Origin of the sequence: Microcoleus sp. CZ3-B2, assembly GCF_036705055.1 — a bacterium.
Lineage (GTDB): Bacteria > Cyanobacteriota > Cyanobacteriia > Cyanobacteriales > Microcoleaceae > Microcoleus.
The window spans coordinates 1-57671 of sequence record NZ_JAUBTN010000032.1; the positions used below are offsets into that span (position 1 = coordinate 1).

General features: G+C 46.6%; 56 protein-coding genes, 1 pseudogene and 1 riboswitch (1 of these 58 running past the window's edge). Of the genes and pseudogenes, 29 read left to right on the forward strand and 28 right to left on the reverse strand.

Annotated features, from left to right (window positions below; translation table 11 throughout):
• The 4 genes and pseudogenes from QUA97_RS15730 to cobG form a co-directional block, all read right to left on the reverse strand.
• Positions 1-140 (reverse strand): annotated as a pseudogene (locus QUA97_RS15730) (photosystem II q(b) protein); the annotation flags it as partial.
• Between the two features lie 228 nt (positions 141-368).
• Positions 369-1079 carry a precorrin-2 C(20)-methyltransferase gene (locus QUA97_RS15735; protein ID WP_194067584.1) on the reverse strand — a complete coding sequence of 237 codons (711 nt, stop codon included), beginning with the start codon at positions 1077-1079 and terminating at the stop codon, positions 369-371.
• Complete coding sequence (locus QUA97_RS15740; RefSeq protein WP_194067590.1) at positions 1076-1705, reverse strand: precorrin-8X methylmutase; 630 nt, start codon at positions 1703-1705, stop codon at positions 1076-1078. The genes QUA97_RS15735 and QUA97_RS15740 overlap by 4 nt, the downstream gene beginning before the upstream one ends.
• A gap of 215 nt (positions 1706-1920) precedes the next feature.
• Positions 1921-3432 (reverse strand): precorrin-3B synthase, encoded by a 1512-nt coding sequence (gene cobG / locus QUA97_RS15745; protein ID WP_333195188.1) that lies wholly within the window; start codon positions 3430-3432, stop codon positions 1921-1923.
• A riboswitch (adenosylcobalamin-variant (AdoCbl-variant) riboswitch) is annotated at positions 3407-3486 on the reverse strand. Its footprint overlaps the gene before it by 26 nt.
• A 410-nt stretch (positions 3487-3896) precedes the next feature.
• On the opposite strand from cobG, the gene cbiE reads away from it, so the two are divergent.
• From cbiE to QUA97_RS15760, 3 genes are all read left to right on the forward strand, one after another.
• Complete coding sequence (cbiE, locus tag QUA97_RS15750) at positions 3897-5105, forward strand: precorrin-6y C5,15-methyltransferase (decarboxylating) subunit CbiE (protein ID WP_333195189.1); 1209 nt, start codon at positions 3897-3899, stop codon at positions 5103-5105.
• A 151-nt stretch (positions 5106-5256) separates the two neighbouring features.
• A complete protein-coding gene (locus QUA97_RS15755; protein ID WP_194067588.1) occupies positions 5257-5658 on the forward strand; it encodes a RusA family crossover junction endodeoxyribonuclease in 402 nt (133 codons plus the stop codon).
• Complete coding sequence (locus QUA97_RS15760) at positions 5655-6338, forward strand: hypothetical protein (protein ID WP_333117204.1); 684 nt, start codon at positions 5655-5657, stop codon at positions 6336-6338. Before QUA97_RS15755 ends, QUA97_RS15760 begins: the two co-directional genes overlap by 4 nt.
• A 97-nt stretch (positions 6339-6435) precedes the next feature.
• On the opposite strand, the gene cphA is transcribed toward QUA97_RS15760, so the two are convergent.
• Together cphA and QUA97_RS15770 are read right to left on the reverse strand one after the other, a co-directional pair.
• Positions 6436-9159, reverse strand: coding sequence for a cyanophycin synthetase (gene cphA / locus QUA97_RS15765; RefSeq protein ID WP_333195190.1), 2724 nt, complete (start codon positions 9157-9159; stop codon positions 6436-6438).
• A gap of 521 nt (positions 9160-9680) precedes the next feature.
• A complete protein-coding gene (locus QUA97_RS15770) occupies positions 9681-10574 on the reverse strand; it encodes a cyanophycinase (RefSeq protein WP_194067581.1) in 894 nt (297 codons plus the stop codon).
• Between QUA97_RS15770 and QUA97_RS15775 the strand changes: the two genes are divergently transcribed.
• Positions 10573-10758 (forward strand): hypothetical protein, encoded by a 186-nt coding sequence (locus QUA97_RS15775; protein ID WP_194067580.1) that lies wholly within the window; start codon positions 10573-10575, stop codon positions 10756-10758. The genes QUA97_RS15770 and QUA97_RS15775 overlap by 2 nt on opposite strands.
• 170 nt (positions 10759-10928) lie before the next feature.
• Positions 10929-11624 (forward strand): tRNA (guanosine(37)-N1)-methyltransferase TrmD, encoded by a 696-nt coding sequence (gene trmD, locus QUA97_RS15780; protein WP_194067579.1) that lies wholly within the window; start codon positions 10929-10931, stop codon positions 11622-11624.
• A gap of 80 nt (positions 11625-11704) precedes the next feature.
• Here the strand turns inward: trmD and QUA97_RS15785 are convergent, their stop codons facing one another.
• Positions 11705-12112, reverse strand: coding sequence for a hypothetical protein (locus QUA97_RS15785; RefSeq protein ID WP_333195191.1), 408 nt, complete (start codon positions 12110-12112; stop codon positions 11705-11707).
• A gap of 71 nt (positions 12113-12183) precedes the next feature.
• Here QUA97_RS15785 and ispF point away from each other — a divergent pair, with 71 nt between their 5' ends.
• From ispF to larB, 5 genes are all read left to right on the forward strand, one after another.
• On the forward strand, positions 12184-12663 hold the full coding sequence (ispF, locus tag QUA97_RS15790) for a 2-C-methyl-D-erythritol 2,4-cyclodiphosphate synthase (protein ID WP_194067577.1): 480 nt from the start codon (positions 12184-12186) through the stop codon (positions 12661-12663).
• A gap of 33 nt (positions 12664-12696) precedes the next feature.
• Positions 12697-13215, forward strand: a complete 519-nt coding sequence (locus QUA97_RS15795; RefSeq protein WP_194067576.1) for a hypothetical protein — start codon at positions 12697-12699, stop codon at positions 13213-13215.
• On the forward strand, positions 13193-13795 hold the full coding sequence (locus tag QUA97_RS15800) for a PIN domain-containing protein (RefSeq protein WP_333195192.1): 603 nt from the start codon (positions 13193-13195) through the stop codon (positions 13793-13795). Before QUA97_RS15795 ends, QUA97_RS15800 begins: the two co-directional genes overlap by 23 nt.
• A 28-nt stretch (positions 13796-13823) precedes the next feature.
• Complete coding sequence (locus tag QUA97_RS15805; RefSeq protein WP_194067574.1) at positions 13824-15596, forward strand: ABC transporter substrate-binding protein; 1773 nt, start codon at positions 13824-13826, stop codon at positions 15594-15596.
• A 394-nt stretch (positions 15597-15990) separates the two neighbouring features.
• On the forward strand, positions 15991-16764 hold the full coding sequence (gene larB / locus QUA97_RS15810; protein ID WP_194067573.1) for a nickel pincer cofactor biosynthesis protein LarB: 774 nt from the start codon (positions 15991-15993) through the stop codon (positions 16762-16764).
• 500 nt (positions 16765-17264) lie between these two features.
• Here larB and QUA97_RS15815 read toward each other — a convergent pair whose 3' ends face one another.
• Complete coding sequence (locus QUA97_RS15815) at positions 17265-17960, reverse strand: hypothetical protein (RefSeq protein WP_228049980.1); 696 nt, start codon at positions 17958-17960, stop codon at positions 17265-17267.
• Positions 17961-18198: 238 nt separating this feature from the next.
• Here QUA97_RS15815 and QUA97_RS15820 point away from each other — a divergent pair, with 238 nt between their 5' ends.
• From QUA97_RS15820 to QUA97_RS15830, 3 genes are all read left to right on the forward strand, one after another.
• The gene (locus tag QUA97_RS15820) at positions 18199-18411 is read left to right on the forward strand and encodes a chlorophyll a/b-binding protein (protein ID WP_194008161.1); all 213 of its coding nucleotides are present in this window, start codon (positions 18199-18201) and stop codon (positions 18409-18411) included.
• Positions 18412-18556: 145 nt separating this feature from the next.
• The gene (psbP, locus tag QUA97_RS15825; RefSeq protein ID WP_194067572.1) at positions 18557-19096 is read left to right on the forward strand and encodes a photosystem II reaction center PsbP; all 540 of its coding nucleotides are present in this window, start codon (positions 18557-18559) and stop codon (positions 19094-19096) included.
• 318 nt (positions 19097-19414) lie between these two features.
• Entirely contained in the window at positions 19415-20065 is a 651-nt protein-coding gene (locus tag QUA97_RS15830) for a Maf family protein (protein WP_333195193.1), read from the forward strand.
• Positions 20066-20400: 335 nt separating this feature from the next.
• Here QUA97_RS15830 and QUA97_RS15835 read toward each other — a convergent pair whose 3' ends face one another.
• The gene (locus QUA97_RS15835; RefSeq protein ID WP_333195194.1) at positions 20401-21321 is read right to left on the reverse strand and encodes a calcium-binding protein; all 921 of its coding nucleotides are present in this window, start codon (positions 21319-21321) and stop codon (positions 20401-20403) included.
• Between the two features lie 426 nt (positions 21322-21747).
• On the opposite strand from QUA97_RS15835, the gene eno reads away from it, so the two are divergent.
• Positions 21748-23028: a phosphopyruvate hydratase gene (eno, locus tag QUA97_RS15840; RefSeq protein ID WP_194067569.1), complete on the forward strand. Its 1281-nt coding sequence runs from the start codon at positions 21748-21750 to the stop codon at positions 23026-23028.
• A 124-nt stretch (positions 23029-23152) separates the two neighbouring features.
• Here the strand turns inward: eno and argC are convergent, their stop codons facing one another.
• Complete coding sequence (gene argC, locus QUA97_RS15845; RefSeq protein ID WP_194067568.1) at positions 23153-24211, reverse strand: N-acetyl-gamma-glutamyl-phosphate reductase; 1059 nt, start codon at positions 24209-24211, stop codon at positions 23153-23155.
• 307 nt (positions 24212-24518) lie between these two features.
• Here argC and QUA97_RS15850 point away from each other — a divergent pair, with 307 nt between their 5' ends.
• Entirely contained in the window at positions 24519-25535 is a 1017-nt protein-coding gene (locus tag QUA97_RS15850; protein ID WP_194067567.1) for a sulfate/molybdate ABC transporter ATP-binding protein, read from the forward strand.
• A 238-nt stretch (positions 25536-25773) separates the two neighbouring features.
• Here QUA97_RS15850 and QUA97_RS15855 read toward each other — a convergent pair whose 3' ends face one another.
• Complete coding sequence (locus QUA97_RS15855) at positions 25774-26115, reverse strand: low temperature-induced protein (RefSeq protein ID WP_194067566.1); 342 nt, start codon at positions 26113-26115, stop codon at positions 25774-25776.
• A 530-nt stretch (positions 26116-26645) separates the two neighbouring features.
• Positions 26646-27416: an imidazole glycerol phosphate synthase subunit HisF gene (gene hisF / locus QUA97_RS15860; protein ID WP_194067565.1), complete on the reverse strand. Its 771-nt coding sequence runs from the start codon at positions 27414-27416 to the stop codon at positions 26646-26648.
• Between the two features lie 819 nt (positions 27417-28235).
• On the opposite strand from hisF, the gene QUA97_RS15865 reads away from it, so the two are divergent.
• From QUA97_RS15865 to nadB, 3 genes are all read left to right on the forward strand, one after another.
• Positions 28236-29222, forward strand: coding sequence for an adenylate/guanylate cyclase domain-containing protein (locus QUA97_RS15865; RefSeq protein WP_194008151.1), 987 nt, complete (start codon positions 28236-28238; stop codon positions 29220-29222).
• A 202-nt stretch (positions 29223-29424) separates the two neighbouring features.
• The gene (gene psbU / locus QUA97_RS15870; protein ID WP_194067564.1) at positions 29425-29859 is read left to right on the forward strand and encodes a photosystem II complex extrinsic protein PsbU; all 435 of its coding nucleotides are present in this window, start codon (positions 29425-29427) and stop codon (positions 29857-29859) included.
• A gap of 465 nt (positions 29860-30324) precedes the next feature.
• A complete protein-coding gene (nadB, locus tag QUA97_RS15875; protein WP_333195195.1) occupies positions 30325-31977 on the forward strand; it encodes an L-aspartate oxidase in 1653 nt (550 codons plus the stop codon).
• A 10-nt stretch (positions 31978-31987) separates the two neighbouring features.
• Here the strand turns inward: nadB and QUA97_RS15880 are convergent, their stop codons facing one another.
• From QUA97_RS15880 to btpA, 4 genes are all read right to left on the reverse strand, one after another.
• On the reverse strand, positions 31988-32266 hold the full coding sequence (locus QUA97_RS15880) for a hypothetical protein (protein WP_333195196.1): 279 nt from the start codon (positions 32264-32266) through the stop codon (positions 31988-31990).
• An 892-nt stretch (positions 32267-33158) separates the two neighbouring features.
• Positions 33159-35264 carry a CHASE2 domain-containing protein gene (locus tag QUA97_RS15885; RefSeq protein WP_333195197.1) on the reverse strand — a complete coding sequence of 702 codons (2106 nt, stop codon included), beginning with the start codon at positions 35262-35264 and terminating at the stop codon, positions 33159-33161.
• A gap of 905 nt (positions 35265-36169) precedes the next feature.
• Entirely contained in the window at positions 36170-37096 is a 927-nt protein-coding gene (locus QUA97_RS15890) for a vitamin K epoxide reductase family protein (protein WP_333195198.1), read from the reverse strand.
• A gap of 270 nt (positions 37097-37366) precedes the next feature.
• Positions 37367-38254, reverse strand: coding sequence for a photosystem I biogenesis protein BtpA (btpA, locus tag QUA97_RS15895; RefSeq protein ID WP_194067559.1), 888 nt, complete (start codon positions 38252-38254; stop codon positions 37367-37369).
• Between the two features lie 286 nt (positions 38255-38540).
• On the opposite strand from btpA, the gene QUA97_RS15900 reads away from it, so the two are divergent.
• Positions 38541-39512, forward strand: a complete 972-nt coding sequence (locus tag QUA97_RS15900) for an SGNH/GDSL hydrolase family protein (protein WP_194067558.1) — start codon at positions 38541-38543, stop codon at positions 39510-39512.
• A 373-nt stretch (positions 39513-39885) separates the two neighbouring features.
• Here the strand turns inward: QUA97_RS15900 and QUA97_RS15905 are convergent, their stop codons facing one another.
• Positions 39886-40938, reverse strand: coding sequence for a Gfo/Idh/MocA family protein (locus QUA97_RS15905; RefSeq protein WP_194008178.1), 1053 nt, complete (start codon positions 40936-40938; stop codon positions 39886-39888).
• A 209-nt stretch (positions 40939-41147) separates the two neighbouring features.
• Between QUA97_RS15905 and QUA97_RS15910 the strand changes: the two genes are divergently transcribed.
• Positions 41148-41300: a PEP-CTERM sorting domain-containing protein gene (locus QUA97_RS15910; RefSeq protein WP_228049979.1), complete on the forward strand. Its 153-nt coding sequence runs from the start codon at positions 41148-41150 to the stop codon at positions 41298-41300.
• A gap of 9 nt (positions 41301-41309) precedes the next feature.
• Here QUA97_RS15910 and QUA97_RS15915 read toward each other — a convergent pair whose 3' ends face one another.
• From QUA97_RS15915 to def, 3 genes are all read right to left on the reverse strand, one after another.
• Positions 41310-42647: a PrsW family glutamic-type intramembrane protease gene (locus QUA97_RS15915; protein ID WP_333195199.1), complete on the reverse strand. Its 1338-nt coding sequence runs from the start codon at positions 42645-42647 to the stop codon at positions 41310-41312.
• Positions 42648-43071: 424 nt separating this feature from the next.
• A complete protein-coding gene (locus QUA97_RS15920) occupies positions 43072-43272 on the reverse strand; it encodes a hypothetical protein (protein ID WP_304941012.1) in 201 nt (66 codons plus the stop codon).
• Positions 43272-43832 (reverse strand): peptide deformylase, encoded by a 561-nt coding sequence (gene def, locus QUA97_RS15925; protein ID WP_194067556.1) that lies wholly within the window; start codon positions 43830-43832, stop codon positions 43272-43274. Before def ends, QUA97_RS15920 begins: the two co-directional genes overlap by 1 nt.
• A 102-nt stretch (positions 43833-43934) precedes the next feature.
• On the opposite strand from def, the gene QUA97_RS15930 reads away from it, so the two are divergent.
• Positions 43935-44447 carry a DUF1648 domain-containing protein gene (locus tag QUA97_RS15930; protein ID WP_194067555.1) on the forward strand — a complete coding sequence of 171 codons (513 nt, stop codon included), beginning with the start codon at positions 43935-43937 and terminating at the stop codon, positions 44445-44447.
• A 94-nt stretch (positions 44448-44541) separates the two neighbouring features.
• Here the strand turns inward: QUA97_RS15930 and QUA97_RS15935 are convergent, their stop codons facing one another.
• A complete protein-coding gene (locus QUA97_RS15935; RefSeq protein ID WP_194067554.1) occupies positions 44542-44997 on the reverse strand; it encodes an aspartyl protease in 456 nt (151 codons plus the stop codon).
• 119 nt (positions 44998-45116) lie between these two features.
• On the opposite strand from QUA97_RS15935, the gene QUA97_RS15940 reads away from it, so the two are divergent.
• From QUA97_RS15940 to QUA97_RS15950, 3 genes are all read left to right on the forward strand, one after another.
• Positions 45117-46409 carry a pentapeptide repeat-containing protein gene (locus QUA97_RS15940; RefSeq protein ID WP_194067553.1) on the forward strand — a complete coding sequence of 431 codons (1293 nt, stop codon included), beginning with the start codon at positions 45117-45119 and terminating at the stop codon, positions 46407-46409.
• A 98-nt stretch (positions 46410-46507) separates the two neighbouring features.
• Positions 46508-46744, forward strand: a complete 237-nt coding sequence (locus QUA97_RS15945) for a hypothetical protein (RefSeq protein WP_333195200.1) — start codon at positions 46508-46510, stop codon at positions 46742-46744.
• Positions 46745-46810: 66 nt separating this feature from the next.
• Positions 46811-47005, forward strand: coding sequence for a hypothetical protein (locus QUA97_RS15950; RefSeq protein ID WP_333195201.1), 195 nt, complete (start codon positions 46811-46813; stop codon positions 47003-47005).
• Positions 47006-47043: 38 nt separating this feature from the next.
• On the opposite strand, the gene QUA97_RS15955 is transcribed toward QUA97_RS15950, so the two are convergent.
• On the reverse strand, positions 47044-47688 hold the full coding sequence (locus QUA97_RS15955) for a TenA family protein (RefSeq protein ID WP_194067550.1): 645 nt from the start codon (positions 47686-47688) through the stop codon (positions 47044-47046).
• Positions 47689-47975: 287 nt separating this feature from the next.
• Between QUA97_RS15955 and QUA97_RS15960 the strand changes: the two genes are divergently transcribed.
• On the forward strand, positions 47976-48938 hold the full coding sequence (locus QUA97_RS15960) for a glycosyltransferase family 2 protein (RefSeq protein WP_194067549.1): 963 nt from the start codon (positions 47976-47978) through the stop codon (positions 48936-48938).
• 85 nt (positions 48939-49023) lie between these two features.
• Positions 49024-49623, forward strand: coding sequence for a glutathione S-transferase family protein (locus QUA97_RS15965; RefSeq protein WP_194067548.1), 600 nt, complete (start codon positions 49024-49026; stop codon positions 49621-49623).
• A gap of 66 nt (positions 49624-49689) precedes the next feature.
• Here QUA97_RS15965 and QUA97_RS15970 read toward each other — a convergent pair whose 3' ends face one another.
• Both QUA97_RS15970 and QUA97_RS15975 read right to left on the reverse strand, forming a co-directional pair.
• Entirely contained in the window at positions 49690-50598 is a 909-nt protein-coding gene (locus QUA97_RS15970; RefSeq protein ID WP_194067547.1) for a DMT family transporter, read from the reverse strand.
• A gap of 371 nt (positions 50599-50969) precedes the next feature.
• The gene (locus QUA97_RS15975; RefSeq protein ID WP_194069240.1) at positions 50970-51983 is read right to left on the reverse strand and encodes a Gfo/Idh/MocA family protein; all 1014 of its coding nucleotides are present in this window, start codon (positions 51981-51983) and stop codon (positions 50970-50972) included.
• A 436-nt stretch (positions 51984-52419) separates the two neighbouring features.
• Here QUA97_RS15975 and QUA97_RS15980 point away from each other — a divergent pair, with 436 nt between their 5' ends.
• A complete protein-coding gene (locus tag QUA97_RS15980; RefSeq protein WP_193971396.1) occupies positions 52420-52719 on the forward strand; it encodes a ferredoxin in 300 nt (99 codons plus the stop codon).
• A gap of 262 nt (positions 52720-52981) precedes the next feature.
• On the opposite strand, the gene QUA97_RS15985 is transcribed toward QUA97_RS15980, so the two are convergent.
• The 4 genes from QUA97_RS15985 to QUA97_RS16000 form a co-directional block, all read right to left on the reverse strand.
• The gene (locus tag QUA97_RS15985; RefSeq protein WP_194069242.1) at positions 52982-54637 is read right to left on the reverse strand and encodes a SpoIID/LytB domain-containing protein; all 1656 of its coding nucleotides are present in this window, start codon (positions 54635-54637) and stop codon (positions 52982-52984) included.
• A gap of 600 nt (positions 54638-55237) precedes the next feature.
• Positions 55238-56428 carry a M20 family metallopeptidase gene (locus QUA97_RS15990; RefSeq protein ID WP_333195202.1) on the reverse strand — a complete coding sequence of 397 codons (1191 nt, stop codon included), beginning with the start codon at positions 56426-56428 and terminating at the stop codon, positions 55238-55240.
• A 124-nt stretch (positions 56429-56552) separates the two neighbouring features.
• Positions 56553-56771: a helix-turn-helix domain-containing protein gene (locus tag QUA97_RS15995; RefSeq protein WP_333195203.1), complete on the reverse strand. Its 219-nt coding sequence runs from the start codon at positions 56769-56771 to the stop codon at positions 56553-56555.
• Positions 56772-56828: 57 nt separating this feature from the next.
• On the reverse strand, positions 56829-56990 hold the full coding sequence (locus QUA97_RS16000; protein ID WP_333195204.1) for a hypothetical protein: 162 nt from the start codon (positions 56988-56990) through the stop codon (positions 56829-56831).
• Between the two features lie 5 nt (positions 56991-56995).
• Between QUA97_RS16000 and QUA97_RS16005 the strand changes: the two genes are divergently transcribed.
• On the forward strand, positions 56996-57229 hold the full coding sequence (locus tag QUA97_RS16005; RefSeq protein ID WP_190663608.1) for a hypothetical protein: 234 nt from the start codon (positions 56996-56998) through the stop codon (positions 57227-57229).
• 253 nt (positions 57230-57482) lie between these two features.
• On the forward strand, positions 57483-57671 hold the 5' portion of the coding sequence (locus QUA97_RS16010; protein ID WP_194069246.1) for a hypothetical protein. It continues 21 nt past the right edge of the window; the window shows 189 of its 210 coding nt (coding positions 1-189); it begins with the start codon at positions 57483-57485; its stop codon lies off the right edge, out of view.

A 57671-nucleotide genomic window follows, 5' to 3' on the forward strand; every position in this document is an offset into this window, starting at 1 on the left:
CAGATTGTGGCAGTTAGCAAGGTAGGAATCATCAAGACGCCGAACCAACCTACATAGAGGCGGTTGTCGGTCGATGTTACCCAGTTACAAAACTGGTCCCACAGGTTGGCGCTTTCGCGCTGCTGTAAGGTGGCTGTCATGTGTTTATGATTGCGTTATTTGGTTTTCAATGTTCGTGACGGCTTTGTGTTCCGCCATGTATATAAATATAAAGCATATTCTCAGCTTTGTAAAGGTCTGTAACGACAGTTAAACTTATGAAATTTATAATTTTAACTTATTGATTTGAAGAAAATGGGGTAAATAGGCAAGAATCCACAAAAAAACAGGAAAAGCCTGGAAGCTTGTCGCCTTCAGGCATGGAAATATTAAGATACAGACTTTTGTTGGCTGGGTATCATCACCAGCGCCCAGTAGGGAACCTCAGCCGGATCGACATCGGCGATCGCCTTAATTCGCTGATTTGGCATAGTTGCCCGTTCTATATATAGTGCGCGATCGAACTGTCCCAACTCAATCAGCACCTCCCGGACTTTCGCAAAGTGCCTCCCCAGCTTAATAATCACAGCAGCATCAACCAGCGCCAGCCGATCGCGCAAAGTCTCCGCATCCAGCGTCGCAGGCATAATACTTAACACATCGTTACGATAAGTTAACGGTACTCCCAGGGCACTCGCACTCGCCATAGTCGAAGAAATTCCCGGCACAACTTCGGTAGTAAACTTTCCCGACAAACGGTTGAACAAATACATAAACGAGCCGTAGAGAAAAGGCTCACCCTCGCACAAAACCGCCACATCCCGGCCCTCAGTGAGGTGGGCGGCAATTTTCTCGGCAGCAACATCATAATAAGGTTGCGACGATCGCGTCGGACTAAAAGGCAACGGCATCGGAATCTCAATTTGTTCTGGACGCAAATAATCTGCGACGATCGCCCGCGCCAGCACCTTACCATTTTCCATCGCCGGATATGCAATGACCGGCACCGACTGCAAAATCCGATAAGCTTTCAAAGTAATCAATTCCGGATCGCCAGGGCCGATGCCCAATCCGTACAATTTACCAGCAGTCTCAGTCATAATTCGTCCTCTTTAGCTAAAGCATTCACGGCCGCCGTTGCCATTGCACTGCCACCGCGCCGCCCCTGCAGCGCGATAAATGGCACTCCCCGACTGTTGGCTGCGAGTTCGGCTTTAGATTCCGCCGCCCCCACAAATCCTACCGGGAAACCGAGAATCAAGGCAGGTTTGGGGGCTCCAGCATCCAGCATTTCCAGCAGTCGGAACAAAGCAGTCGGGGCATTGCCAATGGCCACCACCGCACCATCTAAGTTATCTAGCCACAAATCCAGTGCCGCAGCCGATCGAGTATTGCCGATTTGGCGCGCCAACTCCGGGACATCGGGATGCCAGAGGGTGCAAATCACCTGATTGTTAGCGGGAAGTCGCTTGCGGGTGATGCCTTCGGCTATCATTCGGGCGTCGCACAAAATCGGCGCGCCTGCTGCGAGGGCTTGACGCCCGCAGGTGGCGGCACTGGGGGAAGCTGCTAAATCTTTAACAATATCTGTCATTCCGCAACTGTGAATTAGTCGCACGGCGACTGTTTCTAAGTCTGCTGGTAGGCTTGACAAGTCTGCTTCGGCGCGGATTGTGGCGAAGGATTTTGTGTAGATTTCTGTTCCGTCTCGGATGTAGTCAATCATTAAAATAATTGGGAATTGGGAATTGGGAATTGGGAATTGGGAATTGGGCATTGGGAATTGGGCATTGGGAATTAAAAGACTGTACTTAACTTTATTTGAAATTGTTATTATGGGTAGTTTGTTTGATTGGTAAAATAGGTTTTTTAAATGAACCGCGAAGGCGCGAAGGGCGCAAAGGAAGAAAGAGAAGGGGAAATGATTACAATTTTTCGGTTTTAATGATTTTCTGATCTCAGTAATTTCTGCAATTTGTCGATCGCCCATCGATCGCAAAATTCGCCGAATGACTCGCCCGGTTCTCGAAGTTGGTGGTAGGCGCGCAGCATTTTTTCGATCGCGCGGGGCATTTCGGCTACAGTCACGGCGGGGAAGATTTGCCGTCCAAAGGGCTGGTCTTTTTTACCTACATAAATGTTGTAACCTGCGATCGTCTGGTTTCCCTGCTCAATCTGAATTCCTATTAGGGTGATGTCTATTGGCTGGTGTTGGGCGCAGGATTTTTCGCAGCCGCTGAAATGTATGTTTATCGATCGGTCGATGGTCAGTTTTTGCGCTACATCCCTTGCCATTGTTAGGGCGTGACTTTGAGTATCTGTCGCCGCTGACGCGCAGCCGCTGCTACCGGCGCAAGCAACTAAGCAGGAATCTAGATTAGTTGCGGATGAATGCAATCCTAAATCGGCGATTTGCTGTTTGACCTCAAAAACTTGGGAGTTGGGGATGTCGGAAATCAGCAGATTTTGCCACGGTGTAAGCCTCAGAGTGCCGTTGGCGAGATTTTGGGCTAAGTTTGCCAAATTCCGCAGTTGCTTTGATTCTAGCTTGCCTAGAGGCAGGGCAATGCCGATGTAGGAGAAATCCGACTGTTGCTGACGGTGGATGCCGAGATTGGCGTTGGGTTCGATCGCCTTTTCTGAAAGTTCGATCGCGCTTCGCCCCAAGGGAAACGGCAATTTTGTCTCTACTTTTTCGAGATAATTTTCAACGCCCCAATCGGCTAGCAAGTGCCGCAATCGCGGTTTTTTGCCATCAATTCGCGGTCGATTTTTGGTGTATTCCAGATAGATATTAGCGAGGGCTGCTAATACTAAAATAGTTTGAGATTGTTCGATAATAATTCCTGTGTTTCCGTTCAAATAGAGGCGAAAAACTATTTCAAAATTGGTCGAACTCCTTTCTGCCACTAATAAAATATCGTTCCGTAAATTGCGGATTGAAACTAATTCTCCGCCATCAAAACCAATGCTGAATTTAGCCGAAAGTTCTGCTAATTCGGGATGTGTTTGCAGGTCATCATCCCAAGCTTTCACTAAGGGGCGAGTATCGAGTAACTGCTGTCGGTCGATTCCTGCTGTCGGGCTTGCCATCATATTGCGAATCGGGTCAACTTCAACGCGGCGAGACGCTAATCCCAATTCCTGCAAATCTTGCCAAACTTCTGGGGGAATTTCCGAGTGCAATTTTCGGATTTGCAAATTTGCCCGATTTGTGATTTGCAAACAGCCGGTACTGTAGCGATCGACTAAATTGGCGATCGACCAACATTGCTGTACGCTTAAAATTCCCCCCGGAATCCGCATCCTCGATAAAACTCCGTCGCGGGCGCGGGAACCGTAAAATAGGCCGGGACAAGTTGGTAAATCAGTCAAAACTAACAAATAATCTCCTCCCCGTGCGACGCAGGGAATGTAAAGTAAACTTCCTGAAACCGGCATTCTGACTTTCACAGTTGCGGCACAGCGCCGGAATTGCACCGGACTTTCCCGCTTTCAGGTTTAAGAAATGTATCACAAGTCGATCGCCCGCCGCTTAAATTCTCAATTTTCTTAACAAATGCCCGCTAATTTTGTATAGTTTTCAGAGGAATAGCGAGAAATCGGCTTTTTTACAAAAATATAAAGGTTGCAGACGGCTGATTCCCGAAAAAAAACAATTTATCTAGTGAAAATGCACCCAAGAGTGAGTTAAAATAATGACTCGCTGGTCCCAATTAATCAATCCGAAAAACAGTGCAAGTGCAGTTCCCTAGCACAGCCACAATAGATTTTTTTAAATTTTCATCTGCGTGCATCCCTGTCGATCGGCCTGACATCTGCAGTTGACCTCTTTATCAAAAAAATATCCAATAAATACTGTAAATTTAATCTCATATTATTGTTGAAAATTGATAAATCGTAATTACCTTGGCGCAATGCACAAATGGCTTTCGGTGGTGGGAATTGGCGAAGATGGACTTTCGGGATTGAGCTCGATCGCCCGATCGTTATTCGATCAATCTAAAATCGTTGTCGGGGGCGCGCGCCACCTCGCAATGCTACCAACAGACGACACCCGCGAAAAATTAGTTTGGGCTTCACCCCTACAAACAACAGTTGACAGCATCATCAGCCGTCGCCCAGAGTCTGTTTGCGTGCTCGCAAGTGGCGATCCGATGTGTCACGGGATTGGTGTCACGCTGTCGCGCCAAATTCCGATTTCAGAAATGATTGTGATTCCCGCAGCATCGGCTTTTAGTCTTGCTTGCGCGCGTTTGGGTTGGGCGCTGGCGGATGTTGAGACTTTTAGTTTAACAAATCGCCCCATCGCCTCGATCGCCCTTGCTTTGTCTCCCGGCGCGCGCTTGCTGGTGTTGAGTGCCGATCGGCACACGCCGGGAAAGGTCGCCGGTTTGTTGACTGAGCGGGGGTTTGGCAGCAGTTTGATGACTGTGTTCGAGCGGATGGGGTCGGAGGCGGAACGGCGGATCGAGGGGGTTGCAGCGGCTTGGAATGGGGCGGATTTGGCGGATTTGAATGCGATCGCGATCGCAGTTGCAGCCGATCGACAAACTCTTATCCTCCCTCGAACTGCGGGTTTACCGGATGCTGCGTATCGCCACGACGGACAGTTGACTAAACGGGAGGTTCGAGCCGTTACTCTGTCTGCGTTAGCGCCGATTCCGGGGGAGTTGCTTTGGGATGTGGGGGCGGGCTGCGGCTCGATCGCGATTGAGTGGATGCGGAGTCATCGGAGTTGTCGGGCGATCGCGATCGAACGCCATCCGACTCGACTGCAATACATCGCCGAAAATGCCTCTAATTTGGGTGTTCCCGAACTCAAAATCGTTGACGGAGAAGCGCCCGCTGCTTTGGCAAATTTGCCGCAACCGGATGCAATTTTCATCGGTGGCGGTGTCACCGCAGAGGCTTTGCTAGAAAATTGTTGGAATGCTTTAGGTGAAGGTGGCCGATTAGTTGTGAATGCGGTAACGATTGAAAGCGAATTGAAAGTTTTGCAGTGGCATTCTTTGCACGGCGGGGAATTAATTAGAATTGGGATTCAGCGAGTGGGGGCGATCGGTTCTTTTCAGGGTTGGAAACCGCTTGCACCGGTGACTCAGTGGGCGGTAGTTAAGGGTTGAAAGGTAATAAAAACGAGATTCAATATCAAGAATATTATCCCGCAATTGCGATAAAATTCTATGTCACGGTACCCCGCTCCGTCCGAGGCCAGAGTCAGGACACTTGCAGTCAGATCAAATAATCCCCGATCTTCTATTTAGAAATACTTTGGTGACATTTGAGTTCATAGTAGATGGGCCACCCGTATCACAACAAGCTCGCAGACGAGATCGTCTTAAAGCTTGGAAAATGACGGTGAGGCAAGAGGCTGAAAAATACTGGTCTTCAGAGCAAAAAATAGCTACCGGGCTCGTTATGCTCCAGATAACTTATTTCTACGATTCTGTTAAAATTGATGTGGACAACATAGTAAAGCCAATTCAAGATGCAATTATCGGGCTAGCCTATGTCGATGACGATCAAGTAACTGATGTCCTAGCCCGCAAGAGGAATTTATCAGGTAACTTTAAAGTAGAAAATATGACCTTAATCCTAGCGGAAGGATTTGCCCGTGGCAATGAATTCTTGCACATTGTCGTAATTGATGCTCCTGATCAAGAGGTACTGACATGATGGCAACTTCAACTGCAAACATAGAAAGAGAGCGACTGTTAAAACTAGCAGAGGAGTATCGTGAGAAAGGTTATGAAATTTCATTTCATCCAAACTCTGAAGATTTACCGGACTTCCTTAAAAGCTATCGCCCGGATCTGATAGTGCGTCGGGGGGAAGAGTCAGTGGTTATTGCAGTCAAGTCACGCGCTTCACTCAACTCACCCTCTAGCACATATCTACGCAATTTAGCCCAAGCAGTAGCAGAAAATCCTGGTTGGAGGTTTGAGTTAGTGATGACTAACTCGGAGGATGCAGTCGAGCTTCCCAAAGCTGAGGATTCTTTTCAAGAGCATGAAATAGAGTTAGGTTTACAAGTTGCTAAGCAACTTGTCACACAACATTTAGAGTCAGCCATGCTATATTCTTGGTCTTTAGTTGAGGCAACTTTGAGGATTGTTGCCCAGAAAGAAGAGCTAAGTTTGCAAAGATTAGATCCGCTTTATTTAGTGAAACAACTGACGGTGGAGGGCGTGATTTCTAAATCTGAATATCAGTTATTAATGAATGCGCGTTCTTTGCGTAACTCTATTGCTCATGGGTTTAAAACGACACAACTTACGAAAAAATCTGTGTGTGAACTGATTGAGGTTACAGAGCAACTATTGAAAGGTTTGCATACTGGCGATGGAGCAGGCTAAAATTTTAAAAAGCACAAAAATTACGTAATTTTTCAAACAAATAGGTTGGGTTTAACGCAATTAAACCCAACCTATTAATTCAATGAGACTTCAGAATTTAACCTTGATTTACCACTGTCGGTTTTAAACTATTCTGCGATTCAGAAATGCGATCGACCATAGCAGCATTTACCACAGATTCCTGAATCGGTTTCCGGGCTTCAATTAAACCCAAAGCTTTCGTAACACCTTCGGGTAAAATCACCACTAAACTGCCAGCGGGCGCTTCGTCTAGGGCTTTGTTAACCGCCGTTGTTTCGTCGAGAATCAACTCGTATTGAACTTTAGACCGATCGCCCGTGCGGGCAGAAATCCCGTCTGCAATCCCTTGGCAAATTAACTTCGCCACCACACCCGGTTCTCGCCCGCGCCTGTCAATATCTTCTTTGACAATAATGCGATCGAACATTTCGGCCGAAAGTTGGCCCAGCGTCACAAAATCTTCATCTCGCCTGTCCCCCGGCGCACCCACTACCCCGATCCGCATTCCCGGCCAATTCTGCACGAAACAGCCCAAAGCTTTGTAGCTGTGGGGGTTGTGGGCGTAGTCCAGCAAAGCGTGATAGCTGCCCAAATTAAACAAATTCATCCTTCCGGGAGTTTGACCTACCGATGCCTGAAAGCTTGACAAAGCTGCCCGAATATCTTCTATTTTCAATCCTTGGGCAAAAGCCGCCAGACAAGCTGCTAAAGCATTGGCAATCATAAACGGCGCGCGCCCGCCCATCGTCAGCGGCACGTTCACAGCCTGCTCGATTCTCAGCGTCCAATCGCCTTTCAAAATCGATAAATACCCATTTTCGTAAATTGCAGCCAGCCCGCCCGCAGCGGTATGTTTGGCAACCAGTTCGTTTTCCGGGTTCATCGAAAAATATGCAATCTGAGCCTTGACACGCTGCGCCATTTGTGCTACTAGCGGATCGTCTGCATTTAACACTGCATAGCCTTTGGGCATTACCGACTCTACGAGGACACTCTTGAGTTTGGCGAGTTGTTCCACGGTGTCGATGTCGCCAATTCCCAAATGATCGGCTGCGACGTTCAAGACTACGCCGACATCGCACTGATTGAAGCCCAAGCCCGATCGCAAAATTCCACCTCTAGCCGTTTCCAGCACCGCCACTTCCACCGTCGGATCGGACAAAATCAAGTGAGCGCTTTGCGGCCCGGTATTATCTCCGCTTTCAACCAAATAATCGCCGATGTAAGTGCCGTCGGTAGTCGTGTAGCCGGTAATTTGACCAGTCTGCTTGAGAATGTGGGCCAGCAGGCGAGTTGTTGTAGTTTTGCCGTTGGTTCCAGTCACGGCTAAAATCGGCACCCGGCTGTGTTGAGGCGAGGGGAAAAGCATATCGAAGACTGCGCCGGCAACGTTGCGGGGCAAACCCTGACTCGGGGCGACGTGCATTCTGAAACCCGGTGCTGCGTTGACTTCGACGATCACGCCGTTCGTATCCCGCAGGGGCACAGAAATATCGTCTGTTACTACGTCAATGCCGGCGATGTCCAAACCGATGATTTTGGCCACTCTGGAAAACAGCCAGACGTTTTCTGGGTGAATTTCGTCGGTGCGATCGACTGCAATGCCACCGGTACTCAAATTTGCTGTGGCGCGCAAAAATACTCTTTCGCCGGCCGGCACTACCGAGTCCATCGCGTAGCCTTGTTTTTGCAGCAAATCGAGGGTCAATTTGTCGATCGTGATCCGGGTGAGTACGTTGTCGTGTCCGTCTCCCCGCTGCGGATCGCGGTTGACTTCTGCAACGAGCTGTTCTACTGTATCCCTGCCGTTACCCACAACGTTAGCGGGGACTCGTTCTGCGACTGCTACGACTTGTCCGTTGACTACTAACACTCTGTGGTCGCGGCCGGTGTAGTAGCGCTCGACAATGATGCTTTTTGTTTTTGAGGCGGCGCTGGCTAAGTCGTAGGCTTCTTCTGCTACTTCCCAGGAGTTGATGTCGATTGTGATCCCGCGGCCGTGGTTGCCGTCTAGAGGTTTGAGGACGATCGGAAAACCGCCCACATCTTCGATCGCCCCCTGCAGTTCGTCCAAATAATGAATCACTGTCCCTCTCGGCACCGGCACGCCGGCAGCGCCCAGAATATTTTTGGTACCTTCCTTGTCGCAGGCTAGTTCTACCCCCAAAACTCCCGTGCGGTTGGTCAGAGTTGCCTGAATCCGCTTTTGATGAACTCCGTAGCCTAGTTGAATCATAAACCGGGCGCCCAAGGGCAGCCAGGGAATCCCGCGCGCTTCTGCTTCCTTGATCAGGGTTTCGGTACTCGGCCCGAGGGCTGCAGACAAAGCAAACTCTCTGAGGTCTTTCAAATCTTGCGCTAATTCCGCCGCAGAATAAGAGCCTGTATCGGCAATGCTCTGGCACATCCGCACCCCCGCCCTGGCTGCATAGCGACCTGCTTGTTCGTTTTGATACTCGATTACTACTTGGTAAATCCCTGGTGTGGCAGTCTCGCGGGTGCGACCGAATCCGGCGGGCATTCCTGCCATTTCCTGAAGTTCTAGGGCTACGTGTTCGATTACGTGTCCCATCATTGTGCCTTCTCGCACCCGTTCCAGGAAGCCTCCCCGATGGCCGGGAGAACAGTGATGGTCGTCCAAACTCGGAAGTGCTGCGGTCAAGCCTTCGTAGAAGCCTGGAATTTCAGATGTGGTTTTATCTGCCAACTCCTCTAAATCCAGACGCATGAGTACGAGTTTGTGGCGTCGGATGCTCCAGTAGTTGGGGCCGCGTAAGGTCTGGATTTTAAGTATTTTCATCGCAGTTATAGGGGTATGGGGCGCGAAATCTTATAGGTAATTGCAGCATTTATTCAATTTGGAGCTTGATTGGACGATCGACTGTTCGCAGCGAACAGTTTGGCACTGAATTTCTAGTGATTAGCGGGAACATCAATCTTAGATTTTAGATATTTCGGCTTCGCGAGCGTACAAGTTTTAGATTTGAGATTTTAGGTTTATTCTACAGACAGATCGATCGTCTGGGAGATCCAACAAAATTCTCAAATCTGGGGTTCTCCACACTCATAGCGTCGCGGGCGCGATATCCGTTTTTGGGCCCGTCAGCGTTGAAAATTCATGGCAGAGCGATCGGCTCAAAACAAGCAAAAGTCAAGGTTCGGTAGAAACTAGAACGCAGAAGGTAGAATTATTTTGTTGATTCTACCTTCTGGGGTCAGCCCCTGGCTTCACGGCTAATCTATTGTATTGCTGCATCCATTATTTGACCGGAATGCCACCTAATTTCTGCCGAATCAATGACTCTAATATTCTGCATTAGGTTAGTTAGCTGTGCGACATTCCGAAGGCCAGCCCGACTCCGAACAAGCTGCCGATGCCATCGGTTTGCCTAGGGGCATATTGTAGCAATCGCCGTGACACAGCACGTGCAAGCGCATATTGAACAGACTTAAGGGTTCTGTCGCTCCTACTTGAGACTCGTTGGTATAAAAGTTTTCCCGAGAATCAACAATAGTCACAGTGCCTTTACCGAGAACTTTCAGAGTATCGTCTCCCTCAAATAAGGCGCAGGTGTCTTCGTCAATACCAATAGCGAGGCGATCGGGATAGCAAGCCACAGCCGACAGCAAGCGAGCCATGCGGTTTCGGTTGTGAAAATGCTGATCGACGATAATCTCTGGAATAATGTTAAGTCCGTTTGCCATATCTACTAAGGAACGATTCGGCGACGCGCCGCTTCCCCCACCTGCAATCATGTGATATCCCATCACTGCAGCACCCGCGCTGGTGCCGGCGAGGGTAATCTTGCCTTCTTGAGCTTCTTTGCGAATTTTCTCCATCAGCGGGGTGTCCGCCAGTAGCCCGCAGAGCCGCAGTTGGTCGCCACCTGTGATGAATACCCCCGTACAGTCTTCTAAATAATCTTTCCAGACGGGATTTTCTGCTTGTTGGCGTTCGCGGATGTCCACTACTTTGACAGCACTAACGCCCATTTCGTCAAATATAGTGCGGTAGCGGTTGCTCGTTCCTTCGGGGTCTCGCGAAGCGCAAGGAACGATCGCCAGCCGAGCGTTTGTCCCCCCAGCACGGCAAAAAAAGGTATTCAGAATCTCTCGCCCGTGAACTTTGTCTTCGGCTCCTCCGATGACCATAATCGAGGTTTTGATGCGCTGGGGAAGATTTTGTTCGAGGGCTGGAGATGTCAACTGCTGCATGGTGTGTCTTCCTCTGGTGGATGTGAAATTCAATTTTGCTGTGGTTGTGGGTAGAATTGGGCTTTTTAAGAGTAAATATTTTTTTGTAGCAGTGATGTGCGGGCGGCGTAACTATCCCGAGCCAGAATCGCCTCACGCGCGATCGGGCAGTTTGGGGGCGAGTTTACTCGATCCGCTGTCCTGAGAACTGATTATTTTTGTACAACAAAACCGGACACCAGACAAAGGAAGAGGATTTAACTTGCAAAAATTCTCACAAATTATAAGAAATTATAAATAATAATGCAATTACTGAAAACGGATACCCCTCTAAGGGTCAAACTAGAGGAGATGTATCAATAAATTCCAATTATTTTGCGATTTGACGTTGTAACTCTATTTCCAGAATTTTTTCTCGCTCCCCTAGCATCGGGACTGATGGGCAAAGCCTTAGCTAAAAAGATTGCTGAGGTGAATTTTGTCAATCCCCGCGATTTTACCACAGACAAGCACCAGCGAGTGGATGATGAGCCTTACGGGGGCGGAGTGGGGATGCTGATGAAGCCGGAACCGATTTTTGCGGCGGTGGAGTCGCTACCTGTGTTACCGAGGCGCGAGGTGATTTTGCTGACTCCGCAGGGCGAACCGATGCAGCAGCCGATGTTTCGGGAGTTCGCCACCGATCGCGATCAGTTAGTGTTGATTTGCGGGCACTATGAAGGTGTGGACGATCGAGTCCTGCATTTGGTAACTCGCGAAGTGTCTCTAGGCGATTTTGTGCTCACCGGGGGCGAAATTCCGGCTTTGGCTTTGATTAATGGGGTTTTGCGATTGCTGCGGGGAACTGTAGCAAAGGAAGATTCGCTGAAGTTTGAGAGTTTTGAAGACGGACTTTTGGATTATCCGCAGTACACTCGACCGGCCGATTTCCGGGGATTGAAGGTTCCCGACGTATTGCTGTCTGGTAATCACGCAGAAATTGCTCGCTGGCGCAGGGAACAGCAAATTGAAAAAACTCGATCGCGCCGATCGGATTTGTACGATCGGTGGTTGGAGGAGAGGGGAGAATAAGGTTTGAGGAGGTAGCCGTTATTAGTTGGAGCTTCAGGGATGATTAGCACTTTAAAGCTAATAGAACTCCCCAGGCAGCACTAACTTACTGTTTTGCTTATTGAAGCTTTCAAGCCAACAGCCGCTAAAAGATGTCTTAGTCGATCGGTCTCACATTTAGTTCCGACAACAACAGAACCAGGCATCTTCTTTTTTAACATCATCGCTTCAGCTAATGACAATTCCATAGCCTGACGCAGGATTTTTGTTACAACTGTTGCACCTTGTTCTTTTTCCAATACAATCAAGTTCCAAGTCCCTTCTTTTGCTAAAATCTCTTTTCTCATTTCGTTAGGTATAGCATCAGTATTATCTAACTCGATTGCCTCCCCGCAATAAGGACAGCTATAAGATAGATGCCAGACAACTTTTTTGTCGAAGACAGACTGACCAACCGACATTTGTATGTCTTTGCTACAATTACCGCAAAGTCCGTAAATCAAGACCATTATTTTTCAGCTATCTCCTCACAAATATGAAATAATTGTTTTTTGCTATACTTCCCAAACCTAAATTTTACATGAACATCCGCATCGGTAACGGCTACGACATTCACTGCTTAGTTCCAGAACGCCCCCTAATCCTCGGCGGCGTACACATTCCCCACGAATTAGGCTTATTAGGACACAGCGACGCAGACGTGCTGACCCACGCGATTATGGACGCGATGCTGGGAGCTCTCAGCTTGGGAGATATCGGCCTGTATTTCCCGCCAACTGACCCAAAATGGAAAGGTGCAGACAGTCTAGTGTTGCTAGAACAAGTCAATCAGTTAATATTAGATAAAGGCTGGGAAATTGGCAATATTGACTCGGTGGTGGTGGCCGAACGTCCCAAGCTGAAACCGCATATTGAGCAAATGCGCGATCGGCTTTCTGGTGTTCTACAACTAAAACCAGACCAAGTAGGCATCAAAGCTACTACCAACGAAAAGTTAGGCCCTGTGGGGAGAGAAGAAGGAATCGCCGCCTACGCTGTAGTTTTGTTGATGCTAAAATAGAACTTTAATCTACGTTTTAGGAAGACCAAAACCATGCAAACTGAAACCTTGGATTTAGAGTTACCCATAGACGCGGATATTATCGCATTGGATAAGGACGATCGCACAGTCGTGCTCATCGAGGTTAAAATCATTCAAGCTCAAGAAGCAGCCGCCAAACAGAAAATTGTCGATCGCGCGATCGATTGGGTGAAAACAGCCCTATCAAAACTCTCAGAAACAAATGCGGTCATTCCTTATGCTATGTTTGTTGACCTCGAAGAAATTCTCGTTTTCAAATGGGACGGTACTCTTTTATCTGAAGCAGTTTTATGTTTAAGAACGGCTGACATCCTTCACTATTATGACTCAAAATTAGGCGACCAGCGGATATTTGAGCCATACTTAACTAGGCTGATTGAAGCATGGTTGCGTGACTTAGCTTATAATTGGAAGTCTGAGATTCCGCCAGCATCGGAACAGATAACAGCAATCGGTTTGCTACCGCTGCTAGCAGGTGGAACAACAAAGTCAAGGGTAGAAATTGGTGGTGATTTTATATATAGAAACTAACTTTTTGATGAGTATTGCTACAGGTCGCGATCCTGATGCCAATCACTTGTTACTGAGTGTCCCAACATCAGTCCGCATTGCCATACCTGCTATTTGCTGCATGGAAGCTCTCTCGGCTTTAGAAGACGAGATCAAGCGCCGCAACCGTTTTGCAGATGAACAGAAAAAACAAATTAGCCAGCTCAAGCGCGATCTTACTTCGCCTTATGCTAAGTCTCTTTTATTCCATGTAGAAGAGTCTTTGAATGAAAATGAAGGATTGCTCAATAATATTAAAGTACGTCTTTTTGAGGCTCTTGAATTATTAGCTGGCAATGTGGAGATGATTGAACTAACAGCAGATACACTGCAAGAAAGCTTGAATACAGTTTTCATTGAAGAAGATCCGACAGATAATTTGATTCTCCACTGCATCTTGAATCACGCACACTTACACACTCATGAAGTCAAGGTATTTTTGAGCAATAATACAAAAGAATTTAGTGTGCCGGAAGTTCAAGATGCTTTGCGAGAAGCAGGAATAACCAAGTATTTCTCGGTCACTAAAGATTTTCTAGGTTGGCTACAATCTCAGTCATAATCGCACGCAGATGCTACAGTAAATTATTATGAAAAATTTCTCTATTTTACATTCAAAGCGCCGCTGGTTGGCTATTTTGCTAGCTCTAATTGCCACTGTCTGTCTGTCTGCTTGTCGTCCCGCCCGATCGCAATTAACCAACAGACTCGTAGTTCCCACCCCCAGCGGCCCGTCTACCTTCAACTACCCGCTAAATCAGTCTGCATATAGCGTTTTTAGCTATATGTACGAGGGATTGATTAACGAAAACGGCTTGACATCGCAGCTAGAACCAGGTTTAGCAGAGTCCTGGGAAGTCTCTAAAGACGGCAAAAAGATTGTCTTCACTTTGCGAGAGGGATTGAAATGGTCTGACGGCGAACCCATGACAACAGATGACATTATCTTCAGTTATGAAAAGATTTATTTCAATGACAAAATCCCTAGCGGCTTGAAAGATACTCTGAGAGTTGGCATGAGTCGCCAATTCCCCAAACTCAAAAAAATTGACAGCCGCCGCGTAGAATTTTCCGTTGCAGAACCCTTTGCTCCTTTTATTAGATATGCTGGAGGAATCCCAATTTTACCAGCTCACATTTTACAGGAAGCTGTCAGCAATACCGATGCAGGTGGCAACTCCCAATTCCTGTCTACTTGGGGTACAAATACCGATCCGAAAAAAATTGTCGGTAACGGTCAGTACCGAATGCTCAGCTATACTCCCAATCAGCGCGTGGTTTTGGAACGAAATCCGTATTTTTGGCGCAAAGATGCTGAGGGAAATGCTCAGCCCTACATCCAGCAAATTGTTTGGCAAATTATCGAAAATAGCGATACTCAACTGCTGAATTTTCGATCGGGCGATTTGGATACTCTGGACGTGCAGCCGGAAGTGTTCCCTCTGTTGAAACGAGAGGAAAAACGCGGCAAATATACGGTTTTCAACGGCGGCCCGGACACTGGTAGTGTGTTTATGACCTTCAATCTGAATCAGGGGCGCAATGCTCAAAATCAGCCGTTTGTAGACCCGGTTAAGTCTCGCTGGTTTACCAATCAGGAATTTCGGCAGGCCGTAGCCTACGGTATAGACAGATCCGCCATGACTAACAATATCTATCGCGGACTTGGCGCGCCCCTGTATTCCCCAATTCCGGCACAAAGTCCCTTTTACTTGTCTCCAGAACAGGGATTAAAAACTTACGATTACGATCCGCAAAAATCGAAAGAGTTGCTGTTGAATGCTGGTTTTAAATATAATAGTAACGGCGAGTTGTTGGATGCTGAGGGCAACAAGGTTCGATTTACTTTGTTAATAGCGGCGGGAAAAAAAGTTCGGGAACAAATGGCAACGCAAATTAAGCAAGATTTGGGCAAACTGGGAATGCAAATTGACACGCAGTTCCTGAGTTTTAATACTTACGTGGAAAAGCTGCGCCTGACGCGGAATTGGGATACTTACCTCGGCGGTTTTACGGGAGGTACTGAACCGCACAGCGGCTACAATATTTGGTCTGTAAATGGGACATTGCACAGTTTCAACCAGGGCCCGCAAGCCGGAGAACCGCCGATTAATGGTTGGAAAGTGTACCAATGGGAGCAAAAAATTGATGACATTTACGTAAAGGCTTCTCAAGAGCTTGATGAGGCGAAGCGCAAGGAACTTTATGGGGAGGCGCAGCGGATTATTACGGAACAATTGCCTTTTATTTATATGGTAAATCCGCTAACTTTTGAGGCGGTGCGCGATCGCATTTCGGGAATTCGCTATAGTGCGATCGGCGGTGCTTTCTGGAATTTGTACGAGCTGAAAATGACAGAATAGTTATTGGTTAGTTGTTATTGGTTATTGGTTATTGGTTATTCGTTAGTTGTTGTTGGTTGTTGGTTATTGGTTATTCGTTAGTTGTTAGTTGTTGTTGGTTATTGGTTATTTGTTAGTTGTCATTGGCTATTGGTTATTAGTTACTAACAACTAACAACTAACAACTGACGACTGACGACTGACGACTAACAACTGACGACTAACAACTAACAACTAACAACTAACAACTGACAACTAACAACTAACAACTGACGACTAACAACTAACAACTAACAACTAACAACTAACAACTAACAACTAACAACTAACAACTAACAACTAACAACTGACAACTAACAACTGACAACTGACAACTAACAACTGACAACTAACAACTGACAACTGACTAATATTTATGCAACCTGAAATTTTACAAAAATTGCTCGAATCTGTGGCGGCGGGCGATGTAAGTCCCACCGCAGCTTTGGATAAATTAAAGCATTTTGACTTTCAACAAGTAGGTGATTTTGCCAAAATTGACCACCACCGCACTTTGAGAACAGGTTTTCCTGAAGTCATCTTGGGCCTAGGGAAAACACCAGACCAAATTGTTGAGATTGTCGAGGCGATGCGCGGGCGAAATCCTGTGGTGATGGCGACGCGAATTGAACCGGAAGTTTTCGAGCAATTGCAACAAAAAATACCCGATTTGTGCTACTACCAAAAGGCTCGAATTTGTGCAATTTCTGCTAATTCCCCAACTCCCCAGCATCCGGGTACTGTGACTATTATCAGTGCGGGAACGGCGGATTTGCCTGTGGCGGAAGAGGCGGCTGTGACGGCGGAACTTTGCGGTTTTGGGGTGCGGCGTTTGTGGGACGTGGGAGTTGCTGGAATTCACCGCTTGTTGAATAATCGGCACGTGATTGATGATGCTGATGTGTTGATTACGGTTGCTGGTATGGAGGGTGCTTTGGCTAGTGTAGTTGCGGGTTTGGCGGATTGTCCGGTGATTGCGGTGCCGACAAGTGTGGGTTACGGCGCGAGTTTTGGCGGGATTGCTCCTCTTTTAACTATGCTCAATTCTTGTGCGGCCGGTGTGGGTGTGGTTAATATTGATAACGGGTTTGGTGCGGCTATTTTAGCTTGTCAAATTTTAAGAACTGCTGGCAAAGTAGGGGAAAATTAAATAAGCTGTATTGCATTTAACTTGCTTTAGAGTTGTATTGCATTCTCGACATAAACTATCCCGAACAGTTTTGGACGCACTTCCGATAAAGCAACCGGGTTTTTTACTTTTTCGGCGGATTGCAGTGAAGAATTTTGGTACAAAAATCTGGTTTCTGGGAAAGGTGCGTTCTGGAGTGCTGGGTTTAATAGCGGAGGGTCGTCCGCACTACAAACCGTTTTTGTTATGGTAATCGATCGGACGCGATCGCAGTCCTAATTATCCGCCTTGAATCTGCGGTTTCTGTATCGATTCGGTGACTTAATGCAAGTCTTCTCTCCCGAAGCCCAAGGTTCAACAGAGGCAGAGTCTGGTAACGAGCTATCTAAAATCTACAATCTACAATCTCAAATCGACTGATTTTTCACATTTTTGAGAAAGGCTATATTCTTGAGGGCGGGTTCAGAACGCCCGCCCTAGGGATTGTTTGAACAAATGCAGACATATCCCAAACATCAAGCTCAGCCGCCTTGAACATCCAGCCAATGGGGATAACCGGAAGAATCCTCTGCTTTCAACTTTTGAGCCTGATAGGTCTTGGTAGTCCAATTAGCTACTGTTTGCAGGTTTTCTGTCAGACAACTTTCGCTGCCAAATGCTTCAAATCCCAAAGTCCAAGAGGGATTGCCGTTAATGTTCAATTGAGTAACTTCGACGCTGCAACCTTGGGGAACTGGGGCTTCTACTGGCACAGACATTAAGGAACCGGGGGCTGAAACTTGGTAAAGACGCAGCGCTCGCTTTTTCTTGACTCCCATCCACTTTCCTGTCGCCAGAATATCCGCCGATACCGGCGCCATCGTATCGGCACAAACCCACTTGAGCCACTTCTCGGCTTTGCCTTCCCAGCGGTTGCCGAACTGCATCGCCCCTAACTCTCCCTGGCGCCACTTTACTTCTAGGGTTTTCCCGCGCAACTTGACTCCCAAGTAGTCGCAACCGGGTACTAGCAAATATATGTCTTCGCGCTCTTCTGGAGGCGACAGATACCCTCCGAGACTATCGCTTCCAAACCATTGCCCGATCGATTTTGGCAACGCACCGTTATAAAACCACCGCATTTCCAGACTGGCCCGCATAAACTTTTCCTCCGTTCCACAATTTTCGTCAAACCCAGACCGGATTTGCCACACACCATCGACTTCTGCACGTCTCAACTCTATCCTCCCCCCTCTTGGGCTCAGAGTCTACTCTCAGAGGATTTTAGATTTGAAAATTGCGAATATGCGAATAATTGATTATATAAGGGTTGAGAGCTTGTCTACTGTGGGATTTTTGGTGGAAACTCAGGTCAAAATAGGGTATTTGAAAAAAAAAATTACGCAATCCTTTACATTTCTTCATAAGTCTGTTACATTTAGTTACAGTACATGAAAAACAATTTAGGAAACAGACATGACTAACAAAGGCTTAATGCTGGACGACCAAGGTAAAATGAACAATTTTGCGATCGAGCCGACAGTATACATCGATGACGAACCCCGCACAGGCTTTACCCCCTACGCAGAACGTTTAAACGGCCGCCTTGCCATGATTGGCTTTGTTTCTCTCTTGGCTTTAGAAGTTTCGACCAAGCACGGACTGATTAGCTGGCTAACCAACCTGTAATGATTTTGTTAAAAATTAAACTTTACGGCTATGGCTTGCCAGCGATGCACAAATGGCAATCCATAGCTTAACTATTTTTAGGGGCTAGGTTTGGTGAGATAATTAAAATTAAATATTTTAGTGTCACCCTAATCGCGTAAAAATAATGCTCAAACGAATTGCGGCCCTACTTCTGGTGGTTCTAAGCCTCACCTTGACCGGTTGTGTGTCTCAAGTGACCGGACTCAAAAGCCACATTGATACTGGCGACGGCTATCAATTTCTCTATCCTAATGGCTGGCTGCCGATCGCAGTTTCTAATGGGCCCGATGTGGTGTTCCGCGATTTGATCCAGCAAACCGAGAATGTCAGCGTGGTAATCAGTCCAGTCGCGAAGGGGAAAACTTTGGCGGATTTGGGAACGCCGACGGAAGTGGGATACAAGCTTAGCAAAAATTCCCTCGTCTCGACGGATTCTGGCCGCGAAGCTGAATTAATCAGTGCAGAAGCTCGCGAATCGCGATCGAAAAGCTATTACATTTTAGAATACGCAGTCAAACTCCCAAACCAAGAACGGCACAACTTAGCCAGCGTAGCCGTCAGCCGCGGCAAACTTTTTACCCTTAATGTTTCCACTACCGAAGAACGCTGGCCGAAGGTAAAAGAGGCTTTTGAGAAAGTCGTTAAATCTTTCTCTGTTTATTAAGCTAAAAAGTTATTGGTTATTGGTTATTTGTTGTTTGTTGTTTGTTATTGGTTATTGGTTATTGGTTATTTGTTGTTTGTTGTTTGTTGTTTGTCATTTGTCATTTGTTATTGGGCATCGGGCATCGGGCATCGGGCATCGGGCATTGTAATTGAAACCCACAAATAACCAATGACTAATGACTACTGACTAATGACTAATGACTAATGACTAATGACTAATGACTAATGACTGATGACTGATGACTGATGACAGCAGGAGGGCACCCACGCACCATCCACCGCCCCTAATTACTAATGACTAATGACTTCTTAAATTATGAATATTCCAACTTTTGTATTGGCTTCAGCTTCCCCGGCGCGCCGCAGCCTACTAAATAGTGCTGGGATTCAAGCTGTGATTTGCCCCAGCGACTTTGATGAAGGGCAAATACAAATGAGGGACGCTACTCAATTAGTCCAAGTTTTAGCAGAGGGAAAAGCTGAAGCTGTAGCTAGCTTTTTGCTGGCTAATTCTCACCCGCAAATCCCCAATCCCACATCTTGTTTGGTGTTGGGATGCGATTCAATTTTGGTCATTGATGGCGAAATTCACGGCAAGCCGAAGGATGCCGAAGAAGCAATTTTGCGCTGGCAGAAAATGTGCGGAAAAGTTGGCGCACTTTATACGGGTCATGCTTTAATTGATACGAGATTTGATAGTTTCGATCGCGCAATCGAGCGATCGATAGTTCGCTATCAAGTGACAAAAGTTCATTTTGCCGAAGTTACCTCGCGCCAAATTGCGGCCTACGTCGCTACGGGAGAACCCCTCGCCTGTGCTGGCTGTTTTGCACTGGAAGGTAAAGGCGGATTTTTTGTGGAAAAAATTGAGGGCTGTCACACGAATGTGATCGGGTTGAGTTTGCCTCTGCTGCGGCGAATGCTGGGCGAAATGGGATATGATGTGGCGGATTTTTGGAAATTTTAATGTTGGCTGGATTGATCGGAAAATTGGTCTACGAATCTAATTCAAGAAACTGAGTTTTTTTGGGTTTCTACACCTGTAAGCTGTCGGACATTTAAATTGTATGTTCAGGGTGATGCTCAAAGCCCACCCCACAATAGTTTTATTGTTTTTTGACATACAGTTTAAATGTAGAACAGCTTAACGAGGTTTTTTCATAAAAACCCGTTTCTGGCCACCCGCGCGAATCTAAGAAACCAGGTTTTTTGGAGTTTCTGCATTGTAACGAATTCTTCTGGCAAAAACCCGGTTTCTGGGCTACGGATCAAAACAAAAGAAACTGGGTTTTTTCACAAATCCTATCCAAGGGCGATCGCCCCGTCGGATACAGAGATAAACTGAAGTTGAGAAGGCGATACATCTTTCACCAAACCCAAAATATTGCCGGTACTAGCTTCTCGAATCACCGTCGCCTTAGTATTTAACACTCTAAAATCAAGAGTTCGGGGCTGTCCGGGAGGAAAAGGGCCGCTGGTGTCGTAATCTCTGGCATCACCAATTGTTAAAAACCTTTCGCTCAAAACAATATCGTTTCGCGTCAATCCTCCCGCCAATCCAATCACATCACCTTGGGCAGGATTGTAGTCGAGAATAAAATCTGCCGGCACTTCATCTACTTGACCCAGAAAATTGCCAGCAGGACGTGGTTGATCTGAACCAATTTCTCCCGAAGTTGTTTCAGCTTCTCTTCTGAGGACAAATAAATCTGCACCTTCTCCTCCCCAAAGTCGATCGATTCCAGCATCACCAATCAGAGTATCATTGCCTGTTTCACCTACTAAATTATCGCTGCCTTTACCGCCTCGAACAAAGTCATTTCCCGTACCTCCGTAAGCTACGTCATCGCCTAAATTTCCACTCAGAACATCGTTAGCGCATTCTCCGTACAGGATGTCAAAATCTTGACCGCCGCGAATAGTATCGTTCCCACAACCTCCGATTAAAGTATCTGTGCCGTCGTTCCCGTTCATCAGTTCCGGCCCACCGGAACCTCGGACAAAATCGTCGCCGGCTAAGGCCCGCAAACCTCCGGTAGTGTTGCGGAGAATGCCGTTAGCTAATTGAACGATATCGTCATTGGGAGTAAGGTCAAAAAAGTTGGGATCGCTACCTGAATTTGGCAAAGGCCCTGTCAGTAATCTGATGTTTGGGGGATCGGGAATTATGGGGTCGGCGTTTTCAGCTAATGCTCTAACTTCTCCAGGATTTGTTTCTAACATTTTAGGTTTTTCCTATTTGATTGAGTTTGTCGATCTTCCTATCTTAACAAAGGTTTCAATGGGAGCATCTGGGGCTTTGCCACAATCATTTTTTTACTGTGCGTTTGCTCTCGCTCGCGTGCGCTTGCTCCCCTCGCGCGCCAGACAGCTACAGATGCTGGCGCACAGATGCTCCCGGTTGCAATTAACTATTCTGCGTGAATCTGCTGTGAAAAAAATTAAATTACTGTCAAAATGATCTAAGATCATTTTTCAACAAATATTGCTTGTTGACACCAAAGCGATCGCCCAAATCCGCAAAAAGTTTGAAATGAGCGCTAATAATTGTGGGGATCGCGTACTCTATTACCCGTTAGCAGTCAGTTACCGAAAGCCTGCTGAATGCTAATTGTCATCAACCATTGAGTTAAGTCAGGAATCGTTAATATGCAAGACACTGCGATCGAATCTATTCAAGCCAGAGAAATTCTCGACTCCCGCGGCCGCCCCACCATTGAAGCTGAAGTTTATCTAGCTAACGGTGTTGTGGGCCTCGCCCAAGTCCCCAGCGGTGCATCTACAGGCTCTTTTGAAGCCCACGAATTGCGAGACGGCGACAAAAACCGTTACGGCGGGAAAGGAGTCTTGAAGGCTGTTGCTAATGTCGAGCACAAAATTGCCCCCGCTTTGGCTAATTTGGATGCGATCGACCAAGCACTGGTAGACCAAACCATGATTGACTTGGACGGTTCTCCCAACAAATCCCACCTCGGAGCAAATGCCATTCTCGGAGTCTCCCTGGCCACAGCAAAGGCTGCCGCCGAGACTTTAGGACTCCCCCTTTATCGCTACTTGGGTGGCACTTTAGCGAACGTTTTACCCGTACCTTTGATGAACGTGATCAACGGTGGTTCCCACGCGGACAACAACGTAGACATTCAAGAGTTTATGATTGTACCTGTGGGAGCGCCTTCTTTTAAGGAAGCTTTGCGCTGGGGAGCAGAAATATTTGCTAGTCTGGCTAATGTCTTGAAAGACAAAAATTTGCTGACTGGTGTTGGGGATGAAGGAGGTTTTGCTCCTAATTTGGGTTCCAATCAGGAAGCTTTGGATTTGTTGATGATGGCAATTGAAAAAGCTGGTTACAAGCCTGGGGAACAAGTTGCTTTGGCTTTGGATGTTGCTGCTAGCGAGTTTTATAAAGATGGGCAGTATACTTACGACGGTGTGGCTCATTCGCCGGCGGAATTAATCGATTATTTGGATGGTTTGGCTGGTCAATATCCGATCGTTTCCATTGAAGATGGTTTGCATGAAGACGATTGGGACAGTTGGGTGGCGCTGACTCAGAAAATGGGTAGCAAAGTTCAGTTGGTGGGTGACGATTTGTTTGTGACTAATCGCACGCGCTTGCAAAAGGGAATTGATTTGAAGGCTAGCAATTCGATTTTGATTAAGCTGAATCAAATTGGTTCTTTGACGGAGACTTTGGATACGATCGACCTTGGCAAACGAAACAGCTATCGATCAATCATCAGCCACCGTTCTGGTGAAACTGAGGATACCACGATTGCTGATTTAGCGGTAGCGACTCGCGCTGGTCAAATCAAGACTGGTTCTTTGTGCCGCAGCGAACGGGTTGCTAAATACAACCGTTTGTTACGGATTGAGGACGAATTGGGCGATCGGGCGATCTATGCTGGTGCGATCGGTTACGGGCCGAAATAACACTTAGTAATTGAGCATGGGGCATGGGTAATTGGGAATGGGTAATTGGTAATCGGTTAGTTTTTAATTTTCAGAACCAATGCCCTGTTTGGCCGATGCCCAATGCCCAATTCCCAATGCCCAATTAAGGATACAAAGCCAATTGAGGCAAACCCAAAGTTTCTTCCCAACCCATCATCAAGTTCATGCACTGAATGCCTTGACCGGCTTGACCTTTAATTAAATTGTCGATCGCCGACATCACAATTACCCTGTCAGTGCGCGGATCGACTTCCACGCCAATGTAACAAAGATTCGTGCCACAAGCCCATTTTGTTTGCGGATAAACCCCAGCCGGCAAGACTTTCACTAAAGGAGAATTGCGGTAAAAAGCGCTGAAAATAGTGATTAAATCTTCCCGTACCAATCCCGGATCGCGCAAATTTGCGTAAACAGTTGCCAGAATTCCCCGCACCATCGGTACCAGGTGTGGAGTAAATTGGACTTTGATATCTTGTCCGGCTAAATCGCTGCAAATTTGCTCAATTTCTGGCGTATGGCGGTGGCGGCCAACTCCGTAAGCGCCTATGGAATTGTCAGCTTCTGCTAATAACAGATTAACTTCGGCTTTGCGGCCCCCTCCCGAAGTTCCTGATTTAGCGTCGATAATTGCTGTTTCTGGTACGATTAGACCTTGTTTTAGCAAGGGTGCCAGGGCTAATAAGCTAGCGGTGACGTAGCAACCGGCACAGCCTACTAATTGAGCGTCTTTAATGCGATCGCGATACAATTCTGGCAAACCGTAAACAGCGGTAGCAGCGAGTTCAGAGTCCGATCGCTCGCCACCGTACCAAGCTTTGTAAGTTTCTAGATTTTCAAATCTGTAATCAGCCGACAAATCCAAGACTTTGCACCCTTTTTCGATCAGCTTCGGTGCCATTTGGCAAGCTAAACCGTTGGGCAGCGACAGAAACACAACTTCACATTTTTCCGCTACTCGATCTAAGTCGATCGCCTCAATAGTCAAGTCAATGCAGTTAGTCAGATGGGGATAAAGGCTGGAAAAAGGTTTTCCCGCACTGCTATCCCCGCCCAAATACACTACTTCCGCCGCTGGGTGATCTGCCAGCAGTCGCACAAGTTGCACGCCGCCGTAACCTGAAGCGCCGATAATTCCTACAGGCACACGTCCAACATCTCCCATTTTCCTTTATCCCCTCAGCCGTTGAAGTCAAAAACGCTTGAACTTTTGCTGCATTGTAGTACCAAATGCCAACTTTGGTGACAAAGAATTATATTGTTTTGTGATGGAGGTGCATTTTAGAGAATTTTCGGGCTTTCCAGAGGCTGGTAAGACCATAAAATTAAGTAACTGATGCGCGATCGTGGGATAAAATCTTACATAAACCTATCCATAAACCGGGGATTAACATTTTTCGCTCTTTCCTGGAACCTCGAAGCTCAACATCCATCCGTTAAATCCATTACACTCATCCGTTGCCGAACTTCCTATGGGTATCGTCGTAGAAAATGTAAGTAAACAGTTTGGCAGTTTCCAAGCACTCGATAAAGTCAGTTTAGAAATTGAATCAGGTTCCCTAGTCGCATTGCTAGGCCCGTCCGGTTCCGGCAAGTCAACCCTGCTGCGGCTGATTGCAGGTTTAGAAATGCCCGACTCCGGCAAAATCTGGCTGACAGGCCAAGATGCCACAAATACCAGCGTTCAAGAACGCAAAATTGGGTTTGTGTTTCAGCATTACGCGCTGTTCAAGCACATGACAGTGCGAAAAAACATCGCTTTCGGGATGGAAATTCAGAAAACTGCACCCGCCAAAGTCAAATCGCGGGTAGAAGAATTGTTGAATTTAGTGCAATTAGCAGGATTGGGGGATAGATACCCGTCGCAACTCTCAGGAGGTCAGCGGCAGCGCGTGGCCCTAGCCAGAGCCCTGGCTGTGGAACCGAAAGTGTTGCTACTAGACGAACCTTTTGGAGCTCTTGATGCTAAAGTCCGCAAAGATTTGCGCGCTTGGTTGCGCCGACTGCACGACGAAGTGCACGTTACCACCGTCTTTGTGACGCACGACCAAGAAGAAGCGATGGAAGTTGCGGATCACATTACAGTAATGAATAAAGGTCAAATCGAACAAGTAGGCACGCCCGCAGAAATTTATGACCATCCTGCTAGTGCCTTCGTCATGAGTTTTATCGGCCCTGTCAATGTCTTACCCAGCAGTTCGAGAATGTTTCAAGAAAACGGCTTTGACTCAGCCAACCCAGAGATTTTCTTGCGCCCTCACGACGTGATAATTGAAACTACCGAAAATAGTGCAACAGTGCCTGCAAGGATCAGTCGCTTGATTCATTTGGGATGGGAAATTCAGGTAGAATTAACCTTAGATGACGGTCAAGTAGTAAACGCTAATTTGACCAGAGAAAAGTTTGACCAATTGCAGTTACAGCCGCAGCAAAGAGTGTTCGTCAAGCCGAAAGGTGCTAAATCTTTTCCGCTTTTTTATTCTATCTGATATCAGGTGCGATCGAACGATCGAACCCTCTGATACCAATTCCGGTTGCACTCATACATGATTGTTGACTGTTGACTGTTGACTGGGGTCGAAAAACTGAATGGTTGAGTGTTAACTCTTGACTCGATTTTATTATTTTGATGCAATCTGAAACCGATATAAATTGAGAGCAAACACACAAAAATCAAGGGACACGGCATTGCCTTGTCCCTAATTTTTCAGGCTGATAACTGTGGAGTTAGTCTTTAATGTTGCTCACAGCTTTTTTGACTTGTTGCTCAAAAGATGTAGCTCTTGTATTAGAAGGATTTTTCATCTTCTCGCTGTCAGCATCTCCCTGAACTTCATTAATCCCTTCATTAGCTTTTTTCTGAGTTTCTTCCAGAGACATCGGGTCTTTCAAAACAGCTTTTTGAGCTTCTTTCTCAATCCCCAAAAGTTGATCTTCACCCTTAGTGGGGCTGCTGGTAACGGCAAAAGCTGGGAAAGCATTGGAAACAAACATCAATGCACAAAAACAAACAGCTATTAAACTGCGAACAAAACGCTTGGCAGGAAGATTAAAGCTGATAAAAGACATACAAATTTTCTCCATTTTTACAAATTTTCATCGCTGAGATTGTTAACAGGCTGAAGCTCGTTCAAATTCTGTACAATCTTTAGCTCAAGTTGGACAAAAGCAACAGCCTTGAGCAGTGCTTCTTTCTTAAATTGAGGTAATATATAATATTTAGCCAAAAAAACGGAGATTTGAAATCCTTCTCAGGGAATATTTTGGCTTTGTGTCTTCCGATAGATGAGTCTGGTGCATCACTGAAGTCCGATTGAGATTTGAGATGGGAGTATCTGTGGCAGCATCTGAGGGGGCTCTCCTCGCTAAGGCAAAAAACCCGGTGTTTTTGAGCATCGTGGCTGCTATTCGACAGAGATCGATCGAGCAACCGGGTTTTTTGTCCCATGCATAATATCGTGGACGGTGGCATCGGAATCATAAAATCGAGTCAACAGTCAGTAGGGGCGGTGGATGGTGCGTGCGGGCCCTCTTAACAGTCAACAGTCAACAGTCAACAGTCACCTGACGGCGCAACCGGAATTGATATAACTCCTAAACTACTGCAGTCGCACGGGAACTTGATGTTTTGCTAGATAAGTCTTAATTTCTCCGACGCTCAGTTGCCCGTAATGTAGGAGGGAAGCTAGGAGTGCGGCTTCTGCTTTGCCCTCTGTCACCGCTTCGTAGATGTGGTGACAGTTACCCGCGCCGCCGGAAGCAATCACCGGAATTTCTACAACTTCGGCGATGCTGCGGGTTAATCCCAAGTCGTAACCGGCTTGAGTTCCGTCAGAGTCCATGCTAGTCAACAGAATTTCGCCGGCACCGCGCTGTGCGGCTTCCTTGGCCCAGACGATCGCATCTTTCCCGGTATTTTCTCGCCCCCCGCGCACGTACACGTCCCAACCGGGATTATCGGCATCTTGCCGTTTGCGGGCGTCGATCGCCACTACAATGCACTGATTGCCGAATCGATCGCTGGCTTTGTCAATCAAACTCGGATCGCGCACTGCCGCCGAATTAATGCTGACCTTATCAGCGCCCGCCCTCAACAAACTTTTAATCGTGTCCAAGGATTGGATGCCGCCGCCGACAGTCAAAGGGATAAATACTCGATCGGCAGTTTGGTATACCACATCAATCATAATGTTCCGGTCTTCGTGAGTCGCGGTAATGTCCAGAAACACCAACTCGTCAGCACCCGCATCGTTGTATACCTGAGCCATTTCCACCGGATCGCCAGCATCCTTAAGGTTGACAAAATTGACACCTTTGACCACGCGGCCGGCTTTCACATCCAAACAAGGCAAAATTCTTTTTGACAACATAAAATTCTCGTGTTTGTAATTTATACCAGTTCCCAAAAAAAATGCAACTGTAGCCTCGCGACCGAAACCATTATGCAGTAAGTCAGATCCTGTCCGATCGATTGACGGATCTCAGTAAGGATCGCGGGTGCGTCAGTCAGTGTCGGCAATCCGGGAGCGGACGCTAGGACGCACGCGCGAACCATTTTTGCTATGGTAATCTATCGGACATGATATCAATCCCAATTTATGGAATCTAAAATCTAAAATGCTATTGTTGACAGATACTTCAAGCCCGGATCGGCCACTGCCCGGAACAGGCTCTGTTGATATCTGGCAAAATTAGAAGCCAAGTAACAAATCTTACAGGTAACTGATGTTTTAACAATTCCCGGTTGGAGCTACAGAGCCATTTGCCAGTTTTTTTTGGCAAAAAGCAGCAAATTTAACTCCTGAGATACATCTCTGGCGTAAAAAATATGACACTTTCGCTTAAGATCGAAACATAACTACCTTCGCTGGCGATCGTATTGTGGTTAGGCAATCCTGTACGGGTTCGGTGCATCGAGGATGGACTAAATAATTTTAAATTTTGAGAACAGCCGATTTAAGGTTTTTTACTGGCAATCATTAGTTATCAATAGTCCGGACAGTTTTCAATCACTAACGGCAGAATGGGGGTTTCATCCTTCTCAGTGAAGTCCAATGCTAAGGGTAAAATGAGGGTTTGGGCCTCGGTCTCAAAAACTCTCCGGAGTATTCATGATTGAGCCACGTACTAAAGTTAAGATTGAAAGTTGAAAACCTCAAATCGGTTGAATTGATGTTGTTTCTAGGGCTGTGGTGACTTTGCAAGCCAATCCACATTTGTTACTTCGTACAGAAAGCGGCAATCGCTACTTGCCGCTCTCCGGCAGCAATTGCTGGACAGTAGGGCGGAATGATGACAATAATTTTGTATTGACCGATCGCTGGATTTCTCGCAATCACGCGATGTTACAGCAAATGGAGACGGGAGAGTTCTACTTGATTGACTTGGGAAGCCGCAACGGTTCCTTTGTCAACGGGCGGCGGGTGAGTATTCCTGTGACGCTCCGAAATGGCGATCGGATTATTTTCGGTCAAACCGAATTGGATTTCTACAACCCAGCCTCCGGCCGCCGGATCGATCGAATACACGAGACAGACTCAGAAGATTTTACGGCGACTTTAACCGTCCGCAGCCTGATTACCGTCATGGTAATGGACATCCGAGATTTTACCGTTTTGACTAGACAGCTAGACGAAACCCTACTCTCCGAAGTCATCGGGAATTGGTTCCGCAAAGCAGGACACATCATTCGCGAACACGGCAGTTGGGTGGACAAATACATCGGCGATGCGATCATGGCCGTGTGGTTTCACAAACCAAGCGGTGTCAGCACCGAGGAAATGATGCGGATTTGCCAAGCCTTGAGCCAACTGCACAAGGCAACAGACGAACTCAGCAGCCGTTACCCCCTGCCTTTTCCTTTGCGAGTAGGGGCTGGCATTAATACCGGTTATGCAATGGTGGGAAATTCTGGCAGCAGCGATCGATCGGACTACACCGCCTTGGGAGATACCGTCAACGCAGCATTTCGCTTAGAATCTTGCACCAAGCAACTCGGCAAAGATATCGCCGTGGGAGAAACCACCTACAAATACCTGACCGAATTGGGTGCCGAGGGTGCTTTCGAGCAGCACACCGTTGCTTTAAAAGGTTACGAAACTCCCAGCGTGACTTACGGCGGTACTTATTCTGACTTGAACGCTTTTCTCAAAACCAAAGGAAAGAGTTCTGAATAGGTAAAAAACTAGGTGCAGCGTCAAAAATCAACCGATCGCCTCACCTGCGACTAATATCATATATAGTCCGCAATGTCAATACATGAATGTAAACTTTTTTGACATCTCTGCGCGTGCTGCGGATTTATCTAACAAACTGCATAAGCAAAATGGTAGTCTCTACATAATAAATGCTTTGCATGAAATTGGGAGACAAAACTTCATGAAACGATTGGGTCGTCTATTGGCAGTATTGGGCCTAGTGCTGGGCTGCTTTGCATGGGCAGGAGACCAAAGCGCGATCGCGGCGACATTGAGCCGTCTCGTCTTACCACCATCCTCGCTGATAGTGCTTGACGTTCCGACTAGAACAAATCGCGCCGATGACAAACTTGCCACAGAATACGGCAAAAAAATTGACTTGAACAACAGCGGCGTCCGGGATTTTCGGGAATTTCGAGGGTTGTATCCTACTTTAGCTGGACTAATTATTAAGAATGCTCCTTACGAAGACGTTGAGGACGTACTCAACATTTCAGGCTTGACGGATGCTCAGAAAAAAGTGCTGCAGGCTAACCTGGACAAATTCACCGTAACTGATGTCGATTCAATATTTATTGAAGGAGACAACAGGTTGAACAACGGTTTTTACGACTAAATAGCAGCGGGCCTCCTTTAAAGGCAGAAAGCAGAAGGCAGAAGGCAGAAAGCAGAAAGAAAAAAAATTTTCTAGAGGCTGATGACTTCTGCCTTTAATTTCTCCAGAATTCGGCAAAGCTGGCAAAAATTTGCGAGGTTGAAATCAGCGCGTTTTCGAGATTAAAATCAAATCCTCTCTTCATCGGAATGATTCAGATATACATTCTCGGACTCTGTGTACTCTGTGTAGTAATAAGGTTAAATCATTCCCATGCAAGCGGAAACGAGATCATTTGTAGGCTCAATCTAAAATAGACTGGAGTTGCATAAATCCTCGACTAATACATAAACCGCAGATGAAAGGGTGATAAACACAGATAATGAGTGCAAGAAATATCAGATAAAATCGACAGACATTAATTCTCGCCCCAAAATTCAGATTGAGAGTTAATTCTAAAATCTAAAATCTAAAATCGGCAGACTTATGACTGACAAATTTGATGTATTAGTGATAGGTGCTGGGGCGGCCGGTTTGTACACGGCACTTTGCCTTCCAGAACATTTACAGGTGGGTTCAATTAATAAAAATACCCTGCCTGTTTCTGCCAGCGATTGGGCCCAAGGAGGAATTGCTGCGGCGATCGCCCCGGAAGATTCGGCAGCGCTGCACGTTCAGGATACAGTGGCTGCAGGAGCCGGTCTTTGCGATTTGGAAGCGGTCAAATTTTTAGTCGAGGAAGCTCCCGATTGCATTGATTCCCTCGTGAAAATGGGCGTGGCGTTCGATCGCGCCGGCTCAGATTTAGCCCTCACCCTAGAAGCCGCCCACTCCCGCCGCCGAGTGCTCCACTCCGCCGACACCACAGGGAAAGCAGTGATAGGTACCCTGACAGCAAAAGTATTGAGCCGCCAAAACATTCAAGTCGTATCCCCCGCCTTTGCATTGAGTCTGTGGCTCGACGAAAGCGGGCGCTGTCAGGGCATTAGCGCGATTTGTGGCAACCGAGTCAAATGGCTGCGGGCATCGGCTGTGGTGCTAGCGACAGGCGGCGGCGGACAGGTTTTTGCTCAAACCACCAACCCGTCGGTGAGTACCGGAGACGGGGTGGCAATTGCGTGGCGCGCCGGGGCGCTGCTGCGAGATTTAGAATTTGTGCAGTTTCACCCCACGGCGCTGAGTAAAGCTGGCGCGCCCCGGTTTCTGATTAGCGAGGCGGTGCGGGGAGAAGGAGCTCATTTGGTTGACAGCAAGGGATATCGCTTTGCTTTTGACTCTCACCCCAGCGGGGAACTTGCGCCTCGCGATGTTGTCAGCCGCGCTATTTTCCGCCATTTGCAGAAGACGGGGGAACCTCATGTTTGGCTGGATTTGCGCCCGATTGCGGTCGATCGGCTGCGCTACAGGTTTCCGAATATTATTCAAGTCTGCGCTGATTGGGGAATTGATATTTTTTCCGAACCGGTGCCGGTGACGCCAGCCGCCCATTACTGGATGGGAGGGATTGTGGCTGACAAGTTTAACCAAACTTCGATTCCGGGTTTGTACGCGGTGGGAGAAACTGCCAGCACGGGGGTACACGGTGCCAACCGGTTGGCGAGCAATTCGCTGCTGGAATGTCTGGTTTTTGGCGCGCAGATGGGACTTTTGCAGGTGGAAGGTGAAAAGTCCAAGCCATTCACGGATGAGGTCGATGTAGGGCAAATTTGGGAAAAATCGATTTCTCCACAGGAGATTGAGACGATCGAAAAATTGCGGGTGGAATTGCCGAGTTTGCTGTGGCAGAGTGCGGGAATTTGCCGGGGAATGCGAGATTTGGAAAGTGCGATCGTCCAAGTTGAGATTTGGCGACAAGAATTTGCCTCTTTGCCTTTGAGTCAAACGCTTGATAATTTGTCGCCCGGACAAACTATTGATTTTTCGTCGGATAATGCGGAAAATAGCTCGGTTTTGCGAAATTGGGGAGAACTTGGCAATTTATTGGATATTGGTTACTTAATTCTCAAAAGTGCTGCGTTTCGCACGGAAAGTCGCGGCGGCCACTATCGTGTGGACTATCCCCTGACCGATCGAGATTGGTGCAGACACACTTTAATTAACCAATCGAATTGGTACAAATCCGATCTCATAGAAGATTAAAAAATTGGTCTCAGCGCGTTCCCGTACCGTCACTTTTCGGGTTCCCGTTGGGGTCTGGTTCATATTTTGAGGTCTTTCCAGACCTAGAAGTTTCGGCGGCTGCCAAAAATGTGGAGGTCGATCTCGGATTGGTTCGTAGTGTATCCTGGCGTCCGCTCACTTGTTGCGGACTAAAGTCCGCACTACGAACCGTTTTTGTGATGGTAGCGGCCTTGGCGATGCCGATCGTGTTCACTTGCAAGCATACAGCCAGAGTAGCCGTTGTTGTGAGCTGAATCAAAGTACGCATAGTATTTATAGCCTTATTCAAATCACCGAAGTAGATGCACCTCTGTACAACCTAATTATATCTATCACTTTCCGTATTTACACTGATATCTTTACATTTCCTTTATTTAAATTTCGTAAAGTTACGTAAAAAATTATAAATAAAGACTTTTTGGCGATTTAAATTTGGTCTTCTAGCTCAGTTTTTGAATCTTTTAATTAGGACTGACCCATAGGGAACTAGAAACCGAGTTTTTTACGAAAAGCGCGTTGCAGCCCCGAAATTCGGCAAACAACCCGGTTTCGAGTTGTAGGGTGCGGCTCTCTCAAAGACGAGGAAAGAGGCGAAAATTGTTCGTAGCGGCAATGTGCTTTTATGAAATCATGGATTGGGGCATCTTACCCGGATTTGGTATGAGATGCTCCAGCAGAACCTCTATCTGTAGGGTGCGGGGTGCATGGAGCCTTACCCCTACAAGCAATAAATAATATCGTTTCCGGCTGGATCGTCAGGTGATAAATTAGAGGGCAATTCATGAAATATTTTTACAAGTCGCCACCTATCTCGGCGCAATTTTCAGTTGTTCGATTCACAGTCAACAGTCAACATCATGGGGAGTCCAACCGGAATTGATATAAAACTCTTTTTTGCCTCAGTCCCGATTTAGATGAGACGACAATCTCCAGTCATAAGTCAATACGGTTTACTTAAGACGATCCCCCTGGCACACCCCTGAAAAAGGGGGGAACAAGAATCCCCTCAAAGTCAACCCCTACTCCCCGACTATCCAGGGGATGCGAGGGGGATCTCCGGGGCATAAATATGTTAAGTGAACCCTATTGAGTCATAAGTTTCATGATTTTTGTAAGTCTATCTAATGACGGATGACTGATGACGGATGACTGATGATAAATTACTCAAGAAATTGATATTGATTTTTCCCCCGTTCCTTAGCACGATACATTGCAGCATCGGCATTTTTGACTAAAATCTCTGACTCTTGACCGTCAGTTGGATATAAACTAATGCCAATACTTGTAGTTACAGAAACTTTATGTTCTTCTAAAATAAAAGGCTGCACGATTGCCTCGCAAATTTTTTCAGCTACTTTTGCAGCTTCCTCATTACCGGGAATTGCCGACAGGATGACTGTGAACTCGTCGCCGCCCAGCCGCGAGATAATATCGCTGCCGCGCAAGCATTGTCTGAGCCTGTTAGCAACTGATTTTAAGAGCAAATCGCCCACATTGTGTCCGAGAGTGTCGTTGATAGACTTAAATCCATCTAAATCTAAAAACAGTAAAGCTACCAATTCTTGATTGCAGGAAGCTCTTTCTAGAGACAGATGCAAACATTCGTAAAACATTTTACGGTTGGGCAAACCTGTAAGAGCATCGTGAGAAGCTTGGTGGCTGAGTTCAGCATTTTTTTTCTCTAGAGCATCTTCCCGAAGTTTCCGCTCGGTAACATCTCTGATAGCTCCGACTAAAAATAAGTTGCCGGCAGCATCTTTGTGCAGGGTTCTTTTAGTCGCAATCAGATGCGTAATTCCGTGGGCATCGGTAAAATATTCTTCATTTTCTTGCGGCTGTTGAGTTTGCAATACTAATTCGTCTTGCTGCCAAAATATATCGGCTTCGGCTTGGGGAAATAAGTCGTAATCTGTGCGATGGGTTAAAATTTCCCAAGGATAGCCGATTAACCGACAATAGGCCTGATTCAACACAACCCAGCGGTGATTTATATCTTTGACAAAAATCGGGTCTGGAATTGTATCGATTAGGGATTGTAAAAATTCTTTAGAGCGTTTTAGTTCTTCTTGCAAGTGAGCCAGATAGCCGACAACTGCTACGCCAGAACCCAAAAGACTGAGGATTGCAGGAATTAATGGCAGCCACCAACCGTCTAAAAAAGCTAAGTATAAACTGGCACTCAAACCGAGACAGATACTTGACAAACACCCAGCCGATCGCCCGAGCGATCGCAACTTCCAGCTCACACTCGCGCCCGCCCAAGACCACAGTAAAATCCACAGTAACTCCCCAGCCTCGGGCCAAACATTGATACCTCCGCGTCCGTCGAGGGCAGCACTCAAAATTTGGCTCAAGAAATGAGCCTGAAGCTCGACTCCCGGTATGGGCTGGGGAGGAGCAAACACACCGGAACTGTAAGCATTTTGCTGAAAGTCTTTGAGGCTGGTGGCTGTTGAGCCGATCAAGACAGCGCGCGATCGCACAAAATCCGCCGGTACTTTGCCAGAAAGCACGTCACTCATCGATGCAGTGCGGAAACTGCCGATCGGGCCGCGCAGAGCAGCCAAAATTTGATAGCCGCGGCTGTCTGCTCGCACGTAAGCACCGTCATTCGGCTCAAAAGGTCGAAACACCCCCTTGCCTAACTGCAAGTATTTAGGATTGACAGTTGCTGGCTGAGGGGAAATCCCTTCGCCTTCGAGATAAAGCAAAGCCAGTTTGAGCGCGAAGCTTTCATGAGTTTTTCCGTCTCCGGGCCAAGAGTAAAGCAAAGCTCGGCGCACTTTACCGTCAGCATCGATGACAACGTTGTTGAAACCGACGCGCGAGGACTCCTCAAGTACCGGAGGGGGCCGAACTCCAATCCTAGTTTCATCTGGCATCAACTCAATGCCAATTAAGTTAGGAATAGTTTTAAAAGTTTTGAGCAATTCGGCGTTACCCGGTTGAGTCGGCAAATCTCGGTAAACGTCGAGACCGATCGCCCGCGGCTTGCCAGCGTGCAATTTTTGCAGCAATTGGGCCAATACAGCATCGGAAATTGGGTAGCCGTATTTTTGCAAGTCAGCTTCCTTAATTTCTACAATCACGATGCGCGAGTCAATGGGTTCGGCGGGCCGCCCGCGCACAAAGTGGTCGAAAGCAGTCCATTCCCACACCTGCAAAAATCCGAACCAGCGCAGTACAATCACCGTACCGGCAACCGTACTGGCAGTAATCAATACTCTGCGTTCTCGATCGAGCCATTTTTTGATACTTTCTATCATAATTTTGGGAATTTTTGCCTCGCCTTTCGAGCATCTAAGCTACTACTACATATAGCTTTTATATCTTCTCGGCGATCGGCTCAGTCGATCCTGGCAAAATATCTCATTTGACAAGAGACTGGAGTTGCCTAAGTTTTTTATCGCACTTGGCAACCGCAGATTTCAGGCAGATAGACCCAGATAAACGCAGATAATTGCAGGAATTGAAAGCGAATTAATGCAATACCAGTTTAATGAGTCTGGAAGCAGAAATCCGGTTTTTTGATTTTCTTTGTAAAACGTCTAGTATTTCTAGTATTTATAAAAATTATAATAAAGCTTGCTACAACAAAAATGTTGGGCAGTGAAACTCTGGGTTTTTTCTGGGTTTTTGAATATATCTGGTGCGGTTCTATGAGATTGTTGGTCTTTCTGGAAGATGGTCGATTAATCTGCAGTTTAGGGAAATCTATTGCATGAAGGAATGATAATTAGATTTTTTTTTCAGGCTTAATACTACAATACTTCCGAAAGTATTTTAAAATTCGCACCAACTAATTTTTAAGATGTTTTTATGGATTGTATAGCGGTTCTGACAAAAGTGAAGATAGCCCTATGCCCGGTTTGGCCTATGCCCTATGCCCGGTTTGGCCTATGCCCTATCCCGGATAGTACCTCATCTTTCGCTTGAAAGGCTATAGATACGATATTTTTGAGCGATTTTACAACAGCAGAAAATGATTAGACCTCTTGCACTCATTCGCAGAGCAGATTAAATTATCTGCGTCTATCGGTGTTTATCCGCTTGAAATCTGCGGTTTACCCATCAATCAAATATTTATGCAAGAGGTCTATTAGCTAAGCTTAAAAACACCGGATCTTTCCTACCCCAAAAAATCTCGGATCTCAACTCTCAAGCCTTGCTGTCATTTTTGAAAGTTGCGCGGGCCAGTGTAACCGGATAAATCAGCGAGTTTATCCAAAGTTTGTGTCCCCGAATAAAACTGACCTTGAATTTCCCAAGTAGGGAAACCTTTAATATTTGCAGCAGCGGCTTGGCAAATTTCAGCGCGGGAATTTTGCCCTCTGGGATCGCATTCAAAATAATCAATTATTTTGGCTGCTTCTTTCCCAAACAGCATTTTTTGATCGTGACAGTGGGGACACCAGTAAGCGCCATATTCTTTAGCGCCGATTTGTCGGAGATGGCGGGCTAAAGCAATTTCTCCTAGCCCGGAGGTTGTGGTGACTGCTGGGGGTAAAATTCCGGGGGTAGAAGAAACAAAAGGAGCGGGTGATCTGACGCTGTTGTATAGGGCTAAAGCGCCGATCGAACTCACCATCACCACCAAAATGCCTGTAAAAACCAATTGTCCGATATCTTCCCAGTCACGCCCGACTAGCGCTAGCACAAACAGCGACAGGGCAAATAGGGCGGAACTGATGCAGTAAATGCACAGATCCTTAATTTCAAAAGCCATCAAATACATCAAATAGCTGCTGAATATTAGCATCGCAGCGGTGATGATAAATAGGGCTTGCCAAGTCCAATTTTCTAGTTGAGAGTGCTGTCGTTTGTTGTTATCGGGATTGACGGCTTTGGGAGCTAATGCCAGGATTGCGATGCTCAGGTATGCCAGACAACCTAATAAACTTAAAGGCACTGTGCCAAAGACGGTAGCGTAGGGACTGTTGAGAACTTTGTCGCAGCCGCTGGTGGGACAAATTACTGAGTTTGTTGTGAATTTAGCGATCGTCAGATAGGCCGTTTCTAGGACGCCGATGGCTGCGATGGCTGCCATCACCGTCCTAGACCAGCGATGAATCCAAGGGGTTGAACGTCGGCGAATCATTTTTTTGATTTGGGAATTGTTAATTGTTGACTGTTGACTGTTGACTGTTAAGTCAAGAGTTAAGAGGGCGGGCTCGCACCATCCACCGCCCCTACTGACTGTTGACTGTTGGCTGTTAACTGTTGGCTGTTAACTGTTGGCTGTTAACTGTTAAGAGGGCCCGCACGCACCATCAACCCCCCCTACTGTTAACTGTTGACTGTTGGCTGTCAACTGTTAACTGTTGCCAACTAACAACTAACAACTAACAACTAACAACTAACAACTATTTTACGTTTTACTTCTGACTTTGCTCGGTTCCGGTGTTAGCCCTCTCGAACCATTAGCGTTTTTGTTTTCTTGTTCGAGCTCTTTCTCGGAAAAGCTGCGATGGGCGGCTTCTACAAATTGACTGACGCGGATGGGATCGATTGGTTGTTCGATGCGGCCGTTTCGCTTCAGCGAGCTCGACACAATTACTCCGTCTGCAGCTTGCATGAGGGTGGAAATGTTTTCCCACGATGCACCGCTACCGATGAATACAGGAGTTTCCCCCGCTGCTGCACTCGCAAGTTCTAAGTCTTCGAGATTGGGTGGGCTGCCGGTTGTCCAGCCGGAAAGAATTACGGCGTCGGCTAAGGCGCGCCCGATCGTCTCTGAGACGGCTGTGGTCAAGTTGGAGCCTCCCAGGGGTCGCCCGTGCTTGACTAGCACGTCTGCTAATATTTTGACATCGCTTCCCAATTCCCGACGGTAGCGCAGGAGCTGGTGTGCTTGGCCTTCAATTAAGCCTTGGTCTGTAGCCATGATGCCGTTGAGGACGTTGACGCGGATGAATTGAGCTCCCGTGCAGGAGGCGATGGCGATCGCGCTGTGGGCGTCGTTTCGCAGCACGTTAACGCCGATCGGCAGTGTCACGAGATTTGTTAGCCTCTCGACTACCAGAGTCATCGCACTGACAACAGCCGGATCTACGCTGTCTTTGGCAAAAGGAGCATCAAAAAAGTTCTCGACTATGATACCGTTTGCGCCGCCAGAAGCCAGCGCTGTAGCCTCTTGCTCGGCTCTTCCGATAATAGCTTTGAGGTTCCCGCCCCAGCGGGGAGAAGTTGGCAAAGGCTGTAAATGTACGACACCGATTATGGGATTCGGCGTTTTGAATATTTGTTTTAAGTCCACGGATTTTCCTGAAACCACCAAGTTCACTGACGGCTGACGGCGGATTTTGACGGTATATTCTAGAATTCTATATCCACGCGGGCGATTCCGCTGACTCGATCGCGCTGCAGAGTTGCTAAAAGCCTGAATTGGGCAGCATTTAGTCGATTTTCGATTCGGGTATTGCAGATTTTCGATTTACTCAAAGCGAGGTGAATTACCGGAGGTTGAACAAAAGTCTCAAATTTTGCACTCTCTACCACAGATAGTACGTGGCACCGTATCCGTTTTAGATTGAGGTTAATCGTTGAAATTTGTTCTGATAATTTTGGCCCTCACCTGCGGATTGTGGGCCGCAATCGAAGTGCTGCTGCGGGTGTTGCTGGGTTTTGGCAATCCCTTGATTTACATTGCTGATGCGGAGTGCGGCTATTTGTTGGCGCCCAACCAGAGGGTGCGCCGTTTGCGAAACCGGATTGAGATTAACGAGTATTCGATGCGTACTGGAACGATCGCCCCACTCCCAGCCTCAGACACTCTGCGGGTTTTGCTGTTGGGAGATTCTGTCGCCAACGGCGGTTGGTGGACAGATCAGACAGATACCATCTCCGAAATTATGGCTCGGCAGTTGAGGCTGCAAGTACAAAATCTGGCAACCAATGCACAATTAAGTTCAAAAGTCAACTATTCAAAGTTTGAAATTCTGAATGCCTCAGCCAATTCTTGGGGGCCGAGGAATCAACTTGCTTACGCCCAGCGGTTCGGTGTTTTTGGGTCAAAAATTCTGGTGTTGCTGCTGAATACGGACGATTTGTTTGCATCTGCTCCTTCTTCTCTGGTGGTGGGGCGCGATCGAGCTTACCCGGATCGCCAACCGCTCTCGGCCACGCTAGAATTATTGAGCCGTTACTTGCTACCTGCGGTGCCGGCGAGCCAATTAGCAGCAGCCGTAGCCAAAAGTGGCGATGTAGTCGGCTGCAACTTAGAAGCTATTGGCCAAATCCGAACAATAGCTGTATCGGCTAAAGTCGAGTTTTTGCTAGCGGTGACTCCCAAGCGCCATGAATGCGGCGAGGGCCCTAGAGACTGGGAAGTCAAGGCTAGAGAGCGTCTCGCCGAACTTGTCGCACGGGAGAAAATTACTTACATAGATTTTCTTCCTATTTTCAATTGTGCGGCGCAACTTGCAACATTGTATCGAGACAGCATTCACCTAAGCCCTCAAGGAAATCAGCTAGTTAGCCAAACTATCAGCAGTCAAATAGTCGCTCTTTTTTAAGAGAAAAAATTGTGACTTTAGCCAAAGATGGATAATTGCCCTCCCCCGACATAGGTTGTGGAAAGCAAAAAAGTTTAAATTTTAGTTCAATCCCGCACATTGCATCTGTGGAGTCAACCTCAAATCTGAGATTTCAAATCGACAGTTTCATCTCCCAATAAAGGATGTGAAGTCAATCTCAAATCTCTTATCTAAAATCTTCGTTTAATCCCGCAGATTGCATCTATGGAGTCAATCTAAAATCTACAATCTACAATCTAAAATATAAAATCGAGTGACATCGAATCCGGTTGCGCCCAAACAGTTACCCTATTCAACAAACAACAAACCCCAAACTGTCAAGGCACCCGGAAACGACAGAATTTGTCTCGATTTAGCTAACTTGCAAAGTAGACTCTAGCTTTTGTGGATACCAAGCTTGACCGTCGAGAGCCATTTGCTCGATCGAACTCGCAAGCCGCAGAGCTTTGAGAGCTTGTTCTCCTCCGACTGAAGGCTGATTTCCACCCCGCACGCAATTAATAAAATGCTCCAATTCTGCGTGGAGCGGTTCAATATTGCTGGTGTAAACTTTCTCGATCAACCCATCTTGACGGTAAAGCACCTGACCGTAATCTGTCACGTAATTGGCGGTGGTTTGTCGGTGAATCAAGATTTCGTTGTTAAGAAAATCTGCCTCTGTCAAAGAATTTTTGCAGTGAGCGGCGATTGAACGAAGTTTGCGGTGCGTCACCTTGCTTGCTGTCAGGGTGGCCACAATGCCGTTAGCAAAGTTCAGCGTCGCTGTCACGTAGTCTAAATAACCTGAATCTGATGCGCGGCTACCGCTAGCCGTCAATTTTACTACTTGAGAATTTGCCAATTCCAGAAGCAAGTCGATGTCGTGGATCATTAAATCCAAAACTACCGATACGTCGTTGGCCCGATCGGAATAGGGACTCATCCGGTGAGCTTCCAATGCCAGTAGCTCTTCAGTTTTCAGCACTTTGCCGAGTTCCTGAAAAGCTGGATTGAAGCGTTCGATGTGACCCACTTGCAAAATGCGGTGGGCTTCTGCAGCGGCGTTGACTAAAGATTCGGCTTCAGCAATGCTAGCTGCGATCGGCTTTTCAATTAAAACGTGAACCCCTGCTTGGAGACAAGACATCCCCACAGGGTGGTGTAGGCGAGTTGGAACGGCGACGCAAACTGCATCTACGTGGGCGAGCAAATCTCGGTAGTCTTCAAAGAAGCGAACCCGGTATTTGCTTGCTACATCAATTCCCCGCTCTACATTTATATCTGCAACACCCACGAGTTCGATATCTTTTAGCAAGCTCAGAACTCGCGTATGGTGTTGGCCCATATTGCCAACCCCAATTACCCCAATGCGGAGGGGTTCGGGTTGACTTCGCTTGACGAAAACGTTTGCGTATCCCAATGACATCCTATCTAGCACTCCTGGATTCTCCTCCACCACAGGAATCAAGCCCGTTGGCTTCCCTAAGCTACTCACAGCTCATCCAGATAGTACCACAGTCAAACTATTTGTGAAGAATTTCTAAGTTAGGCTGGGATTCTGGCCGTCAGCAATTACGCAGGTGCTACCTATGCACGAGAGCTTAATATTGCGGTATTTTTCTAGGAAATTACGTATTGACAAATATCATTATACATGATCGATATGCTGCGGGCGATCGCCTGGATACCGCCGCCGAACCAGTTCCCGAACCTCTCACCGTTGGAGGGACAGCTTTAGGATTGGCCGGTTTAAGCTGGTTGAAACACAAGAAAAAAATGGCTGCTTGACCTGCTAGTTCACTTTTCATAAAATATGCGAGTAGCAAAATTTTGCTCTCGATTCGGAGACAAAGCCCGGGCTTTCAAAATTGCAGCTACTAAAAACGCATAGGACAAAACTCCCACCAAGGCCAGCAAAAGTACGCTGACTGCTCCCGACGCATTCCACAAAGCGTGAAGTGCGGAGGCGCTAAAATAACCTACGCCCAAAATTTGCCAGCGCTTCCTGGGTTTGAGGGCGCTCAAACCGATAAAATATCCCAAATAGCCGCTGTAAGCCATGTGTCCGGCGGCGGAGCCTAAAATGCGGGGAATTAGCAATTGCAATCCTACTAATTGTCCGGCTTCTGGGCCTGCTTGCAGGGTGATATTTTGGATGATATTGGGAACGTACTGGCCGAGAGTTTCTAGTAGTGTAAAGCCGACTGCTGAGGCACTTCCTAACAGAATTCCGTCTAATGGTTCCCAAACGCCGATGCGATCGCGCCAGGGATTTCTTAGTAAATTTCCCAGCAGCATTGCTCCCAAAACGGGCAGGGCTTTCAGCAATTCTTCCATTAGACCTGCCCCGAAGAACATTCTGATTAAAAAAGGTAAAAAACTGATTTGTTCGCCTTCTGCGGGCAAACGACCGGGTAAAATTTCTCTAAATACTAATATAAATCCAATCAATAAGGGGCTTAGCAGTATCAGGACTGTTGCTAAAGCGGTACCAAGCAATACCCACCAAGGTTTGTGTTTGCCGCACAGTTGATAGATGAAGTAGTAAGCTGCACCGGCAAGGTAGGCTGACAGCAGGAAGTTGAAGGCTGCGGAATTTCCGACGGCGAGAAACATCGACACGACAAAAATAACTGTGGCTATACCTGGATATAAGTATGCTTTTTGGCTTAATTGTTTGCCGGTGGAGGCGATCGGGAATAATTGAGTTAAAGTTAGAGCGTCTTTTTCGGGCGGCTCAATATTGCCGGTTGGGGTGTGGGAGAATCCGGGTTTATTTTGGTGAGGGGTTGTGGAAGTTTCAAATATGAATTCAGGGCCGTCTTGACCGAGATTGATGCGATCGCCTGTTTGTAAAGTTTGGCAGCCTTGCAGTTTTTGACCGTTGATATAAGTTCCGTTAGCGCTGTTGAGGTCGCAAATTTGCCATCTCGTCCAATTACCATGAGTCAGGGGACGGACTGCGGCGTGGCGGCGGGAAACCATGCCGTGGGCGATCGACTCTAGGGCTATGTGACAATTGCGATCGCGTCCGATCGCCACTTCCCCATATTCAGAAAGTGGGTACTTGGATGCTGGTGCTGCCGCAGAGCCTTTGGCGGACACTTGTCGCAAAAATCCGATTTCATTAGTCATTAGTTGTTAGTCATTAGTTGTTAGTTATTAGTTATTGGTTATTGGTTATTTGTTATTGGTTATTTGTTATTGGTTATTTGTTATTGGTTATTTGTTATTTGTTGGTAGGGGCGTTGGATGGTGCGTGCCCGCCCTTAGTTGGTGGGGGCGGTGGATGGTGCGTGCCCGCCCTCAGTCGTTAGTTATTAGTTGTTAGTCATCAATCATTAGTCATCAGTCGTTAGCCGATCTAATCTGTTGGCAGTATTGATAACATAGTTATTAGTCATTTTCTCGCTGTTTAGTGATATTGTTTATTATCCGCAATCTTGATTCCACAGTTATGAGATTTTAGATTCCGACTAATAACCAATAACTAATAACCAATAACCAATAACCAATAACCAATAACTAATAACCAATAACCAATGACTAATGACTCTACCTATAGATTTGCTCTAGCATCCTGAACGGCGGCATAGAAAAATATGCCTGTTAGCGGTACGCTGAGGGCGAGGATGATACCGGTCACTACATTTCCGAGTTGAGCGTCTCCCGAAGACAACTCAAAGATGGAGCCGACGGCGGCGATCGCAGTGATGCAAGAAAGAGCTAACAATAAACCACTTTTGGGAGTTCCTGCCATCATATTGATTTTACTGCCTTGGGCGAATATTTTTGCTTGACTAATTCTTCATTCAATGCCAGCTTGTTTTCTACTCTGTCTACAAACAGCACACCGTTAAGATGATCGATTTCGTGTTGGATCACCTTAGACAGCAAGTCTTGAGCTTTGAGTGTTTGGGGGCGGCCGAATTCGTCGCGGTAAGACACTTCAATGACTTCAGGGCGTTTGACATCAAAATAAACTCCCGGAATGCTCAAACACCCTTCTTGCAAGATGCAGACTTGGCTGCTGCTACTTTTGATGGTGGGGTTGATCAAAACCAATGGAGGTATCGCGGGATTGTCGGGTTCGCAGTCGATCACAATTACTTGTTTGTGGACTCCGACTTGGGGGGCTGCTAAACCGATGCCGTCGGCACTGTACATGGTTTGCAGCATTTCTCGGACTAACTGCCGAATTTCTGCATCGACGCTGCTGACGCGCTTTGCTGGCTGCCGCAGGACGCGATCGCCTAAAGTGTGTATTGTTAGGGGCGGTTTTTCTAACTTTTTCTTTTCCACCAAAACCTGAACCGTCATAAAACCTCGCGAGATTGTTTGAAAATCCCCAACGAAAGCTGTTGGGGGAGGAAATGGGAAGCAATACTATTACTTTCAATCTTAATCTAATTTTAAGTAGCCATGACTGGAAACACACCAAACCAAAGGCCTGTTAGATCCCTGGGGCTTTCGCCTGCTGATTTGGCGGTAGAGTTCGCCGGGGCGATCGCGATTGTGCTTGCTGTTTTGCCGATTGTAGAATTTTGGGCTGTTTTGCCCGATCGAATTCCGATTCATTTCGGATTTTCCGGGCAACCTGATACTTGGGGCGACAGGGTGACAATCTGGATACTGCCGGCGGTGGCTGCCATTATTTTTGTGGTTTTAACAGCAGTATCGCGCTATCCGCATACTTTTAATTATCCAGTACAGATTACCGAAGAAAATGCGCGCCGACAATATCTCCTAGCCAGAAGCCTTTTGGTTTGGCTGAAAGCGGAGGTTTGTTGGCTGTTTGCTTTTGTGGTGCGGCAACAAATTCTTGTGGCTTTGGGCAATGCTCAAAGGTTTAGTATGGAATTGCTTTTAGGGATAATTGTTTTGATATTTGCAACGGTTGGTTTGTATTTGTTCAAGGCTTATTCTGCTCGATAAATATACGCAAAAACTATCGTCTAATAAGGTTTGTAGCGATGACTTTAGTCTGCATCAATCCTAAAAATCGGATTCTTCACGACAAAAATTTCAACTAACCCATCAGATATGTTTGCTGATTGTTCATCGGCAACACTCGCAACCGTCGATTTTTCAAATCTGGTTCTAGACCTAGTTCTTCCATTGGAATCACGCCCAACAAAACCGCCGAAACGCCTTCGGGTAACTCTAAACAATCAAATCTGCCTTCTCTCCCCTCTACAATAATTTGAGCGCCTGCAAAAATTCGACCTTTTTTGATGCCAGCCGATGTTTCTACGTCTCTTTCTCCTACTTGTTTTAAACCTAGTTGGCTAATAATGGGAGCTGGTAAGGAAAGCAGAGTTGCTCCGGTATCGACAACAACGTTATCGAGGTTGACAGAGCGAACTTCCTCAGCAGAAATAAATCCCCGTTCAGCCATAACTAGATCGATGAAATTCGTGACGGCGATTGTAGTGATTACTTGACCCATTTGTTTGCTTTGAAGATTGGGGAGTACCAGAGTCATATTATTTTACCTATTTGAGTGTAATAATTGGAGATCTATATTGTAATGCTATCTATAATCGTACTTCATTGGTTAAAATCGTTTTAATGACTGCCAAAAATTAGAATTTGCCTCAACGCATGACACCAGAACCAAAGTCTGCTCAACCCAATCCTCCTGATTCCAACGTGACTGTAGAAAGTCCTAACGGTGCAAGTCCTGTTGTCCCACCAGAATCAGCAACAATCGTTGCTACTGCTGAACCGACAAAACCGCGACCTTCGCGTCCAAACCACATGATTTTTGCGCCGATACAGCCGGCACAAACGACTGCTGAGATGTCGGGTTCGGTGCTGACGCTGGCGGCGATCGTAGCAATGATTGTAGGGCTGGCTAACGATAGCATTTGGATCGGCTTAATTGGGGCCATCGGTGCGATCGGCATATCGCTGCGGATGATGTGGCCGAGTTGGGGCAAAATTTGGACGCAGGTAATTCCGCCGACTTGGCGCACGCTGATCATCTCCTGCTTCGGGCTTTTAGCTGGGATCGTTGGCTTGCTGATGCTTAGCGGTACTAATACTCAACCGGGAAGCCGCAACATCGAAATCAACTGGGACGCTATCGGAGCTCTCGGCGAGTTAATCGGCGCTTTGGGGCAAATTTTGATCGCAATTTTGGGCGTTTATGTGGCTTGGCGGCAGTACGTAATCTCGAAGGATTTGACGATTCAGCAAAATCGAATTACGCAGCAGCAAACTATTGATGCTTATTTTCAAGGGGTTTCCGATTTAGCCCTTGATGAACAAGGGTTTTTGGAAGATTGGCCCCAGGAAAGGGCGATCGCCGAAGGCCGCACCGCTGCAATTATGAGCAGTGTGGATGCTGAAGGTAAGGCGAAAATTCTGCGGTTTTTGTCGCAGTCGAGATTGGTGACTCCTCTGAAGCGCGATCGGCTTTTGGGCCGCGCCATCCTTGACGGCGACGGCGGCTACGCAGAAGACAGATCTCACGGTATCCGCGTCATCGATTTAAACGTGATGTTAGCCGGTGCTGACCTCGCTAGCACCGATTTGCGGTGGACGGAGTTGAGCGAAGCCAACCTTGTCCGGGCCAATCTCAGCAAATGCGATTTAGTCAAAGCCAACCTCTCGCGCGCTATCCTGTACGATGCCAAGCTCGATCGTGCTGACATGAAAGCGGCGATATTATTCTACGGCTCGGCAGAAACTGCATCTCCTCGCAGCCGCACGGAATTTCCCAACTATGAAACGGGCGAATATACCGGCGCGGTGGTTGAACGTGCTGATTTCACGGCTGTCAAGCGACTGTCAGAGGCTCAGCGCTATTACTGCTGCGCTTGGTGTGGCTCGAAGTCGAGAGACACTATTCCCGGCGGCTGCGAAGGGATTCCCAATAAACTCGGACGTTAAAATTAGCAGTCCCGCTGTACTTACGTATATATTTGGCGATCGCGCTCGCAGCGGACTATAGTTTAATTTTCCATCGACAGTTTTGCGCTGTTTTAGCCATGAGCAATACTGATTTAGCGGTTTTAGCGCTAGAAGTACGTCCGCGTCTGGAACACAACAACAGCAGGGATGGATGGATTTTTGTCGCTGCTATGTGGTTTCTGATATCGTTTCCGATAGCATCGGAATTATATATTTTAATCATTGATAGTGCGAGCGTCCCCGAAGAGCGATCGACTGCGCTCGGGGGGGACGATCGCACGCTCATAATTCCAATGCTACCGGATTTGATATGAATCGATCGCTAATTGCGATCGGGACGCAGCTAATTGCTCCTTTAATCTCCCAAAAAACCTCGATGTATGCCCTTCCTTCCCAAAAGCGGTTGGGAATTGTTTTCCCACTGGGACGGTAAATGGTACGTCCAAATAGCTACTTCAGGCTACAGCTATGCAAATAACGCGGAGGATCATTCTGTAGCTTTTTATCCGCTATTTCCTTTACTCATGGGCGGATTGATGACTTTCGGAATACCAGTGGAAGTAGCAGAGGTATGAATTAACTCTTGGGCATTTTTGGGTGCATTAGAGCTGGTCTACTTTTGGGTAGAACAATGATACGATATTTCCCACGCGGCCTGAAAAAAGTCTCTTTCGCACAGCATAGCGTAGCGATAGGTTGCTTCTACTTCCGGCGTTGTGTCAGCATAGCGATCGACCAAACCTTCCAGTTGTTTTGCTAAAATCTCAAACTCAGGGCTGCTGTAGGTAGAAATCCAGTCGCTAAAGGCGTGTTCCGGTATATTAGGCTTAGCTAACTGCTGTCCCAAAAAAGCATACAATCGCAAGCAAGGAGTCATCGCCGCTGCTGTCAAACCTACACCGCTTCCCCAGGCTGTTGCTAATAAAAAATCCGTGTAGCGGCGGGTAGCAATTCCCGGTTTTGCCTCTGGCAAATTTACACCCCATTGAGCTGCATATCCTTGATGCAAGTGAAGTTCTTCTAAAATGCCACTACCTAGATTGTGAAGAATTTTAAACCCCTCCCAGTCTGGTGCTTTTGCCGCAGCAATACTGTAAGCGCGAGCGAAGGCTCCCAGAAAAAAAGCATCTTGTGCAACGTAATATGCAAAACTATTTTGGTGGAGGCTACCGTCAGCAATACCTCTAACAAACGGATGTTGCAGACAAGCTTCGCTTAAGTCTTGATTTGCTTGCCAAAGAACGTTAGAATTTGTCATGCAATTTTGATTCAATGGGTGATGATTATAATTTATTATAAACCGAATAAACATCTATGATAACAGATATTTTTGTCTTGGTATTCTCAGTATTCTTCTATCTTAAACTTTGCTTATTTGAGCGATCATATAAATGTTGGAACGCTGATATTTTGGAGGCGTTTTTTGTCGGGATAGAAAAGCGAAATTACGCGCTGCCGCTATCCCTTGAAGCCGCCAGCGCGCTCGGCAAAAAACAAATAAACTCTTCATTGAACAATTAGAAAGAGGATGTACCAAAAACTGCTATGAACCATACACCTAAATATTCCTTGATAATTCCCATCTATAACGAAGAAGAAAACCTCCCTGAATTGTACCGGCGAATTAGTGGGGTGATGGAGCGCCTGGACGGCCCAGTGGAATTAATTTTAATCAATGATGGCAGTCGCGATCGCTCTCTCGACATTTTGCGAGAATTGCACGAACAAGACTCGCGAATTTGTTACCTCAGTTTTGCCCGCAATTTCGGACACCAAATAGCTGTAACCGCTGGTTTGAATTTTTCTACTGGTCAAGTTGCAGTCATCATGGACGGTGATTTACAAGACCCGCCCGAACTGATTTTAGAGATGATAGAACAGTGGCGCAGCGGGTATCAAGTTGTTTATGCCCAGCGCACTCATCGCCGTCAAGAAAGTTGGTTTAAGCGGTTGCCAGCTTATATGTATTATCGCATTTTGCGGAATCTTGCTGATGTTGATATTCCGATAGATACGGGAGATTTTTGTTTGATGGATAGGTGCGTGGTGGATGTGCTCAACGCCATGCCAGAACGCAACCGTTATATTCGGGGGCTGCGCGCTTGGATTGGTTTCAAACAAACTGCTGTTAAGTTTGAACGAGATCCGCGTTTTGCTGGCGATGTTAAGTATACTTTCAGCAAATCTTTTGCTTTGGCGATGAACGGTTTAGTTTCTTTTTCAAAAGTGCCTCTGCAACTGTCGATTTATTTGGGTTTGTTTTCGGCTTTGGTGTCTATTTTAATGGCTTTTTTGGTTTTGTACTGGCGTCTTTTCTCTCCGAGTACGGCCTTAACTGGTTTGACAATTATCATTATGGCAATTTTCTTTTTGGGTGCGGTGCAGTTGGTGAGTATTGGGATTTTGGGTCAGTATATCGGGCGGATTTACGAGGAGGTGAAGGGGAGGCCGCTTTATACGCTGGCTGAAGTGGCTGGTTTTTGCGATCGCCCAAAGTCGCCAAAATAATCTTAGCAAACAACAGTTAACTAATTGTGCCTAAATTCTATGAATTTATGATATAATTTAACACCATAAAATCTCCTCAAGACTCGTGTTTAAACTTTACGAATATTCTCCGTCAGGCAATTGCTACAAAGTTCGCTTGCTTTTAACTCAGCTCAATATTCCGTTCGATCGCACTGAAATTAATATTCTCCAAAAAGAAAGTCGGACACCCGAATTTTTGGTCAAAAACCCTAACGGCCGCATTCCTGTTTTAGAGATTGCACCGGGTAAGTTTCTGTTTGAATCCAATGCGATTATGTTTTACTTGAGCGAAAAAACTGAGTTTTTCCCCAACGATAAATTTGAACGGGCTCAAGTGATGCAGTGGTTGTTTTTTGAACAGTACAGTCACGAACCTTACATTGCAACTTCCAGATTTTGGATTTCTGTGTTGGGAAAAGCTGAGGAATATCAAGCAGCACTTCAACAAAAAAAAGCGCCCGGTTATGCCGCTTTGGGGGTGATGGAACAGCATTTAGAAAAAAATGACTTTTTTGTAGGCGATCGCTATTCTATTGCTGATATCGGTTTATTTGCTTACACTCACGTTGCTGGCGAAGGCGGATTTGATTTGACTGGGTTTCCGGCAATTCAAAATTGGATCGGTAGAGTCAAAAATCAGCCTCGATATATCAGCATTACATAAATCTAGGGTGCACCTCGCACTTTAGCTAATTTAAGCTTTGAAAAACCACAAAAAAATTAGTTCGCATCACAAATCTGCTGCTTGCTGAATTGATGCTTTTTTCCCTACTGCTACACAGATCACAACTAAACAAGCGCTGCCTAGGGCGATCGGTTCTATAGTTTCACCAAGCAAAATTGCCGATGCTAGAATAGTCAAAAATGGTTGCAATAACTGAATTTGCCCTACCCTGGCAACTCCGGCAATAGCCATCCCTTGATACCAGGCAAAAAATGCTACAAATTGACTGATAATACTCACATAGGCAAAACCCAACCATGCCGTCGGTGCAGCTATTAATCCATGTTGTATGACTACAAATATTGTAGGCAAAATCTCGAAGGGAGCGATAATTATCAATGCCCAACTAATAACTTGCCATCCGCCTAAAGTCTTAGCTAATTGCCCACCTTCGGCGTAACCAAAAGCAGCAGCAATGACTGATGCAAATAAAGCTAGATCTGCGGCCTGGAGTTGCCCTGCACCAGTAATAATTCCAAAACCAACGACGGTTAGACTCCCGGCGATACTAGCAATCCAAAAACTAGAAGATGGGCGATCGCCCGATCGCAAAACTCCCCCTACTGCTGTTGCTAAGGGCAACAATCCTAATACCACAGCACCGTGGGCGGCCGGTACTTGCTGCATTGCCCAAGCTGATAATAGCGGAAATCCGAGTACAACTCCCAATCCGACCATTGATAAACTCCACAATTGCGGTTTGGAGGGAATTGGTTGATGCGTTATCCGCAGAGTAAAGGCTGCTAGTATAGCTGCTACTAATCCGCGCCCTAAACCTACAATAATAGGGTCTAAATCCTGTACTGCGGCTCTGGTTCCTGGAAGTGTTAAGCTGAAGCCAACTACGCCTAAAAAACCGTAAATTAGCCCGATTGTTTCTGGGTCAAATTGATGATATTTCCAGGGTAATTTCATTTTTAATATATTTGTTAGGTCAGATATAGCCTTTCTGCGATCTCATAGGAGGTACTATAGGGCATAGGGCATAGGGCATAGGGAATAAGGCATACCTCACTTTTTTGAGAAAGGCTATAACGATCGGCGGTTGATACCGCTACTATAGCAATCCTTGCAGGAGTCGTAAAATTTTTACCCCACCCCAACCCTCCCCTTACCAAGGGGAGGGAGTAAGAAATTCACAAATGATTTAGGATTGCTATATACAGATAAAACTAGCCTCCCCTGCTTCAATAACTGGCAATTGAAATTACGTTGTTTGATTCAATCTTCTGAGAGAGAGGAAAGTTTGTATAAACATAGTTTCAACCGCCGTTTGAGCGGAATAGTTATGAATTGTCGATCGCCAATTTTTGATTAGTTTCGCTCGATCGCTTCGCAGCATCCGCCACCTTCAAAGCGTACAAGCTACTTGTATTATTGACATACAACGGCGTACCGTTTAGCAAACAGTCTAACACCACCTCGGTATCTTTGGCAAACAAACCGCGCCGCGTTCCTACTTTGATGGTTTGCCGATTTTCTCCTTGAATTAATTGACCGGATTCAGGAGTAAAAATCAGCGTTCCTGCTTCTCCGTAGATGGTAAAAATGTTTTCCGACTGCCAAAAAGTCTCTCCTTTTCCGTAAACCGCTTCCGCGAAAACGCCATTGGTGAAGCGTAACTGTGCGTTGCACAAACAAGCTTTGTAGAAATCCGGCTGAGTGTCCCAAAATTGAGTTTGACAGTTAACGCTTGTCGCTTCCCCGAACAAATCAGTAAATCGGTGCAGTCGAGAAATTGCACCAATTAAGGGAAAACCAAATAGGGAATGTTGAAAAGTCCAGCGCTTAGGTACTGAACGCACAGAGGTAATTGTAACGTAGCGGGCATAAAAAACTTTACCGACTAATGGCAAAGATTCTTTGATTGAGGAGTGCAAACCGCCTAACAATTCGATGTGTTCGATGTGGAGGAGTTTTTGCTTTTGGGCCGCAAGTTCGATCGCCCTTTCGCCCTCAGATAGTTCTAAAGATAGAGGATATTCCACCACAACGTGCTTGTCATTTTCCAGGGCGGCGAGGACTATCGCCCCGTGATCGCGGTTCACCGTACAGACAATTACCAAATCTAAATCGTCTCTTTCTACCAGCTTGCGCCAAGAAACCGCAGCTTCGGCGCCGAAAGTTTGGCAAAATGCTGCGGTTTTCTCCTGGTTGTGCCCCGCCACTGCTACCAAGTTCGATCGCGCGTCAGCTACCAGCGTCTCGGCTCTCAACTTAGCCGCAAAGCCAGTACCCACAATCCCGACGCGAATAGGGGAATTTAGGGAAAAACCAAAGCCAGCATTAATTTGAGTCATAGGATTTAGATTTTAGATAGTTACAGACTTGCGGTGTAGGGGTTTAGGGTTTTATTGCCCAAATTTTAGGCACAGAAGACAAACTCAAGCAAGCTTTGGGGAAAGTCGATCGACAAACCCCATAGCAAAAAACGGTTATTTGGACTGTAGGGCTCAAAACAGGATTTTTAAGAGAAACCCGGTTATTTTGCGTAAGTCTTGCAGCAACAGTATCACAAGGCTGAGTCGCGCATAGGTATAAGTAATCAAGATGAAATTAGAAAAAGTTATAACTAATCCCATTCAAATTTTTTGTAAATGAGTGTTGCAAGCTTGCTTCTTTCCCCTAATATCATAAAGGGAACGAACCTAAGAGTTAATCTCAGAGCTCATACAGCCTTGAAGGTTGCATTAGGAAAAATTATCAATATTGTTGAATTTTTGAGAGGATTAGTGCATGGCAACTTACAAAGTTACCCTCATCAGCGAAGCCGAAGGAATCAACCAGACCATTGACGTTGATGACGATACTTACATTCTAGATGCTGCCGAAGAAGCAGGACTCGACCTCCCGTATTCTTGCCGCGCTGGAGCTTGCTCCACCTGCGCCGGCAAAATCACATCAGGCGAAATTGACCAATCTGACCAATCTTTCTTGGATGACGACCAAATCGAAGCCGGATTTGTTTTGACCTGCGTCGCTTATCCTAAGTCTGATTGTACGATCGAAACTCACCAAGAAGAATCTCTTTACTAAGTAAGGATTTTCGGCGCGATGCGTTAAGTAACCCGGTTTTTCGTTTTCGTAATTGAGCTATTTGAGTTCAATTACGTTAACAAACCGGGTTTCTGCGTTACAGACAGCGGTTGAAACCGCTTCTGGTCAAACAAAACCCGCAGGCGTGCCGGTTGAAGCAAAGACGGTTAATATTAGGTGATTTTCTTCAGTCCGCTTGGTATGGACTTCGTTTGTCGAGGCGCGATTTCCATCGCTGACTCTGATGGCGATTCTGAATAAACTATTCCCGCCAAAATGTAATGGAATCGTTGAGGGGGACAACTTGAGCGCCGGGAAAATAAAAGTTGAGAATTCGATCGCCACTCCAGCCCAAATTAGCTAAATTGTAAGAACCAGTCTGACTCATTCCCACGCCGTGTCCGAAACCGCCTCCGACAAAAGCATAACCGTTGAGAGTTTTGTCTGGATTGTAAATCGGTTCTAGATAAAAAAGCGTGCTAATCGGCGGGTAAAAAGCATTGCGAATCTCATCTTTTTCGATATCGATGGAGCCCAAGTCAGTTTGAACCTTCATTTGCAAAACTCGACCGGCGGGCGACCTTTCCACCACTTCCACCTGAGTGAGAGTTTTAAAATTAGCTAGCGGGTGCTGTTTCTTTTGAAGATACTGTTTGAGAAATGCCCCAATCGATGTCAAAGAAACTTCTTCGCGCCAGCGGAAAGTGTCTTCTTTTTCCTCATTAAACCCTGTTTTGAGAGTCATAAAGCGGCGGAAGTTGTTTTCGTCAGACAAGCTCTGCTTTGACAAATCCCAGACGTTCTTGGGGGAATCGATAATCGATCGCAAATATGGACGTTCCGGGCCGTGCCACACATCGCCAAAAGTAGCTGTCACGCCGCCGCTAGACGCAGAATAGAGCGCGTCTACGAGCTGATTTTGATAAGTTAGCACCAAACCGCTCGTTTGGGCGATCGCCTTATCGCTTTGCGGATAAACCTCCGTCAAACCTTTATAAACCTGACAGTTAACATCAGCGCACAACTCATAATTATCCACAGCAAACCTCCGCAAATTTCTCAGGGCGTAGGTTCTCGCTAAAATAGTTTGAGCGACAATCGAAGCGTAAGGCGAAAAAGCCCCTATTTCGTGAGGAACAACACCCCGCAAATAAGTTTCCGTCGGCACCTCATTAACTAAAGTATAAGTGCCGTAAGAATTTTTTTGCAGGTGCAAACTGCCACCATAACGGCGAGTTTGTTGAAGAACTTTTTCGGGTTCAGTAGCTGTCGCCTCTTGAGTAGTTTGTTCCAATACCTCAATCGTATTTTTGCCCGCCGTCACATCCAACTCATTGCGGTTGAAACGAAAGCCATTTAAAATCCAAAATGCTTGGGGTATTTGTTTAATAACTTTGGAATCTAAAAAAGCTGTTTTGTTACCTTGAGCTTGCAAACTTTGCAACAGCCAGCGCCGCACAATCGGAGAATTATAAATATCTCTTTTTGCCCAAACTTGCCAGCGCAAAGGTTGGGCAATTTCTACATCAATACCCTTAGCGCGCCACTGATTGGCGCTATCTTCTGCGCTTTCAAAACTGCGGTGGGAGCTCAGAACAACTCGTTCTTCTACTAATGGCGATTGCAGAGGTTTATTGGCAATTTCTAGCTTGATGCTGGGAGCAGTTTTGGTTTCTGTGCCTTGAGGAGTTTTGTAACTTAATGTTAAGCTGTCGCCCGGTAATGCTTTCAGCGTGAGTTTGTCGGTGGCTTTATTACCAAACCGCTGCACCACGCCAATTTTGATGAGTCTATTTTGGGGAGTTTGGGCGTTTCCCGCAGCGCCCAAAATCGGCAACAGGCAAAATGCGGCGAATACAGCGCGAGAAATGCAGCTAAACCATTTGTAACTTGGAGTTGGAGGTGTTTGAGCGAACACAGTTATCTGTCTCCAGATAGTTGAAATTTGGGGAGTTTTGATTTTACGTTAGCACATTTGGCGGCTGCGGAGAGGGGAATTGCCGGAGATAGGCCAATATACTTGGGCTAGTCGCGAGTTCAGAAACCGGGTTTCTTCGGAGATTTGTCGCTACTAAACGTACAATTTCCAAGAATACCCGGTTTCTAGCCTCCCACGATCAGCCCTGAAACTGTCCAAACTGCACTAACTAATATAGCCTTTCTACCGAAAGATGAGGTACTATGCGGGATAGGGCATAGGCCAAACCGGGCATGAGGCTCTCCTCACTTTTGTGCGAACCGCTATATTGTGTCTGGTGGATTGATAACAACAAGATTAATGCGATCGTTCGGACTTCAGTCCTCTAATTTGGAAAAAAACTGAATTCCTGACTGCGAACCTATGTTAATTTTGGGTAATTTAACGGCAAGGATATATATCAATTCCGGTTGCACTCATACATGATGTTAACAGTTAACAGTCAACAGTCAACAGTCAACAGTTAACAGTCAACAGTCAACAGTCAACAGTCAACAGTCAACAGTGAATTTACTATTCCGATGAACAGAGGATTTGATATCACTTAGTTGCTTGCTGTTTCCAATACTGACAGGCGGCATAGGCTAAGGTGACAGCGCCCGTAACTATAGCTGCTTCATCCACCTCAAACTGCGGGTGATGGAGGGGATAGTTGGGTTTGTCAGCCAGTCCCACTCCTAAGCGAAACATGGTTCCCGGTGCGTGTTCTAGATACATTGAAAAATCTTCGGCGCCGAGGGATGGTTCTGGTAAAATTTGGACGCGCGATCGACCTAAAGCTTCTAAAGCCGCAGTTTCTACTAATTGCGTCAGTTTTGGGTCGTTTTGGACTCCGGGCACGCCGCGCTTGTAGGTGAGTTCGTATTTGGCGCCGTAAGTCGCGCAGACGCTGGAAACAATTTGTTCGATCCAAGCCGGTAGTTTTTCGTGGGTTTCGGGATGGAGCGATCGCACGGTTCCCAATAATTTTACGCGATCGGCAATCACGTTGGGCGCCCGTCCGCCGCTAATTTGCCCGATCGTCAAAACCACAGGCCTCAAAGGATTTTGCATCCGGCTAATTGCCTGCTGCAAACTGGTAATTACTTGAGAAGCTATCCAAATTGCATCGATCGCCTCGTGAGGACGCGCACCGTGGCCGGATTCGCCCATTACAATCACTTCTAGGTCATCCGCCGCCGCCGTCAGTGCCCCGTGGCGGATACCGACACAACCGCCGGGAATCGTCGGAAAAACGTGCACTCCGAGGATACCGTCAACATCTTGCATCGCCCCATCTTGAATCATCCATTGAGCGCCTTGGGCAATCTCTTCTGCAGGCTGAAACAAGAAGCGGACGTTACCGGGCAATTTTTCTTTTAACTTCGACAAAATCATTGCCGCGCCCAAACCGACTGTGGTGTGGATATCGTGGCCGCAGGCGTGCATCACTCCGTCGTTGCGGGAGGCAAATTCTAGGTTAGTACGTTCTTGAATTGGCAAAGCGTCCATATCGGTGCGAATTGCCAGCCACCGGGACTCGCTGCTGTCAACTTTGAGCTCGCCGAGCACTCCTGTTTTGCCGATTCCTTCGATGGCGCGGACTCCGCTGGATGCGAGAACACCGGCTACATAGGCGGCGGTTTGGTATTCTTGGCCGCTGAGTTCGGGGTGGGAGTGGATGTGGCGGCGAATTTCGATCAAGCGGGGTGCGAGGGTAGCGGCTAGTTCTTGGATGCGGGCAAGAAGCATAGATTATCTTGGGGAGTGCGGTACAAGCTGTAGTCAACTAGGTTAACGCAAATATCTGAGGTTAAACTCACATCAAGCACCATTCTCGCTTAACAGGATGCCTGTTCCACAAGAACATTTTTGTTTAGCGATCGGGATTGTCCTCTTCATACACCATTAAATCTCCCGGCTGACAGTTCAGTGCTCTGCACAAAGCGCTGAGAGTGGCTTCGTCAATTCGGGTGAGTCGGCGACGGGTTTTGATTTTAGACACAGAAGTGGGGTGCATCCCAATTCTAGCCGCCAATTCTTTATTGCTGATATTGCGATCGGCCATCACAACTGCCAATTTCCAACGGATCACTGCTGATGCTCAACTGCTAGCGATAACTTTGCAAGCAAATGTTACCATTCTGCAACCTTAACTATCCCTTAAGTTGTCGTTGCGAGCATTTATTTTGTCGTAACGATTGACAAACGGCAGCGATTGAACTAGACTCAGGATGTACAAACGGAAAAGCGATCGCCCCCCTGGCCTGGAAAACTGGAGGGCGATCGCAATTCCACTATTCGTGTAATTCAAAGTCTATGATATCACAGCCAAAATCAGTTCCCGAACTGCTCCGGGAAGAAATTCCTGATGTACCTCAAGGTAAGCAACCGATTCGTTTGCTGTTGTGCGGCGTTCCCAAAGCGGTAGACAGCATCGTTAATCTGTTACACGTTTTAGGTTTTGCAGAAGTTGGGGAATGGAGCCCGCCTCTACCATCGCCGATAGCGGGTGAGGTGATTCGGATTTTAACCCGTTACTGGAAAGAGTAATTGTTGAGGGCGATCGCACGAATTGAAAAAGTGCGATCGACCTTTCTGTCTCATTTAGGGCTTACCCATAAATACCAAAGAAACCGGGTTTTTCACGACAGTTAAAGGCCCGGATGCAGTATTTCCGTAAAAAACCCGGTTTCTGACTACCCGCAAACCAACGTTGGCTAGAATAAATTTAATTAAATTAAAAATAAATTTGCGGCATTTCGTGATAAAATAAAAACCTAAAAATAATCCTACAAAAAAAGCAATGTCTGAAATTACTCTAGACGAAACCAAACTTAAAGAATTGCTCAAAGCAGCTATTTTTGAGTTGTTAAAAGAACAAAAAGAAGTCTTTTCGGAAATTTTAACCGAAGCCCTAGAAGATATAGGGATGGAAAATGCTATCAAAGAAGGTGAAAATACTGAAACAGTCAGCCGCGACCAAATCTTCAAA

Coding starts and splice junctions, on each gene's coding strand:
- QUA97_RS15735 (WP_194067584.1), bottom strand. CDS start 1,079: ATGACTGAGACTGCTGGTAAATTGTACGGATTGGGCATCGGCCCTGGC.
- QUA97_RS15740 (WP_194067590.1), bottom strand. CDS start 1,705: ATGATTGACTACATCCGAGACGGAACAGAAATCTACACAAAATCCTTC.
- cbiE (WP_333195189.1), top strand. CDS start 3,897: ATGCACAAATGGCTTTCGGTGGTGGGAATTGGCGAAGATGGACTTTCG.
- QUA97_RS15760 (WP_333117204.1), top strand. CDS start 5,655: ATGATGGCAACTTCAACTGCAAACATAGAAAGAGAGCGACTGTTAAAA.
- cphA (WP_333195190.1), bottom strand. CDS start 9,159: ATGAAAATACTTAAAATCCAGACCTTACGCGGCCCCAACTACTGGAGC.
- QUA97_RS15775 (WP_194067580.1), top strand. CDS start 10,573: ATGGTGTGTCTTCCTCTGGTGGATGTGAAATTCAATTTTGCTGTGGTT.
- QUA97_RS15770 (WP_194067581.1), bottom strand. CDS start 10,574: ATGCAGCAGTTGACATCTCCAGCCCTCGAACAAAATCTTCCCCAGCGC.
- QUA97_RS15785 (WP_333195191.1), bottom strand. CDS start 12,112: ATGGTCTTGATTTACGGACTTTGCGGTAATTGTAGCAAAGACATACAA.
- ispF (WP_194067577.1), top strand. CDS start 12,184: ATGAACATCCGCATCGGTAACGGCTACGACATTCACTGCTTAGTTCCA.
- QUA97_RS15795 (WP_194067576.1), top strand. CDS start 12,697: ATGCAAACTGAAACCTTGGATTTAGAGTTACCCATAGACGCGGATATT.
- QUA97_RS15805 (WP_194067574.1), top strand. CDS start 13,824: ATGAAAAATTTCTCTATTTTACATTCAAAGCGCCGCTGGTTGGCTATT.
- larB (WP_194067573.1), top strand. CDS start 15,991: ATGCAACCTGAAATTTTACAAAAATTGCTCGAATCTGTGGCGGCGGGC.
- QUA97_RS15820 (WP_194008161.1), top strand. CDS start 18,199: ATGACTAACAAAGGCTTAATGCTGGACGACCAAGGTAAAATGAACAAT.
- psbP (WP_194067572.1), top strand. CDS start 18,557: ATGCTCAAACGAATTGCGGCCCTACTTCTGGTGGTTCTAAGCCTCACC.
- QUA97_RS15830 (WP_333195193.1), top strand. CDS start 19,415: ATGAATATTCCAACTTTTGTATTGGCTTCAGCTTCCCCGGCGCGCCGC.
- QUA97_RS15835 (WP_333195194.1), bottom strand. CDS start 21,321: ATGTTAGAAACAAATCCTGGAGAAGTTAGAGCATTAGCTGAAAACGCC.
- eno (WP_194067569.1), top strand. CDS start 21,748: ATGCAAGACACTGCGATCGAATCTATTCAAGCCAGAGAAATTCTCGAC.
- argC (WP_194067568.1), bottom strand. CDS start 24,211: ATGGGAGATGTTGGACGTGTGCCTGTAGGAATTATCGGCGCTTCAGGT.
- QUA97_RS15850 (WP_194067567.1), top strand. CDS start 24,519: ATGGGTATCGTCGTAGAAAATGTAAGTAAACAGTTTGGCAGTTTCCAA.
- QUA97_RS15855 (WP_194067566.1), bottom strand. CDS start 26,115: ATGTCTTTTATCAGCTTTAATCTTCCTGCCAAGCGTTTTGTTCGCAGT.
- hisF (WP_194067565.1), bottom strand. CDS start 27,416: ATGTTGTCAAAAAGAATTTTGCCTTGTTTGGATGTGAAAGCCGGCCGC.
- psbU (WP_194067564.1), top strand. CDS start 29,425: ATGAAACGATTGGGTCGTCTATTGGCAGTATTGGGCCTAGTGCTGGGC.
- nadB (WP_333195195.1), top strand. CDS start 30,325: ATGACTGACAAATTTGATGTATTAGTGATAGGTGCTGGGGCGGCCGGT.
- QUA97_RS15880 (WP_333195196.1), bottom strand. CDS start 32,266: ATGCGTACTTTGATTCAGCTCACAACAACGGCTACTCTGGCTGTATGC.
- QUA97_RS15885 (WP_333195197.1), bottom strand. CDS start 35,264: ATGATAGAAAGTATCAAAAAATGGCTCGATCGAGAACGCAGAGTATTG.
- QUA97_RS15890 (WP_333195198.1), bottom strand. CDS start 37,096: ATGATTCGCCGACGTTCAACCCCTTGGATTCATCGCTGGTCTAGGACG.
- QUA97_RS15905 (WP_194008178.1), bottom strand. CDS start 40,938: ATGTCATTGGGATACGCAAACGTTTTCGTCAAGCGAAGTCAACCCGAA.
- QUA97_RS15915 (WP_333195199.1), bottom strand. CDS start 42,647: ATGACTAATGAAATCGGATTTTTGCGACAAGTGTCCGCCAAAGGCTCT.
- QUA97_RS15920 (WP_304941012.1), bottom strand. CDS start 43,272: ATGGCAGGAACTCCCAAAAGTGGTTTATTGTTAGCTCTTTCTTGCATC.
- def (WP_194067556.1), bottom strand. CDS start 43,832: ATGACGGTTCAGGTTTTGGTGGAAAAGAAAAAGTTAGAAAAACCGCCC.
- QUA97_RS15930 (WP_194067555.1), top strand. CDS start 43,935: ATGACTGGAAACACACCAAACCAAAGGCCTGTTAGATCCCTGGGGCTT.
- QUA97_RS15935 (WP_194067554.1), bottom strand. CDS start 44,997: ATGACTCTGGTACTCCCCAATCTTCAAAGCAAACAAATGGGTCAAGTA.
- QUA97_RS15940 (WP_194067553.1), top strand. CDS start 45,117: ATGACACCAGAACCAAAGTCTGCTCAACCCAATCCTCCTGATTCCAAC.
- QUA97_RS15945 (WP_333195200.1), top strand. CDS start 46,508: ATGAGCAATACTGATTTAGCGGTTTTAGCGCTAGAAGTACGTCCGCGT.
- QUA97_RS15950 (WP_333195201.1), top strand. CDS start 46,811: ATGCCCTTCCTTCCCAAAAGCGGTTGGGAATTGTTTTCCCACTGGGAC.
- QUA97_RS15955 (WP_194067550.1), bottom strand. CDS start 47,688: ATGACAAATTCTAACGTTCTTTGGCAAGCAAATCAAGACTTAAGCGAA.
- QUA97_RS15960 (WP_194067549.1), top strand. CDS start 47,976: ATGAACCATACACCTAAATATTCCTTGATAATTCCCATCTATAACGAA.
- QUA97_RS15970 (WP_194067547.1), bottom strand. CDS start 50,598: ATGAAATTACCCTGGAAATATCATCAATTTGACCCAGAAACAATCGGG.
- QUA97_RS15975 (WP_194069240.1), bottom strand. CDS start 51,983: ATGACTCAAATTAATGCTGGCTTTGGTTTTTCCCTAAATTCCCCTATT.
- QUA97_RS15980 (WP_193971396.1), top strand. CDS start 52,420: ATGGCAACTTACAAAGTTACCCTCATCAGCGAAGCCGAAGGAATCAAC.
- QUA97_RS15990 (WP_333195202.1), bottom strand. CDS start 56,428: ATGCTTCTTGCCCGCATCCAAGAACTAGCCGCTACCCTCGCACCCCGC.
- QUA97_RS16005 (WP_190663608.1), top strand. CDS start 56,996: ATGATATCACAGCCAAAATCAGTTCCCGAACTGCTCCGGGAAGAAATT.